This window comes from Aurantimicrobium sp. INA4 (assembly GCF_027924525.1).
In the GTDB taxonomy this organism is placed as follows: domain Bacteria; phylum Actinomycetota; class Actinomycetes; order Actinomycetales; family Microbacteriaceae; genus Aurantimicrobium.
On record NZ_AP027040.1, the window covers coordinates 1321213 to 1378883 of the forward strand.

Sequence of the window (57671 nt, forward strand, 5' to 3'; positions counted from 1 at the left end):
GGCGTCGACTCGTGGCGCGAATTCTGCGTTTGCCCATTAGCGAATTTGATACCAGGCGGACCGGTGACCTCGTCTCCCGCGTGGGCAGTGACACGACCTTGCTTCGTGCGGTTTTGACCCAAGGACTTGTTGAAGCCATTGGTGGTTCGCTGACGTTCATTGGTGCCATTATCGCGATGGCAATCATTGACCCAGTCCTGCTCGGACTCACTGTCTTGGTGGTCTTTAGCGCCATCATCATCGTCACCGTTCTCTCTCGCCGCATTCGCGTGGCAAGCAGAAAAGCGCAAGCCAAAGTGGGCGAGCTCGCTGCATCGGTCGAGCGTGCCATTTCTGCCGTGCGCACTGTGCGTGCCGCTAATGCGACAGATAGAGAAATCAAGGTCGTTGATGACGAGGCCGAGGGCGCCTGGCGCATGGGAATCAAGGTTGCCAAGATTTCTGCTTTGGTCGTCCCTGTTGCCGGCATCGCCATGCAGGTAGCTTTCCTCACCGTATTAGGTGTGGGCGGTTTCCGCGTTGCCTCTGGTGCCATCACGGTAGCTAATTTGGTCACCTTCATCTTGTTCTTGTTCATGATGATCATGCCCTTAGGTCAAGCGTTTGGTGCGATCACCTCGGTGAACTCAGCACTCGGTGCTCTCGGGCGTATTCAAGAAATCATTGCCCTGCCCAGCGAAGGCGAGTTCGACCGTGATCTCGCCCCCTTAGCCAAACTGGATAACGGCGCCCGCGGCGCAGTGAAGAGTTCCCCAGTAGCGGTGGAGTTCGTCGACGTTCGGTTCTCATATCCAGTTCTTGTTCTTCCGGTTGAGGAAGATGAGAGCACGACCGATCCCACCGCCAAAATGTCTCGTGCGGAGAAAGCGCGGATCAAAGCTGGCGGTGCCGCAGGTGAAGCTCTCGCCGAGGAAGCGAAGCCCATTACCGAGGCTCCCGAGATTCTCAAGGGAGTATCTTTCAGCGTTGCGCACGGAACTCGTGCCGCACTCGTAGGGCCTTCCGGTGCCGGCAAATCAACCATTCTGGGTCTGATCGAAAGATTCTATGATCCCAGCTCGGGCGAGATTCGTGTCGGTGGTATCGACATCAAGGCACTCGGGCGTGAAGATTTGCGTGCGCAGATTGGTTATGTCGAGCAGGACGCACCGGTGCTTGCTGGCTCCTTACGAGATAACCTCCTGCTGGGTTCACCCAACTCAACAGATGAGGAATGCATTGCCGTATTGGCGGATGTTAACCTCACCTCTGTCCTTGAGCGCAGCCCGCTTGGCTTGGATGCTCCCGTCGGTGAAGAGGGTGTCATGCTCTCCGGTGGTGAACGTCAACGGTTGGCTATCGCTCGTGCGTTGTTAGCTGCGCCACCCATTTTGTTGCTGGATGAATCCACCTCAAGTTTGGATGGGGCGAACGAGCAACTCATGCGTGAGGCAATTGACCGTGTTGCACAAGATCGCACGCTCATCATCATCGCGCACCGCCTCTCCACCGTCGTTGATAGTGATCAGATTATTGTTCTGGAAAACGGTGCTGTTGTGGGAACGGGAACACATTCTGAACTTGTGAAGACAACCCCTCTGTACAAAAACTTGGCCAAACACCAGCTGTTGGTCTAGGCCTGCAAACACAGAATCCCCCTCCTATTGGAGGGGGATTCTTTATGTGTTGGGAAGATTAGGCGAAAGGGTTGGGTGTCATGGTGTACTTCACAGAGAGGTACTCATTGATACCCTCAAAACCACCTTCACGGCCCAAACCGGACATCTTGACACCACCAAATGGTGCTGAAGCGTTGGAGATCACTCCAGCGTTGAGACCCATCATGCCGGTCTGTAGTTTCTCAATCAGACGCTGACCTCGTTGGAAATCTTCGGTGTAGACGTAACCGATAAGACCGTATTCTGTGTCGTTAGCAATCTTGATGCCTTCTTCCTCGGTGGAGAAAGTAGTAATCGAGAGAACAGGTCCAAAAATTTCTTCTGTCATGATGTCTGCGCCAGGCTTGACACCGGTGAGAACGGTGGGCTCATAGAAGGTTCCTGCACCGTCGATGGCTTTACCACCGGTGAGCACGGTTGCACCCTTAGCGACAGCGTCTTGAACGAGTTCGTTTGCTTTCGCCACAGCCTTTTCATCGATAAGGGGACCAATGCTGACGCCCTCTTCAGTGCCGCGGCCAATCTTCATTGCCTTCACGCGCTCGGTAACCTTCTTGGCAAATTCTTCGGCAACTGCCTCGTGAACAATAACGCGGTTGGCTGCGGTGCAGGCCTGACCGATGTTGCGGAACTTTGCAATCATGACGCCATCGACGGCCTTATCAAGATCTGCATCTTCAAAGACCAGGAATGGTGCATTTCCGCCCAGTTCCATGGAGGTGCGCAGCATGTTTTCAGTTGCAAGCTTCATCAATGATTGGCCCACACCGGTGGAACCGGTGAAGGAAAGCTTACGCAGACGCTTATCGGTCACAATGGGATCAGATACAGCTGCGGTGGTGGAGGTGGTGAAGACGTTCACCACACCTGCGGGAACACCGACTTCTTCCAAGATTTTCACGAAATACAACGTGGTCAGTGGCGTCAGAGTTGCTGGCTTCACGACGACCGTGCAACCTGCCGCTAACGCTGGAGCAATCTTGCGGGTAGCCATTGCCAGTGGAAAGTTCCAGGGCGTAATGAGGTAGCTCGGGCCAACGGGCATGTGGGTCACAATGGTGCGACCGGTGCCTTCAGGGTTAGTTCCATAGCGACCGGTAATGCGGACGGCCTCTTCACTGAACCAGCGAAGGAACTCAGAGCCATAGTTGACTTCACCGATGGCCTCAGCAAGGGGCTTACCCATCTCGAGGGTCATGAGAAGTGCAAACTCGTTCTTGAGCTCCTGAACGCGATCAAAAGCTTTGCGGAGAATGTCACTGCGAACACGTGGAGGAGTTGCTGCCCATGCATCCTGTGCTGCAACGGCAGCATCTAGAGCTTTCATTCCGTCTGCCGGAGATGCATCGGCAATGTTTTTCAGTACAGCACCTGTTGCAGGGTCGTGCACGGCAACCGTCTTGCCTCCTTCTGCATCAACCCACTGACCGTTGATGTACAACTGAGTTGGTACCTGTGCAAGCAGTTCTGATTCGGAAATCGTTGACATTCTTCACCTTTTCTACGAATTCCTTATTCTATTCCCAAATTGGGTACGAAATAAAGAGGTCGTTAGGACTCAAACGATAATACAAGAATCGACCGGATTTTGTCCCCCGCAAACCACAAAAAGACGCAGTGCACGAGAAGATCTGACTTTAGGTGGGGCCGCCTGCGGGAATTGAACCCGCGACCTATTCTTTACGAGGGAATCGCTCTACCAACTGAGCTAAGGCGGCGTGAACCGCCACAGGCGGAACAAGTACCTAGCTTAGTAGCTTGTTTATTTGCTCTGCGAGTTGCGTCGACCGCGCAGCGCAATAATCACAATGACAAGAGCTAGCAAGCCAGCTACTGCCGCGGAGATGCCAAGGAAGAGTTGCATTTGAGGCACGGCAGGATCGTGAACCGAAGTAGTGCGCAACATGTCTTCAGTGACCACAGGCTCCTCAATGGGCATAGGGGTTTCAACCGGTGCTGGTTCAACAGCAGAACCCTCAACCGTGAAGTCAATCTGGCCCGTGGCGGGGTGGCCATCGATAGAAACAATGCGATAGACCGCGGTATAGCTTCCGTTGGGCAGTGCACCTTGAACGATCGGAACTGTCATCGTTGCACCCGATGCGTCAAAGGTTGGAGCTCCGAGTTCAAAGCCTGTTCCGTCTGATGCAGTCAACACAACCTCAGGTGGAAAACTTTGCTCCACAGGCTCGACAAAGGTGAACTGTAGTTCGCTGACATCCGACACAACGGCCCCGTTTGCGGGGACAGAGAGAAATTCATCGCTGTGTGCATTGGCCACGCTTGAGAAACCGAGAACAGCAGCAACACTCAATAGCATGGCTGCTAACACTGCGCGAAAACGACGAATCATGACAGTAATCCTTCTCCAATAAATCCACCAGGCTGACAGCCAGGAGGTAATGCAAACACTGCTGAGCCTATGGGGGTAGTCCAGGTGTTTAGTAAGTCTAAATCAGCAAGCCGTTGTTGTACCGGCACAAATTGGTGACTGACGTTTGCCATATACGCCGCAAAGAGTAACCCCACATTTGGGGAGCCATCGGAGTTGATTCCTTCGTCATAGTTCAATGGTCGGCGAAGGAACTTCTGAGTTACATCATCGGTTCGAGCACGGCGCATATGTGCGAAAGAAGGAATGACCGGCAAACCATTGTCTGATTTTGCGGCAAGGTTTGGGGGGTCGAATTCATTGACTCCTGTGAGCGGGGCCCCATTTGACAGCTTTCGCCCCACTGAGAGTTCCTTACTTCCGTCATCCAGCTTGTCCCAGGTATCCAAGTTCATTGCAATACGCCGCAATACCATCGAGGTTCCACCGTCAAACCATCGAGGTGACCCCTGCGCCCAAACTTGTGCGTCAAACTCTTCAGGAGTTCGGGGTTTGACGGTGCCATCAACTTGGCCGAAGAGATTTCGCCCTGTTTGACCCTCTGGTTTTGCCCCGGGTGTGGAGGTAAAACCACTTTGTGACCAGAGGATCGTGGCAAAACTACGCGCAGTTCTCGTGAGCTGACGCACAGCGTGTAAGAGCGAGAGAGGATCATCTGACCCCACCTGAATCACCAGGTCTCCGCCTGAGAATTCGGGCTTCAGCTTGTCAATGGAGAAAGTTGGAAGTTCAACAAAGCCAGCAGGAATCTTGGAGTCCAAGCCCAGCTTGGTAAAGAAGCTCGGGCCAAAACCAAAAGTTGCTGTGAGGCGAGCTGGATTGAGTGCGAGATAGGGATCGTTTTCTGGCAATGCCGGTACGCCCTGCGTTAGGCGCGCGGCGTCATCGGTGAGCAAACGCATCATCCGAATAGCGCCTTCACGATCCGTCGAAGGCTTTAGTTTCCAACCCAGAAATGTTCCATACGCCTGTGAGGGTGTCTCAATTCCAGCTTGGTGTTTTCCGTAAAACGGAACTTTTTGTTGGCCTAAATCCCCGGATGCGGCTTTCTGCGCAGCCTCAGCTTGAGCTACGGCATACCCCGTTCCCACCCCAATTGCAGCAACTCCGGTGGCAAGCCCAGCAGAAACGAGGAAACCTCGCCGCGATACGGCAGGGCGAGGTTCCTGTGTTTCTGATTGAGAAAACTCTGACATGTAATTTGCCTATCAGGACTATCTGAGAGTTAGTGACTCATTTCCATCGAACCCTCGGCGTCAGCCTCTGGGTCGTAGGTTTCATTTGCGTTTGCTATTTCACGAGCTATTGCCTCGATAGGAAGAGAAGTTCCGTTGGAAAATTCCAATGTCAAAGTGATGGTGCTTCCAGCAGGAATTGGCTTGAGAAGATCCCAGTACATCACGTGATATCCACCTGGCTTGAGGGTAACGGAGCCCTTTGCCGGAATAACAATTCCACCATTGGCCTCTTGCATCACCATGTCACCGGCATCGTTCTTGACTACTTCATGAATTTCAAGTGGAGACTGGGTTAGACCATCGGTGGTGTTTGTGGCACCTACGAGCGTGATGTCTTCATCGGATGAGTTCTCTAAGGTCATAAACACACCTGTCATTGCCATACCGTCCATGAGTTCAGGTACTGCTTTGACCCATGCATCAGTCGCCATTGGGGCGACAGGTTGAGGCGTTGCTGGGGCGCAGCCCACCAAAGCCAAAGCCGCAACGACAATGCTGGTCAGAGAAAGACCACGCCTGATGGGGAAAGTTGTTGTGCTCACTCGAGTTCCTTTGTGATGGGTGTATTCTACGTAACGTAGAATATTCATATTATTCTACAAAACGTAGAACTAGCAATGTGGGAGAGACAATGACCCCTTCTCGCAATCGAGGAGAGCTCGAAGCAGCAATCATGGACATCCTTTGGGCATCTGAAACTGCTCTCACCGCAAAAGAAGTTCAGGCGACATTTACCGAGAATGTTCCTGCAATCACAACTTTGATTACCGTGCTCGACAGAATGTGTGCCAAAGGTCAGGTCACCAAATCAGCATCAGGTGGGCGCAGTTTCGTTTTCTCTGCAACAACCAACAAAGTGGATCACGTCACTGATCTAATGAACAATGCTCTCCTCAGTGCTGATGACCATGTGGCGGCATTACTACATTTCGCGGGCACACTCTCTGAAGATGATCGAGCGTTCCTGCGTAAAGCAATCGATAATTCATAACTGAAGATGTCACTTCAGGCAATCGTGATTCTCTTTGGCGTATACGCCATTGTCACGCTCGTTGCTCCGAGAGTTCTCGTTGCACCCCAGCTAATGAACAAGCATCCCCGGTTTGTACTGTTTACCTGGCTCGCTTCGCTGGGAATTGCAGGTATTTCCCTCATCCTCGCTCTCAGCGGGTTAGTTAGTCGCGCCCTCGAACAACACGTCGAAGATCCTGACTATGCCCGAATCATTTTCCCCATCCTGGATCAGGTCTTTGGATGGATTGCGTTAGCTGCTCTCGGTATCTTGGCCTTCCGGCTCATTGCTGCGGTGGGTGATTTACGTACTTCTCGAGCAGAACTGTTGTCACAGTGGCAGATGATTTCCACAAGTTCACAACATCACACAATCGACGGTCATAGCGTTCACGTCTTTGATTTACCAGAAAATATTTTGATGGCTATCCCTTCAGCGCACACTATCGTTGCGAGCACGGGATTAATTCAGGCCCTATCTTCGAGTGAATTAGGAGCTGCGCTCGTTCACGAACAAACACACATCAACGAACATCATGGGGCCATCCGTGAAGCAGGGGTCTTAGCGGTCGCAGTGGCACCCGGTTTCTCAGCAAGTGCCCGAATGGCACAGGCAACTCGAATCGCAACGGAGCTTATTGCCGACGATGAAGCAGTGAAGCTGTACGGTCCTGAAGTCGTTGTACACGCGCTCGAAGCGGCGTTTGGTACATCCCCACTCATTGAAGAACGAGTGGCCCGGCTGCGTAATTAGCAGCGTAAATCTTTTGCAGGAACTGTTCCCCTGAGCAGGAAAGTATCCACGGCATCCTTCACACATGAGTTGGACTTGTTATAGGCCGTGTGCCCCTCGCCCACATAAGTGATGAGATGACCATGGTCGAGCTGTGCTGCAAGCTCCTGTGCCCAGCGATAGGGAGTTGCTGGATCACCAGTTGTCCCGATAACAAGGATGTCCCCGGAGCCTGAAGCAGAAATTTCTCCGGGGCTCAGCACCGCAGGAGCTGGCCATGAAGCACACGACTGCTCGCCCCACGCCAAATAGGGGCCAATCACTGGAGCAGCTGATTTCAACTTTTCAGCGTTCAGTGCCCACTGTGTTTGATCGGTTTCTGTGGGGTAATCAAGACAGTTGATCGCGATGAATGCCTCCGTGGAATTATCTCCATAAACACCCACCTCAGAGCGGTTGTAGTACCAGTCCGCAGCCGCAAATGCAGGGTCTGCATCTCCTTCGAAGACCGCGGTGAAAATATCGGAGAGATACCCCCAGGCTTCTTTGTCATACAGCGGAGCAATGATGGCAGTGACCATGGCATCAGCACCTAAGAGCCGACCATCAGAAGCTGCTAATGGGTCTTTATCCAGCTGTGAGAGCAGTTCAGAGATACTCTGCATTGCCTGATCGACGCTGCCACGGAAAGGGCAGGATGATTGCGATAAACAATCGGCAAGATACGCCCGTAAAGCCTTCTCAAAACCTTGAGCCTGTGTCACAGTGACATCAAAACTGGAAGATGCCGGGTTGAGTGCACCGTCGAGAACCATGCGCCCCGCATTAGCTGGAAAAGTTTCTGCATAGATCGCGCCAAGAAGGGTTCCGTAGGAATATCCCAGATAGTTCAGCTGACGATCACCAACGAGATACCTCAGCATGTCGAGATCACGTGCAGCACTGGTGGTGTCCACATGCTCTAACAATGCCCCAGATTTTTCCGCACAATCCTGAGCAAAAGCTTGTGTTGCTGCCGACCGCTCTGCAAACCATTCAGGAGATTCACGTGGAGCATCGATGAAGCCGTAAAGATATTCATCCATTTCAGCATCAGAATCAACACACGTCACGGGGGTTGATTGACCGACACCTCGAGGATCAAAACCAATGACGTCGTAATTCTTTTGAACGTCTTTACTCACCGCATAGTCCAACGAATTTGCAATGAAATCAACGCCGGAAGCGCCCGGTCCCCCAGGGTTCACAAACAGAGAACCGAGGCGGTCAGAGCTGGAGGCAACATGCCGCACCATGGCCAGTTCAAGCGTTTGTCCTTGAGGGTTACTCCAGTCAATAGGCGCCTTGGCGACCGCACACTCCATCGCTTCGTAGCAGTCCTGCCAAGTGATGTCCTGGTTGTAGAACGGGGCTAACTCTGTCGGAATACTCTCTGGAGGTAACGAAGGTTCAGGAACCACCGGCGCTGAGCACGCGCTCAACGTCAATGCCAGCGTGGCAACAAGTGCTGTTAGTCGCAGTAAGGCTCTCATGCCGATACTTCAGATCGTGAAGCACGAATCAGTAACGCCTCCATAGCAAGAGCGGGTGCAACGTTTGAGTCAATGCGTTCTCGTGCTTGGGCAATTGCTTCCATAGTTGCCAGGGTGTCCTCGGAGGGCCGTGCTGCGGCCGCTGCGCGGAGTTCAGTTTCAAACTCAACATTGATGAGATCTTCGTTGACACCTAGTTGAATCCGCAACACATCCCGGTAGACCGAGAGCAGGTCAACCAGGATCCGATCCAATCCATCACGCAAGCTTCGTGTAGCGCGGCGCTTTTGCTGCTCTTCTAAACCTTTGACTTGACTGCGCAGATTCGCGGGAACAGCATCGCCTTCGGTAATACCCATCGATTTACGCAAGTGTTCGAGTTCTTGAGCATCACGTTCTTCCGTGATTGCTTTAGCGTCATCTGTCGCGATCTCAATCATGCGCGCTGCAGCTAACACTGCTTCACGAACGGTCATCACGTTCAACGCCAGACGGACTGTTTCTTCGCGTCGTGCAGCAGCTTCAGGATTGGTGGCAAGGCGGTGAGCCATCCCAATGTGAGATTGTGCATGTCGTGCAGCTCGCTCTGCAGTGTGTGCATCAACACCATCACGTGAAGCAATAAGTGCAGCCACGTCTTCGACGCTGGGCACTCGTAGACGAACAGAGCGAACCCGAGAACGAATCGTGGGAATCAGGTCAGCTTCACTGGGTGCACACAAAATCCACACTGTGCGCTCAGGAGGCTCTTCTAAGGCCTTGAGCAGGACGTTTGAGGTGCGCTCTGCCATTCGATCAGCATCCTCGATCACGATGACGCGATAGCGAGAGACCGCTGGGGAATACTGTGAGCTTTGCACCAGTGCTCGAACCTCATCAATGGAGATGATCACACGTTCGGTCGAGAGGGACGAAAGATCTGGGTGGGTGCGGGCCGCGACTTGGGTGCAATCAGAACAGTTTCCGCATCCGCCCTCACGGCATAGCAAGGACGCGGCAAACGCATAGGCAAGATTAGAGCGCCCAGAACCAGGAGGGCCCGTCACGAGCCACGAGTGTGTCATCGCAGAATCGTGTGACGGTGAATTGGCAAGTTCAGCAAGGGATGCAGCACGGAAAACATCAATGGCCTCTTGCTGGCCAACGAGGTCATCCCACACTGTCATAGTTCAAGGCTACCGGCAGTAGCTGACAGCACCTGTGCGCTAGCTGAGCTCCTGGCTGACGCGAGAACGAATAGCTTGCGCTAATTCATCAATAGGCTGCGTCGCATCGAGAACGAGGAACCGCTTGGGTTCAGCGTTTGCTAAAGCAAGGAAGCCCGCTCGAACTCGGGAGTGAAACTCTGCTTTCTCATTTTCCAAACGATCAAAAGGCTTATCTGCAGCATCAAGGCGGGTTCGTGCAACATTCTCGTCCAGATCCAAAAGCACAGTGACGTCAGGGAGCAAACTCTCTGTTGCCCACAAGGAGAGGTCCCGAATCTCTTTGGCATCCAAGACTCGTCCAGCGCCTTGATAAGCAACTGAGGAATCAAAGTAGCGATCCTGGATCACAACGTCACCGCGCTCAAGTGCTGGCCGCACCACTGTTGCAATATGTTGGGCACGATCAGCTGCATAGAGCAAGGCTTCAGATCGAGGATCAATATGTCCACGGTGATGCAGCACGAGGTTGCGAATCTCCACACCAACGTCGGAGCCGCCTGGCTCACGGGTGCGAACAACAGTGCGACCTTGCTCGGTCAACCACTGAGCTAACAGGCCAGCTTGAGTGGACTTGCCCGAACCGTCTCCACCTTCGAAAGTGATGAACAAGCCGGCCATGAAGCTACTCGCTGGCCTTAGAGGATATTCCTGATTTGCCCAAAGTAGTCGCGGCCTTCTTGGCTCCAGCCTTCTTCACCACGATGGTGTCGCCGACCTTCTTTGTTGCCTTTTTCTTGGCGGCAGGCTTCTTTGCAGCAGCCTTCTTGCGCACAACGGGCCCCTTGGCGCGCTTGATAGCCAGAAGTTCGACTGCTCGGTCGAAGTCAATTTCTTCGGGAACCTCACCACGAGGAATGGTGGCGTTGGTGGTGCCATCAGTGACATAGGGGCCGAAACGCCCGTCCTTGATTTTGATGGGTTTGCCACTTTCAGGGTCTGCATCAAATTCTTTAATGGCACTTGCTGCCTTGCGTGCACCGTACTTTGGCTGAGCAAACAGTTCGAGTGCTCCAGCTAAATCGATGGCAAAGATTTGGTCTTCGTTTTCGAGAGAACGGGTATCGGTACCCTTCTTGAGGTACGCACCGTAACGACCGTTTTGTGAGGTGATGACCTCACCAGATTCAGGATCAACTCCAACCTCACGAGGAAGGTTCAGCAACTTCAGTGCAGTCTCGAGATCAACCGTTGCAGGGTCCATGCTCTTGAACAGGGACGCTGTGCGAGGCTTGACTACCTCGGCCTTAGCAACGCGCTTCTTTTTCTTAACCTCAACAACCTCACCGGTGGAAGGATCAATTTCTGCCTCATCGAGGGCGACCTCTGGTTCAGGTTCAAGCTCGGTGACATAGGGGCCGAATCGACCGTCCTTGGAAACAACAGTTTTCCCATTTTCGGGGTTGATTCCCAGTACTCGGTCAGTAACGATGGGGGCATCAATGAGCTCTTGCACCTTTTCAGGAGTGAGTTCATCGGGTGCCAAGTCCAGTGGAATGTTCACGATGCGAGGCTTTTCATCCTCTGCGGCATCAGGGTTGGTTACTTCGATATAGGGACCATATTTACCCACACGGATTGCGGCACCAGTGTCCCCCACAGGGAACGTGTTGAGTTCGCGAGGATCAATATCTCCGATGTTGTCGAGAATTTCACGAAGACCGTGGTGACCAGGCTCACCAAAGTAGAACTTCTTCAACCACTGTGATCCGGTGCCTTCGCCGCCGGCGATCTTGTCGAGGTCCTCTTCCATTTCTGCTGTGAAGGCATAGTCCACAAGATCCGTGTAGTGCTCTTGCATCAATCGAACGATAGAGAAGGCGACCCAGGCAGGAACAAATGCGGAGCCCTTAGGAGTGACATAACCACGGTCAACGATCAGGCCCAAGATAGATGCATAGGTCGAGGGTCGCCCAATACCCAGCTCTTCCAGCTTCTTGACCAGGGTTGCTTCGGTGTAGCGAGGTGGCGGGGTGGTGTCGTGGCCTTTGGCTTCAACCTCCGCGAGGATGAGCTTCTGCCCTTCGGTCATGACAGGAAGCTTGGCTTCTGCTTGAGCATCTTGAGCATTGCGTTCTTCGTCTGTGCTTTCCTCATACGCGTTGAGGAATCCGCGGAAGGTGATGACGGTTCCGCTGGCAGTGAATTCAACACTCTCGCCGGAGGCGGGTGTTGCTTTCACGGTGACTGTTGCAGTCTGCCCCTTGGCATCGGCCATTTGGGATGCAACGGTGCGCTTCCAGATCAGGTCGTAGAGCTTCCACTCGTTACCGCGCAACACGTTTTCAAGCTCTGCCGGGGTTTTGAAGGTTTCTCCAGCAGGACGAATAGCTTCGTGAGCTTCTTGAGCGTTCTTGCTTTTTCCTGAGTACTGACGAGGAGCATCCGCTACCTGATCAGCACCATAGAGGGTGGTTGCCTGGGTGCGAGCAGCTGCAATAGCCTGCCCAGAGAGTGAAGGAGAATCGGTACGCATGTACGTGATGTACCCGTTCTCGTAAAGCCCTTGAGCAATGCTCATGGTTTGCTTTGATGAGAACTTAAGTTTGCGTGAGGCTTCCTGCTGCAGCGTCGAAGTGGTGAACGGTGCTGAGGGACGACGGGTGTAGGGCTTAGTTTCCAAGCCTGCGACAACGATTTCTGTGGTGGACTCTCTCAACGCGGCAGCAAGTGCCACGGCTGCTTCTTCACTCAATAGTGAGGCTTTAGTGGTGAGTTCACCGTTGTCGTTAAAGTCTTTACCCGAGGCAATGGTGTTGCCACCGATGCGCACAAGTTTGGCTTCAAACTGCGTGCTGGTCTCGGTCGAGGTTCCCAGTGTTGCCAGAAGGTCCCAGTAATTGGCTGAAGTGAACGCCATGCGTTCACGTTCACGGTCAACAACCAAACGCAGCGCAACCGTTTGTACACGACCAGCTGAAGTTCCGGGTCCTACTCGGCGGCGCATCACATCGGACATTTCCCAGCCGTAGAGACGGTCCAGGATTCGACGCGTTTCTTGAGCATCTACGAGCGCTGTGTCGAGCTCACGGGTGTTTTCTTGAGCTGCCTGAATGGCTTCCTTGGTGATTTCGTGGAACACCATGCGGTGCACAGGAACTTTGGGCTTAAGTACTTCAAGAAGATGCCACGAGATGGCTTCACCCTCACGGTCTTCATCTGTTGCCAGATATAACTCATCAGCGCTCTTGAGCGCCTTCTTCAGCTCAGCAACTGTCTTCTTACTGTTTTCACTGACTACGTAATAGGGCTGGAAGCCATCTTCTACGTTGACAGCAAACTTGCCGAAGGGGCCTTTTTTCATGTCTGCAGGAAGCTCGCTGGGCTTGGGTAGGTCACGGATGTGGCCGACGGATGCGAGCACTTCGTAGTCGTCGCCCAGGTACTTGCCAATGGTCTTGGCTTTAGCTGGTGACTCTACGATGACGAGCTTTTTGGTGCTGGACAAACATTCCTCCGAAATTATGGCGTTCCAAAAGGTCAAGATACACGGCAAATCGGGTTCGTCAATCATCGAAGCATATTTTTTGGTCCTGCTTTTGCCCGAGTGTCGATCAAAAAACCCAACACAGTGACCTTCATGGTCACTCGTGCAATGAGGTTATCGACGCTGCAGGTTCCAAAACTGAGTTGATGTTTCTCGGCTAGTCTTTCCGCGCGATCACAGGGATATCCGGGGATGCGCCCGGCGGCAGCATCTGCTGCTTCCAATGCTGCCTGGTCTGTAACTGCCTGTCCTCTTTCATATACAACGAGGGCACTTCCGCATAAAAATAAAAAACTTGTCACCGAAATCACTCCACTGACCAAAATGAGGGTGGCCGAAGTGCTCGAGCCATGATCAGTGGGCATCAAGAACACACTCTCGAACACGTATCTCTGGAACAATCCATTCCAGTGGTCCTGGCCCTACGTTTTGTTGCAGCGTGACACAAATCACATCGCTTTCCACACTCTGGTGAAATTGAACATTGCTATTTGCGGCATGGAGTGCTCGCGTCACGAGAGCCCCGTCAACACCGCGAGCAAGTTCTTGAGCAGCTTGCCGAGCTAACGAAGCATTACTGAGTTGAGTGCCCAGCGCTGAGACTGCCTGCAAGCAGATTCCCAGTATCAAGATGATGACAGGGAGAACCATGGCTAACTCCGCGGTGACACTACCCTCCGAACGTAAGTGCACGTCGAACCATGTCAGTCAATATGGCTTTGACTTCATCTCCGCGAAGGATGGCCACGAGTAAACCCGCAAACCCTACTGCAGCCATGGTGGCAATGGCATATTCGGCTGTTGCTGCACCTTCTTCCAGCGTGAGGTTCGCCCAGATTTTTTTCAATTGTTTCTTCATGAGAGATCTCCTTTCGACATCAAGTAGAGCCCACTGGGTTGCTGAAGAAGGACACCTCTATATAAGCGGTGGAAAATCCCCCTAGTACAAGGTTGTGGAGGAGATCACACTTGCCACCAGCGGAAGCACCCCCACAGCGATAAACGCGGGGAGAACGCACACCCCGAGAGGAATCATGAGTTTGACACCTAAACGCTCTATAGCTTCGTGTGAATTGTTGCGCGCACGATCACGCAACAGTTCTGCATGAGCATGCAGCAGGTCGCTCAAAGCAACCCCTGTTCGCGTAGAAAGCTCCATAAACTCATCAGACTGTTCAAGCTCGAAGTGGTCAGTGAGATAGTTATCGGCTATTTCCTGAGCACGATGTCGCGCTTGTCTCAACGAGGCACCAGAGCGTAGGACCATTGCCATCACTTCGGTCGGCATTCCAATTGCCCACGTGGTGGATTCAGCTGCAGCAACCAGCGTTGCAGACCAGGTATGAGCCAGCCACATCAAGCCGGCCGCCACTACAAGCAAAAACCAGCCCACAGGTTGAAGCAATAAAAAAGCGAGAGGGTTATAGCCAGCCGCCATCCCGCCCACAATCGCAATTCCCGGCAAAGTCATGACCAGCCTGGTCGCTGCTTGAGGCCCTGCTAGCTGACTTCGAGCTTCGCGAGCATTTCGGGATGCTTGAGCTAGGGCGCGCGAGAGGGACATAAGGATGTTTTTCAGAGGTGCCCCCATTTCAAGGCCCAGTCGCCACACCTCTGCCAAGAAAGCCCGCGGTGTGGGCGGTTTGTTTTCGAAGAAGTCATCTCGTTCCACCCGCGCATGAATGAGTGCTTGTTGGGGGCTCAGTCCCGCTACAAGCAACATTGCTAACAGTTGTGAGAGTGCAGCGACCTCGCCCAGATCGTCACAAACTACCGAAGTGGAGCGGCTGAATCTCGAGCGAACGAGAGTTGCGAGCAAATGTACCCATTTGCGCAATACGTCGACCATGTTCACCTCGCTCCACATGAACAACTAGATCAACAGCCCCGTGAACCAATGTGGTGAGCAAAGTTTCACTCAATCCAGAGAGGAATCCGAGTGCTCGCAATCGTGCAGGTACATCATTCAATGAGTTGGCGTGTAACGTCATCCCACCACCTGTGTGACCGGTGTTCAATGCACTCAACACGGCGCCAAGTTCACTCCCGCGACATTCACCGAGGACGAGCTGGTCTGCCCGCATGCGTAGAGCCTGCGGCACGAGCTGTTCGAGAGTCAGAGCACCCGCTCCTTCATTGTTTGCTTGCCTAGCCTCCAAAGTGATGACGTGTGGGTGACGTATGTGTAATTCGGCCACATCTTCCAACACGAGAATTCGTTGTCGAGTATCAACCTCAGATAACAGAAGTCCCAATAAAGAGGTCTTCCCTGCTCCTGCTGCGCCCGTCACCAGAATTGTCTGCTGTGATGACACTGCCGCCTGGAGATAGTCATGCTGCATTGGGCTGAGATAGTCCTGTTCCAGCAGTTTCTGCCACGTCAGCTCGTGGTGACGAGGTATACGAATGGAGATCGAAGTCCCATGGGCTGCCACTGGGGCGAGTACAGCGTGAACACGAATACCCCCCTCTAGTCGGACATCCACACATGGGTGGGCAATATCTAGGTGACGCCCACCACGGTCAATCAGCTCAACAGCTAAAGCTCGGACTTCTTTCTCTGTTGCCTCCCAGCGAGAAACAGATAGTAGACCTGTTCCTTGGTCTACCCACATTCCGGAATTGCTCGAGATGAGGATGTCAGTAACGAGGGGATTGCGAATCTGGGCATCCAGCAGAGCAAACATGGCCTCAAATTAGAGAAAAAATTCATGTAATAAGAATTTTTGGACCAAATTGGGGGTATTTGTACCCCTTTTGCCCCTGTGGAGGACAGGTTATGTGTATCCGAAAGACCTCACACACAGAGGAAGGCGACACCAGTTGGGGGGAACGGTGTCGCCTTCGTGACGCCAGATTGGGGGAATCGGCGGCGCCACCAGTCAGATACGAAGCTCTGAACACTATGAGTTTAGGGTATTTTTCTGAAAATATTCTGTACCCCTAGTACAAAAAGTAACTTTGTATACAAAGTGTGATTTTGGGGGTAATCTCGTATCAGACTTTGATAGAACTTTGTCACCACCCAATGAAGTGAGGTGCTCAAATGAGCAACAACATTGACAACTTGATGAACGAGGAACGTCGCTTTCCACCCAGCGCAGAATTTACTGCCCAGGCCGTAGGAAAAGCGGACCTTTACGAGGCAGCGAAGAAAGATCGCCTTGGTTTCTGGGACAAGCAAGCCAAAGAACTGCTTCACTGGCACAAGCCCTACACTCGCGTGCTCGACTGGAGCGATGCTCCTGTGGCCAAATGGTTCGACGACGGTGAGCTCAATGTGGCCTATAACTGCCTCGACCGACACGTTCTCGCCGGCAACGGTGACCGTGTTGCACTCTATGCCGAGGGAGAGCCTGGCGATCAGCGTGTATACACATACAGCGAATTAACCGCAGAGGTTAAGCGGGTAGCAAATGTGTACCTCTCGCTGGGCATCAAGGCTGGCGACCGCATCGCGATTTACATGCCCATGATCCCCGAAGCAGTGATTGCCATGCTCGCTTCCGCACGTATTGGCGCCGTTCACACCGTCGTGTTTGGTGGATTTAGTTCTGACAGCCTCCGCAGCCGCATCGATGACGCCGAAGCAAAGCTTGTCGTGACAGCCGACGGCGGATGGCGCAAGGGCAAAGTGTTCCCTCTCAAGCCCACTGTAGATGCAGCACTCGAGGCACACGGAGGCGGAAGCACCGTGACCAACGTTCTCGTGGTCAAGCGTGGCGAGAACGATGTTGAATGGACTGAAGGTCGCGACATCTGGCTACACGAGGCTATGGCCGGTGTTGACGCAGAGCACGAAGCTCAGGGATTCCCCGCAGAGCACCCTCTGTTCATTCTGTATACATCCGGTACTACAGGAAAGCCCAAGGGTATCTTGCACACCACAGGTGGCTACCTCACTCAGGCGGCATTTACCCACAAAAACATCTTCGATCTTCACGAAGAAAAAGACGTCTACTGGTGCACCGCAGATGTGGGCTGGATTACCGGACACTCCTACGTTGTGTATGGTCCACTCGCTAACGGTGCCACCCAAGTGGTCTATGAAGGAACTCCCGACGCACCTCACCCCGGTCGCTGGTGGGAAATCATTGAGAAGTACAAAGTCTCGATTCTTTACACCGCACCCACGGCAATCCGTTCCTTCATGAAGCTCGGGCGCGAGATCCCTGCCAAGTTTGATCTCTCAACCATCCGCGTACTTGGATCTGTGGGCGAACCCATCAACCCAGAAGCGTGGATTTGGTACCACGACATCATTGGTGGAGGAACTGCTCCAATCGTGGATACCTGGTGGCAAACCGAGACCGGCGCGATCATGATTGCAGCACTCCCTGGTGTAACCACACTCAAGCCAGGTTCGGCACAGGTACCCATCCCCGGTGTTGTTATTGACATTCTTGATGAGCAGGGTGTTCCCCAAGAAAAGAACTCCGGTGGCTTGTTGGTCATTTCTGAACCTTGGCCTTCTATGCTTCGCGGCATTTGGGGAGACCCAGTACGTTTCCAAGAAACTTACTGGGAGAAGTTTGGAGATAAATACTTCGCAGGCGATGGCGCGCGATTTGACTCTGATGGAGACATTTGGTTGTTGGGCCGCGTTGATGACGTGATGAACGTCTCAGGCCACCGTCTCTCCACGGCTGAGATTGAATCTGCTCTGGTTGGTAACCAGATAGTTGCTGAAGCAGCAGTAGTTGGAGCCGCAGATGAGACCACCGGTCAGGCCGTGGTTGCCTTCGTCATCCTGAAGAAGAGCCACGTCAACGACCAGACTCCCGAGGAAGCAAGCGCTATCTTGCGCAAGCACGTTGCGGATCAAATTGGTGCGATCGCTCGTCCCTCAAAGGTCTACATCGTTGAAGAACTTCCCAAGACCCGTTCTGGCAAGATCATGCGCCGTCTCCTCCAAGACGTCGCTGAGGGTCGCGAAATTGGTGACACCACCACGCTGACCGACACTGGTGTGCTCAGCATCATCAGTGCTCAAGTTCACTAAACGAAGCATGAACACACTGAACCCCAGGCCGTTGGCCTGGGGTTCAGTGTTGTAATTCGAGAGTTACTTAAACGAGACGATGATCTCTACTTCAACCGGAGCATCCAGTGGCAAAACCGCCACACCAACTGCCGAGCGAGCGTGAACCCCTGCGTCACCGAAAATCTCTCCGAGAACCTCAGAGGCACCGTTGATGACGCCGGGCTGCCCTGTGAAGGAAGGATCACTGGAGACGAAGCCCACTACCTTGACCACGCGGGTCACGCGGTTGAGATCCCCGAGAACTGACTTCACCGCTGCAAGCGCGTTGAGTGCACAGGTTCGTGCGTATTCTTTTGCGTCAGAGGCGGGAATGAGACCATGACCTTCACCAACCTTGCCCGTGGCAGGAAGTGCACCAGAAACCATAGGCAACTGACCTGAGGTGAACACGAGGTCGCCGTAGATAACCGCTGGGGTGTAGGCGGCAACCGGAGGAACGAGATCAGGGATATCAATGCCGAGCTCAGCAAGGCGAGCGTCAATGTTTGCCATGTTGTGTCCTTTGTTTGTGGCTCGAGTTGAGTCTATTCAGCTAGTGGTCGTTTGAGATAAGCAACAAGTCCACCCTCGGGTCCGGTCACGATTTGGACCAGTTCCCAACCCTCAGTTCCCCAGGTGTTGAGGATGGCAGTGGTGTTGTGAATCAGAAGTGGGGTGGTCGTGTACTCCCATTTTGTGGCGCTCATGGCTCTCCGTTCGGTTGTTTCTCAGAAATCCGGGATAAATTAGAGTCTATGTTTGCCAAGAAGCCCTCGAAGTCAGGACTGGTCGGAGGACTGCTCGCATTTGTCGGCATGAGTGCCGTTGCGTCAGTACTTATTGCAGCCGCTGTAACCCCCGCTATCGCGGTTACCGGCCTCACCACCAACAGCGCTTTAGGCGTCTTTGACGAGTTGCCCGAATATCTGAAAATTAACCAGCTCGCGGAAAAGACCAGCATCTATGCCAAAGCATCAGATGGTTCTGATGTTCTACTTGCCTCGTTCTACGCACAGAACCGCGTCACGGTTCCCTTGGACGAAATTTCTCCCTACGTCATTGACGCAGCTATTGCGACAGAAGACCCCCGCTTCTATGAGCACGGTGGTGTTGACCTCATTGGTACCGCCCGAGCAATCCTGTCGAACGCTTCGGGTGGAGATGTCCAGGGTGGTTCATCAATTAGCCAGCAGTATGTCAAGAACATTCTGGTTCAACGTGCCGAAGAGCTCGCTGATCCAGACGCTCGTAAGGCTGCCTACATCGCAGCTACCCAGACAAGCATTGAGCGCAAGCTCAAAGAAATGAAGCTGGCCATCAGCATCGAGTCGAAATACTCTAAAGATGAAATTCTCAATGGTTATCTGAACATTGCTTCCTTCGGTGGTCGAACCTACGGAATCGAAGCAGCAGCTCAGTACTACTACGGCGTCAAGGCGAAAGATCTAACACTTGCCCAGGCAGCAAGTTTGATTGCCACGGTCAATAACCCGAACAACCTTCGTATCGACTACGAAGAAAACATTCAGGCAAACACTGACCGTCGAAACTACGTCCTAGAGCGCATGCTTGCCGAAGGAAAGATCACTCAGAAGGAATACAAGGCTGCTGTTGCAGAACCTGTCACACCTGTCATTACACCTCCGAGTACTGGTTGTCAGACTGCTGGTGGAGCTGCTTTCTTCTGTGACTATGTCACCTGGGTCATCAAGAACGACAAGGTCTTCGGAGCTACTGAGGATGAGCGTTGGAACAACTTCCAGCGTGGTGGATACAAAATCATGACCACCCTCAACTTGGATGTTCAGGCTGCAACAAACGCGGCTATCGACGAGCGTGTTGCCAAAGTAGTTGATGAAGGAAATATCGCCGCAGCATCTGTTTCGGTAGAGGTTGGAACAGGACGCATTTTGGCCATGGGCCAAAGCAAGGATTACTCCGCTGATCCTGAAGTTGTTGCAACCGGAGCCAACTACACCTCCGTGAATTACAACACTGATTCTCGATATGGAAGCTCCACTGGCTTCCCTGTGGGTTCGACCTACAAGGTCTTTACCCTTGCAGAGTGGCTCAAGAATGGCCACGGTCTCAACGAAATGGTTGACGGTAAGAACCGTATTTGGACCGGTAAAGAGTTCACCAATAGCTGTGAAGGTGTTGGTGACCTCAACAACTGGAACCTGCAGAACTTCGATGGCCGTGGAACAGGTAAGGTTTGGTCCGCTCTGCAATCACTGATCAACTCATGGAACACCAACTTCATGATGATGGCGTCCAAGTTGGACCTCTGCAAGATCCGCAAGACCGCAGAAAGCTTCGGTGTTCACCGCGCTGACCTAAAGACTCTCACCAGCAACCCCATGTCAGTTCTTGGTTCAAATGAAATCGCGCCGCTAACCATGGCTGTGGCAGCTGCCGGCTTCGCAAACCAGGGCAAGGTGTGTTCAGCAATTGCTATTGATGAAATCACTGACCGCAGCGGCAAGAAGATTGAACCACCGAAGTCAAAATGTAATCAGGCAGTTCAGCCCAACATTGCCAACACAGTTGCGTACGCCATGTCTCGAGTAATCGAAGGATCGGCACGTTGGGCATCACCTAACGACGGTGTTCCTTTCATCTCCAAGACAGGTACTTCGGATAACTCTGAACACAACTGGATGATGGGTACCACCACCAAGGTTTCAACCGTTTCCTGGATTGGTAACGTCACCGGCCACGTCAACGTGGGTGAATACGTCTTCCCTCCCTATGTCTTCGTGCAGGGAATTTGGCGTGGTGTGATGGCAACTGCCAACAGCATTTATGGTGGAGATGCCTTCCCGGCACCAGATCCAAACTTGATGAAGGGTAAGTCTGTTGCCGTTCCAGCCATTGACGGCCTGACCCTCAAGCAAGCTCAAGAACTCATCGAAAGTGTCGGCCTGACCTTCAAAGACGGCGGCGAGATGGACTCTGAGAAGCCCAAGGGAACCGTGGTCAAGTCAGATCCACCTTCAGGTGAAAACACCGCGGTAGGTGCTGAAATCACGGTGTACACCAGTAACCAGTCACTTGTAGCTGGTCCTGGAACAACGCTTGGCATGACTCAGGCTGCCGCAACCAGTAGCTTGCAATCTGGTGGTTGGGTTGTCCAAGTTATCTTGGCTCCAAGCCCCACACCAACGCCGTGTTTCAGCCAGCCACCAGTGGATAACACAGTGAACCCACCGGTTACCCCTGCACCGGTGCCCAGCACCTGTCCAGCACCCCCAAGTCCTAATGTGGGCAAGGTAATTGCTCAGGACATTGTGGGAGGGTTTGTGAAGCCTGGTGCCACTGTGACAATTACGATTCAGCAATAACTCTCTGATGGACAAGTTTGTTCGTGATGCGCTCCTCGGAGTTGGTGTCGCCGCTGCCGGCGCCCTACTCTGGGGGACGCTCATCGAACGGAACCAGTTCACTTTGCGTGAAGTGGAAGCGAAAGTTCTAGAACCTGGTGCACAACCTTTACGTGTTCTCCACATTTCTGACTTACATCTAGCTCCATGGCAAGAGGGCAAGATTGAGTGGATTAAGTCGTTAGCTGCGCTGTCTCCAGATCTTGTTGTTGACACCGGTGACAACCTCGGTCACATCAATGCTCTTCCTGCTGTTGAAGAGGCACTATCGGCTTTCCAGAGCATTCCTGGAGTGTTCGTCAACGGTTCGAATGACTACTTCGCGCCCGAATTCAAAAACCCTTTCACTTATTTCTCTGGCCCCTCACGCGCGAAGACCCATGCGACTGTTTTGGACACAGCAGGACTGCAGCACTTCCTCACCAACGATTTAGGTTGGGCAAACCTCAACAACACTGCCGCATCCATCCAGATTGGTGAACGCCGGCTAGATTTCATGGGTGTTGATGACCCCCACCGCAACTTTGACTCTCTTTCTCGCATGGAACGCGCATTAGAGAACCTGCAGTCGGAAGACATTTTTGAAGAAACCGCTCCTGAACTCACAATTGGTGTTGCACACGCCCCCTATCAGCGCATTCTGAACGAGTTTGTTGCTCAAGGTGCTCAAGTGATGTTTGCCGGGCACACCCACGGTGGTCAGGTTTGCGTTCCAGGGTTTGGAGCGTTGGTGACAAACTGCGATATCCCTCGCGAACAAGTCAAGGGATTGAGCACGTGGCGCCACGGCGCCCACACAGCAGCATTGAACGTCTCTGCGGGCCTGGGAACATCCATTTATGCTCCTGTGCGCTTTGCCTGCCCCCCAGAGGCTTCTCTGGTCACTCTCAGTCCCAGAGACTAGTTAGGGACGTCCCAGGCTGCTGTAATGGAAGCCAGCTGCTCTCCACGTGTCAGCATCTAGGACATTTCTGGCATCCACGATTCGTTTGTGTGCCATCAGATCTCCTGCTACCCGCGGATCTAAGGCAACAAACTCTGGCCATTCGGTGACCAAGACGGCAATATCAGCACCCACCAAAACTTGCTCTAGTGTGGCGGCAACCTTCAACTCTGGGAAACGTAGCAGCGCAGGTCCGTGAGCTTGAGGGTCATAGGCAACAACATCTGCTCCAACAGCAAGTAAACCTTGAGCAACATCCAAAGCAGGAGAATCACGAACATCGTCGGAGTGGGGTTTGAAGGCTAGACCCAACACCGCCACCCGGAGACCTGCAGCCTCACCACCGGAATCAGAGATGACGCGGTTGATGACACGCTCACGTTGGCGCAGGTTAATGGTATCCACTTCATCAAGGAACGCGACTGAGGAGCCCAACCCTAGTTCTTGGGCACGAGCAGAGAAAGCTCTGATGTCCTTAGGCAAACACCCACCGCCAAAGCCCACACCAGCGTTGAGAAACTTCCTGCCAATACGCGCGTCATAACCAATAGCATCGGCTAGCTCAGTCACATTTGCGCCCGTTGCCTCAGCAATCTCGCTCATGGCATTGATGAAACTGATTTTGGTTGCCAGAAACGCATTCGCTGCAGTCTTGACCAGCTCTGCCGTTGCTAGATCCGTCTCGACTACTGGTGTTCCAGCAGCAATCGCTTGCGCATACACATCCCGGAGTGCAGCACGAGCTACGTGTTTGCCAGGGCCTTCACCGAAACCAAAGACGAGCCGGTCTGGTGAGAGAGTGTCCTTGATCGCGAAGCCCTCACGCAAGAATTCTGGATTCCATGCCAGGGCTGCCGAACTACCTGCTGCTATCAGTCGGCGAGATAAAGCCTCTGCTGTGCCGACAGGAACTGTGCTCTTGCCTACGATGACATCGGTTGATCCCAGATGAGGAATCAGAGCATCAACAGCTGCATGGACATAGCGAAGATCTGCGGCGCCACTGTTCTCACTTTGGGGTGTTCCCACAGCGATAAAGTGCAGCGATGCTCCTGCAACCTCACTAATATCTTTGGTGAAGCGTAGACGCCCAGAGGCTATAGAAGTGGCAAGGATTTCGGGCAGACCAGGCTCAAAGAAGGGCGGTTTGCCTTGAGCGAGAGCGTCAACTTTCGCCGCATCGACATCGACCGCGATCACCTCATGCCCGAGATCGGCCATGGCTGCCGCGTGCACTGCACCCAGGTAGCCGCAACCGATAACCGAGATGCGCATGGTGGGAAACTAGCTAAAGTCGGGGTCTGGCTCGAAGGAGTACGCAACTGGCCACTGTCTACGGCCAGCGTTGAGTACACCGTTGCTCTCGATGAGGTAGCAGTTACCACACAGAGGCTCATATGTGACTGCAACGCCATCTATCGCCAGCTGATCGCCGTCAAAGATAAATCGGTCGTTGTATTTACGAGCGTTGAAGATTGCTTTTTTGCCACAACGACAAATGGTTTTCAGCTCCTCTATTTCATGAGCAATTTCGAGCAATCGACGAGACCCTGGGAAAGCAACCGTTTGGAAGTCAGTGCGGATACCAAATGCAAGAACAGGAACGTCCTCCAGAAGTGCGATACGAAGAAGATCATCGACTTGTGCTTCAGACAGGAATTGAGCTTCGTCTACCAATAAGCAACGAACATCTGCACCGGTTTTGCGAATGACTTCATCTCGTTGATGCTGAAAGAGCCCGTAGAGATCGCTATCACTACCAATGATAAAGTCTGTGCGGCGAGTGATTCCCAGGCGCGATAGAACTCCTTGATCACCCTTGATGTCAATTGCGGGTTTTGCCAACACAACGTTGTGACCGCGTTCTTCATAGTTGTGAGCCGCTTGTAACATCAGTGTGCTTTTGCCGCTGTTCATAGCGCCATAACGGAAATAAAGCTTGGCCATTAGGTCAAATATCCATCCTCGGCTGCACGCCGAACCAAATCAGCCCGCCGGGACGCGGGTCTTCCTGCTCTAGCGTACTTCTCACGGACCCGTCTGAGGTACGTTTTGGCCGTCTCAAACTGAACATTCATAGCTTGGGCGACATCTTTTGTTGCTAAACCTTGGCAATACAGCATCAATGCCTGTTCTTCCCCGGCACTTAAGCGAGGCTTGGACACCTCTTCGGCGTGTTGAATGGGCTCACCTGGGGTACCCACGTGCATAGCAGGCATGCCCAACAATTGGCGCATGGTGGAAGCAATGACACGCATCGAGGTGGCTTTATCGAAGTAAGCATCAGCACCTGCGGCGTTAATTCGTTCTTCAAGTTCTGCCCCGCCAAGAGCACTTATCACCACGACTTTGGCTCCGGCGGCCTTACACGTCAACACACGCGCCTCAATCGAGACATTTTCTGCCAACTGGTAGTCCATCAACACCATGTCGGCAGGAAAAGCAGGGTTGCCTAAACACCCCGCCCAGGATGTTTCACTACAGACCACATCAAAATCCGGAGCGTTTTCAGAAAACCAACTCGTAATGCTTTCAACCAAGAGTCCGTGGTCATCCAAAATTGCCAACGTCGCAGGTGTCCTGCGTCCCCCATCAGCTTGCATAGTAGAACAACACCTTCACTTCCCCATCTTGTTCAATCATGCGCACATCCTGAAACACTACGTACATCACACGCAGATAGGGGGCCAGTTTGGTTCGCAAACGATAGCTCGAATCACTTCGACCGCCGTCGTCTTTTCCGAGCACCACGCAGGAGAGCCGACCCGTTACCGGATCTGAGCGCAATGACACAGAGATGGAACGAACTCCGTTATCTCTCAAACCAGTAATCAGTGCAGAAATGCTGGATTGGGAGGCTAGGTCAAAGCGTCCCAACAAATTCTCTGGATCGTGAAGCTCACAGCCAATCCGTTCAACCCACGTTCGAGTTGAGAGGGTCAGGAGTTCACTACGAATCTCGCCGGAAAGTTGTCGAGCTTTTTCGACATCCACTGCGTTCACGCGACCCGTTTCTAGAAGTTCAACATAAAAATGTTTCACCTCATCTAGGAAAGGTTTCGTCACTTCTGCCGTCACAGAATTGCGTGGCTGCGAAGGTTGTTGAGTTAGTTCGCTCACTGTTGCATTCCAAGCCCTCAGAACGCTTGTTGCTTTTTGGGTATAGCTTGCTTGGCCGAGGACAACGATGGCGATAAGTGTAATTCCAGAAACAGCAAAGTATGCCGGTCCAAACGGGATGTCCAGTCTCAGACTTGTCAAAGCTAACAAGCCTCCGACGGACAGCACCGCTGCCAAACCGGCGAAGTACTGATCGGAGAGAGGTCGATACCCACTTGCACTGGCAAAGAGAAGTGCAAGAGCTATAGGCCCCCATTCGAAGAAATATCCTGTGACATGGTTATCCATCGACCCGACTTGAAAACACGCAGCGCTGATTGCAAAGAAAACCACCAGGGCATAGCTCCTCTTGCCATAGGGAGCATGCCGCGGAGCGGCAAACCACAAATGCAACCCAAATGACAAAGTCATAAATGTAACCGCTATGGCCATGAGGGCGACATGTGAAACATGTACCAAAGATGAAACTGTGGCAAGGACGACGTATACCCAGGTCAACAGAATGATGAAGATTGCTGCTTCCCAGCTCGTGGCAGCGGTGAGCGGATCAATCTGTTGCAGGCTACGGCCTTTATTGCTCATCGTTCACCTCCGTTGGGAACTGCATCATGATGGCCGCACCATGATTAGGATTCGACCAAATTCGAACGGTGCCGCCGGCCTGCTCAATTCGCTCTTTAACCGAAAGCTTCAGACCTAAACGATCAGCAGGGATGGCCTCAACGTCGAAACCAACACCGCCATCAATCACAGTGATACTCACATTGGAAGGAATTCCCAGCAACACCACTTCTGCATTTTTCTGACCTGAATGAGCTAACACATTTGCTAAACACTGACTCAGTGCAGCTGCGGTGGCGGAGATTTGATCGTTCGTCAGATTTTCCAAGGAAGCTAGTTCTCCGCTGAGGTTGATAACGAGTCCGTTTCGCTCCGCTTCAGCGAGCGCAGTTGAAACAGGACTCAAACGCTCACGACTATCTGAACTCAATTCCTGGGAAATAGTTGTTTGCCGGGTCGATGTGAGTTCGCTGTTCTCGAGGCGGGCAAGTTGCGCCTCGATGGATTCGCGAACATCCTGCTGCAACATTCCCGGTTTTGTTTGTGAGATGAGGGCCAGATTAGCGAGCAAGGTGTCATGAAGATGAGCGGCAATATCTTTCGCTGAAGCGACGACCTCAGCATCTTGAGAAATGAAATCCATGCTGTTGTCGAGGGAAGGCTGAATCTTGCTCTGAGCTCGCAGTAGCCCAGGTGTGAAGGACACGGCCAGCACTACGATGAGGTAGCCAACGAGCAGGCGAATATCGAATTCAAAAACACCACCGGCAAGCTGTGCGCCCACAAAAATTGCCACATTGGCAATCAGATATCCCAGGGTTGCCCAGAACAATCTGTCCCGAACACGAGCAGCAACACCACAGGTAGTAATAAGAGCAAAGCCGAGGAGAGTAAATGGCAGAAACTTTGTAGAAACAACATCAGACATGGTGGCGAGCACTGCCCACGTCACGATGACCAAACAAGTGCCTAAGAAAACTAAATACAGAGATGCCGAGAAGGGTGACAGTGGTGAAAACATGAGCCACCACAATACAAATCCGGGGAAACCGACCAAGAAGCCAGCCCACAACACGGCAGCATTGCCCTCATGCCATCCGGCCAGAAGAAGTAGAACTTCAGCAAAGATGACGGAATAGGCCGAGTACACCAGGAACAGGCGAGAGAGTGCCTGAGCAAACAAGACAGGTGCGAGTTTGGCAGGAATACCAATTTGCATTCTCGCTCCCCCTCACCCAAATGGCCGTAAAGACCAGTCTTCCCTATGTGGAGAGTTTGAGCGCCTTAGCCGAAGCAGCAAAGGACTTCTTTGCCGTCGCAGGGTTGTCAGATAAACGTGTTCCGAAACTAGGAATCATTTTCTTGATCTCTGGCTCCCAGCCGGCAAACTCAGTGGGGAAGCAGCGCTTTAGTACGTCCAACATGACGGGCACGGACACAGAAGCACCTGGCGAGGCTCCCAACAATCCAGCGATGGTGCCATCTGCGGAAGCAATCACTTCTGTGCCGAATTGCAGCACGCCCACCTTCTTGGGGTCAGACTTCATGACCTGAACTCGCTGACCAGCTGTGATGAGCTCCCAGTCTTCGTGCTTGGCGTCGGGGAAGAATTCACGCAACGCATCGAGCTTCTTTTGTGGGCTCGCCATTAATTCGCCGATGAGGTATTTCAACAAATCTAGGTTGGTCGCTCCGACAGCAAGCATGGGGAAAATGTTGTTTAGTCGAATTGAACCGGGAAGATCAAACCAAGAACCTTCTTTGAGGAACTTTGGAGTAAATCCTGCGAAGGGTCCAAACAACAATGACTTCTGGCCATCAACAACACGGGTGTCTAGGTGAGGAACAGACATGGGTGGTGCGCCAACAGATGCCTTGCCATAGACCTTGGCCTGGTGGCGAGCTACCAATGCGGGGTTGTTGGTACGCAGGAACTGTCCTGAAATGGGGAATCCACCGAAGCCCTTGGCTTCTTTGATTCCCGCGCTTTGCAGCAGTGACAATGCGCCACCACCGGCACCAACAAAGACAAACTTGGCCGTGATGGAGTGCGGGGTGTTCCCCACCATGTCACGCATTTGCAAACGCCAGTGCCCGTTGTGAAGCTTCTTTACGGACGTCACCTGGGTTCCTGTGCGCAGTTTCGCACCGTTTTCGGTGATGTAGTTGAAGAGCTGTTTGGTTAGTGAACCATAGTCAACATCAGTTCCAGAAGTGATGCGCGTGGCTGCAATTGGTTCGTCACCGGTGCGACCATCCATCAGCAGGGGTGTCCACTGGGCAATGACTTCAGGATCCTCTGAGTACTCCATGCCCGCAAACAAGGGCTGATCTTTGAGCACTGCATAGCGCTTGCGCAGATATTCCACGTTCGCCTCTCCCCAGACAAAGGTCATGTGAGGAGTTGAGTTGATGAAGGTGGTGGGAGCATCAAGCATCTTGGAAGCAACCATGTATGCCCAGAACTGCAGAGAGACCTGGAACTGTTCATTGATGGCCACAGCTTTGGAAGGCTCTACCGAACCATCGGGCGCTTCAGGCATGTAGTTCAGTTCGCACAAACCTGCGTGACCGGTGCCAGCGTTGTTCCAGGGGTTTGAGCTTTCCTGGGCCACTTCGCCCAATCGTTCATAAACCTGGATGCTCCAGTCAGGTTGCAGCTGTTTAATGAGTGCGCCGAGCGTAGCGCTCATAATTCCGCCACCAATCAGGGCGACGTCAACTGTCTTTGAATTCACATCCGCAAGTTTACGGGGCAAAGCCACTGAGCACTGCCCTCAGTGCTTCCAGCTACCGGGAGGAACAGTGAAGGCCACCAGAAGCGTTTCTGGTGGCCTTCGTGAAATGGTGCAGAGAACTAGGCGCGATCAGCTGCAATCAACTCAGCAATCTGCACTGCGTTGAGGGCAGCGCCCTTGCGCAGGTTGTCATTGCTGACAAACATTGCCAGACCGCGACCGCCATCCACTGTCTCATCAGCGCGAATACGACCAACGAAAGAAGGATCAGCTCCTGCAGCTTGAAGTGGTGTGGGAACTTCTTCTAGCTGAACACCAGGAGCGTCTGCGAGCAATTCGCGAGCGCGATCTGGCGAGATAGCCTTACCAAATTCTGCATTGATGGACAGTGAGTGACCAGTGAACACGGGAACACGGACACACAAGCCGGAAACCAAAAGCTCAGGAAGTTCCAGAATCTTGCGGCTTTCGTTGCGCAACTTCTTTTCTTCATCGGTTTCGTTGAGGCCGTCCTCGACGATGGCGCCGGCTAGTGGGACAACGTCGAAGGCGATGGTCTTGACGTATTTCACAGGTGCGGGGAAAGAAATAGCTGAACCGTCGTGAACGAGGTCTTCAATATTTCCCTGGTCAACGGCTGCACGAACCTGGTTAGCAAGTTCTTCAGCACCGGCCAGACCAGAGCCAGACACAGCCTGGAAGGTGGTCACGTTCATACGCTCAAGACCAGCTTCAGCATCGAGAACTTTCAGCACAGGCATGGCCGCCATAGTGGTGCAGTTGGGGTTAGCAATAATGCCTTTGACTGCCTGCTTGATAGCGTGAGGGTTGACCTCGGAGACAACCAGAGGAACCTCTGGGTCCATGCGCCATGCGGAGGAGTTATCAACCACGGTCACACCGGCTGCGGCAAAGCGTGGCGCTTGTGCCTTGGATGCGGTGGCACCTGCAGAGAACAAGGCTACGTCGATACCAGTAGGGTCTGCTGTTTCCACATCTTCAACAACAACATCGTGACCTGCGTAGGGAAGCACACTTCCGGCAGAGCGAGCCGAGGCAAAGAAACGAATCGACTTGACAGGGAAGTTACGCTCTTCGAGCAAACGACGCATGACCTTACCGACCTGGCCGGTTGCACCGACCACGGCAACATGGAGCCCCTCTGGGGCGATGGCGGTCATCGGCCAGTTCCTGCGTGTACGACTGCCTCAACAGCGGAGTCAAGACCGAAGGCAGTGTGAACCTTACGCAAAGCCTCGTTGAGCTGGTCCGCACGCATGATGACCGAGATGCGAATCTCGGAGGTAGAAATCATGTCGATATTGACACCTGCTTCAAATAGAGCAGTGAACAGCTGAGCAGAAACACCCGAGCTGGTGCGCATACCTGCACCCACAACAGAGAGCTTGCCGATGTTCTCATCCAGTGCCAGGTCAGTAAACCCAATCTGCGACTGAGCAGACTTCAATGCGGCTAGAGCGGAGTCAGCTTCAGCCTTGGGGAGGGTGAAAGAAATATCGGTCTGTCCGGTTCCTGCAGGCGATACGTTCTGCACGATCATGTCGATGTTCACATCTGCCTCGGCAACGATGGTGAAGATCTGTGCTGCTTTACCTGGGACGTCTGGAACACCGGCGACGGTGATCTTGGCCTCGCTCAGGTCACCGGCGACACCGGTGATGATGGGCTCTTCCACTGTTTCTCCCTCCGTGGGGTTGTACACGATTGTTCCCTCGTCGGGGACGAAGGAGGAGCGCACGTGCAATGTCACCCCGTGACGGCGTGCATATTCTGTTGCGCGAATGTTGAGAACTTTGGCACCGTTTGCTGCCAACTCCAGCATTTCTTCGGTTGAAATGCGGTGAATTTTGGATGCGTGAGGAACAACGCGAGGGTCTGCAGTAAAGACACCATCCACGTCGGTGTAGATCTCGCACACATCTGCGTTGAGGGCTGCAGCAAGGGCAACAGCTGAAGTGTCAGATCCGCCACGACCGAGTGTGGTGATGTCACCGGTGGAACGGTTGAAACCTTGGAATCCAGCAACAATGGCAATGTCGCCATCTGCCACCGCGTCACGCAGACGGTCAGGGGTTACTTCCACGATGCGAGCAGTACCGTGCTGAGCATCGGTAATCATTCCCGCCTGAGATCCCGTGAAGGATTTTGCTTCGTGCCCGAGAGAGCGCACAGCCATGGCAACCAAGGCCATAGAGATTCGCTCACCAGCAGTAAGTAACATGTCGAGCTCACGTGGTGCGTGATCGTGTGAGACCTCGTTAGCAAGGTCCATCAGTTCATCGGTGGTGTCACCCATGGCAGAAACAACAACAACAACGTCGTTTCCGGCTTCGCGAGTATCGACAATGCGCTTGGCGACGCGCTTGATGCTTTCAGCATCAGCAACGGACGATCCGCCATATTTCTGCACAATCAAGCTCACGGTTTGAAACTCCTGAAAGAAGATGCTCACGGCTTCGTTTCACGCGAGCTGGAAACTCTATTCTACGGGGAGTTTCAGGGCGCTTTTGACGCTCAGGAGACGGTGCGACGGCCTTCAAAGGCGCGACCGAGGGTCACTTCGTCGGCGTATTCCAAATCGCCGCCAACAGGAAGCCCCGAAGCAAGACGCGAGACCTTAATCTCTAGGGTCTTCAACAAACGAGAAAGATACGTCGCAGTTGCTTCACCTTCGAGGTTGGGGTCGGTGGCGATGATGACTTCTGTCACAGTCCCATCCGCTAAACGCGTCATGAGTTGGCGAATACGAAGGTCGTCAGGACCAATGCCATCAATGGGGCTAATTGCTCCGCCAAGCACGTGATAGAGCCCACGGAATTCCCGGGTGCGCTCAATGGCAACAACGTCCTTGGCTTCTTCCACGACACAAATAAAGGTGGGGTCACGCCTGGGGTCACGGCAGATAGAGCAGGTCACTTCTTCTGATACGTTTCCGCAAATCTCACAGAACTTAACTTTTTCCCGAACTTCCAACAACACTGCTGACAGGCGGGTCACATCGAAAGATTCTGTCTGCAGAATATGAAACGCAATGCGCTGAGCTGACTTGGGTCCCACCCCGGGAAGTCGGCCCAATTCATCTATGAGCTCCTGAACTATGCCGTCATACATGCCTAGTCCTCAGTAGCAATAACTGGAGTGGGGGCAGTGACCTCTTCAGAAATGAACTTGGCATCCAAGATTTCCCGAACTACTGCTTCGCCATATCGACGGTCTTGCAGCTCAGCTTCCTCGGCGCTGAGTCGAGCCCCAGTGTCAGCCACTTCAGGCTCAACCGGGGTCTTCGAATTTGTGGATGGTTCATCATCGAGAACAGCTGGGGTTCCGGATGGGATTGCAACAACATCCCAGTCGTCATCGGCTGACTCATCTAGTGGAGGTTCTTCTGAAAGATCAACCGGTGGTTCCTCCGGAAGAGGAGGTTCTTCGTCTGCAGCTGCTGGAGTTGCAAACTCTCGCGGAGCGTTGGGAGAAGATGCCACAGCATCTGATGCTGTGCTGACTTTGTCGATAGGTGCGGTCGCACTGGAGTCACTGGAAACTTTGAAGCTCACACGAACACCAACGGTATCCAGGATTGCTTGACGCAGAATTTCGTGGACACCGCCGGGAACACCTTTTTGCGGTCGGAAAGAGGCAGCGTCTGCTTCGTTGCTAAAGACGAGTGTGAGCACTTCATCTTCAAGAGAACGAACCTGTGCCGCAACAACGACGAGCCACGCTGCACGAGACTTCGCCTGGATTTTCTCCAATACAGCAGGCCATGCTTCAAGAAGTTCACGTGTTCCCACTGGCCCAGCTGGAACCACCTTGGGTTCTTCCTTCACTGGCTCAGGGTCTGGCGCAGGCTTTTCAACTTTGGGCGATGGTGCAGAAGCAACCGGGGATGCAGGTGTTGGTGCTGGCGCTGGGACTTCCTTTTTCTGCGCAGTAGGCGCAGCAGCCGGTGCGGTTGCAACTGGAGCAGCAATCGCGCCAGAAGCACTACCTGTGGCACGAACAAGAAGTCGGGCAATCATCAGTTCAAGATGAAGACGTGGTGACGTTGCACCGGTCATCTCAGTTAGCGAGGAGTTCACCACATCTGCTGCGCGAGAAAGCTCCGCGGCACCAAAATTCTGAGCTTGTGCCTGCATACGCTCGAGTTCATCTGAGGGAATACCGCGCAATACCGCGTTTGCGTTTGCTCCGGTAGCGGCAACAAGAATGAGATCACGCAGTCGTTCAAGAAGATCTTCCACAAAACGACGAGGATCTTGACCTGTCTGAATCACTCGATCAACGGCAGCAAATGCTCCTGCGGAATCTCCTGCGGCGAGTGCATCAACGGCTTCATCGAGCAGTGCAGCGTGGGTATATCCCAGGAGGGAAACAGCACGCTCATAGGTGACAGAATCATTTTCTGAACCTGCAATGAGTTGATCGAGCAAGGAAAGCGTGTCTCGGGCAGAGCCACCGCCCGCACGAACAACCAACGCCAGAACACCTGGTTCTACTGTGATGTTTTCTGAGGCGCACAAGCTCTCGCAGTATTCCAACATTTGTGCTGGAGGAATCAAGCGGAACGGGTAGTGGTGGGTGCGCGAACGAATCGTGCCAATTACCTTTTCAGGTTCAGTTGTAGCGAAGATGAACTTCACATGCTCTGGCGGTTCTTCGACGAGCTTGAGCAAGGCGTTGAAGCCCTGCGTGGTGACCATGTGTGCCTCATCGAGGATGAAGATTTTGTAGCGGTCACGTGCAGGAGCAAAGACAGCACGTTCACGTAGATCACGCGCGTCGTCAACACCGTTGTGGCTAGCAGCGTCAATTTCAACAACGTCGAGTGATCCACCACCGTCACGTGAAAGCTCGACACAGCTTGGGCACACACCACAAGGAGTATCAGTGGGGCCTTCGGCACAGTTCAAGCATCGGGCCAGAATTCGAGCAGAGGTTGTCTTACCGCAACCACGGGGACCGCTGAAAAGATATGCGTGGTTCACACGATTAGTTCGCAGCGCCGTCATCAACGGTTCGGTGACGTGAGATTGCCCAATTACGTCAGCGAAGGATTCAGGCCGATAACGGCGATACAGTGCGGTAGCCACAGTTCAATAGTACGCGTCAGAGCCGACATCCAGACCACTTCGTCAACGCTGTGAGCGCAATAAAAAGGACCCCTCGCGCACCCGCCAGAGCCCGGTTACCCTTGCTACGTTTCCGTCCTGGGGGAGTTGGCCTGGATGGCGCCACGCGAGGAGCCAAACAACATTCTAAAGCACGTAACTGTGATGCACATCCTCGGTTCGTCAGCACCAGTGTTGAGCAGTTAGAATATTCAAGTTGTCCACTTGCGCAAGCAGGCGGGCCATCAGGAGGATTCGCCTAGTGGCCTATGGCGCACGCTTGGAAAGCGTGTTGGGTTAACGCCCTCGGGGGTTCGAATCCCCCATTCTCCGCGACTGATAAAGCCCCCAGATTTCCTGGGGGCTTTATCAATTAAGCGATATGGAAAATTAGAAACAGACTAGAAATCAGTTCACAATTTGCTCTTTTACTGCAGGGTAAATGCTAATCAGAGTAATTATGAAAAATGTTGCAATCAAAAGGTTGCTGATGACGACCGGGTTTCCAATGGTCCCTACAGTGAGGGGAGTTGTGACTTTATAAATCACCTGTACCAAAAGCAATGCAAACACGAATGCTGGTACTGGAAAAAAGAGCAAGAAAACCGAAATGGCAAAGATGGCGAAATAAATCGACATCAAGATTCCGCGAGATTCAGTAAAGCTACCCCACGCGCTATCAACAGCAGGGGAGTTCATCATCATCAAAACGAGAATTGGCGCCAGAACAACAATGTTCACTGCCAAAGAGATGTAGATCAAGCTTTTCATTTTCCTCCGTCGAAACACATATTCATGAGCGCTGGGACAAATATTGTTAACTAGTAAACTATATTCATGCCTCAATTGCGAATCAGCTTCCTGCTCAACAAGGTTGTAGGCGAAATGAACAACCAGGCTGATGGTCTATTGCGAAACAAATTTCGGATCACATACAGTCAATTCGTATTTCTAGTGAATGTTGAAGAACACGTTGAAATCGATGTGACCCGCCTAGCCGAGGCTTTAGGCGTTACGAAAAGCGCTGTAAGTAAACGATTGACTTGGTTTCTTGATCGTGATTTTGTGACAGTTCATCAAACTCCAGGAGACTCCAAAAGTGTCTTCATATCTTTGACCCACAAAGGAAAGGAGTTAGCGCATGCATCAGGAGAGTTCTTGGAGAATGAATTCCTCAACACAATCTCTCGATACGAAGGTGTCGATTACTCAACGTTGAGTTCTGAATTAATGAAGATTTATGAACGACTACAAAAAAGAAAAGATGCTGAGAGGGAGAAGGACTAGGGTTTCCTCATGGCCAATTCCCTGTTTGTGAATCTCCCCATCGCAAATCTCAAGAAGTCTGTTGAGTTCTTTACCGGGCTTGGATTCACTTTCAATCCTCAGTTCACTGATGAGCACTCCACCTGCATGATTGTTAATGACAACATCTTCATCATGCTGCTCGAACAGGCAAAGTTTGAAAGCTTCATCGAGAAGAAGATCGCTCCCAAAGACACAGCTGAAGCTATTTTTGGACTGTCGTGTGACTCTGCTGAGGATGTTCGTACGCTGTGTGAGAAGGCTTTTTCTTTGGGAGCGCGCAAAGTCAATGAACCTGAAGATATTGGCTTCATGTTCAGCTGGGGTTTTGAAGATCTGGATGGCCACTTATGGGATGTTTTCTGGATGAATCCAGATCACATCCTCGACTAATCCTCTTTCCTGAGAAGGTACATGTATGCCCACCCCTATTGATTTCACAACCGTCTCCACGCACGGTCTAGAGTCCTCTCCTCACGCGGAGGCACTTGCAGGGCTACGAGCAAATGAAGCACGTTATTTCAAGAACAAATACGACCTCGTTTTTGAAACAACCCCTGCCAGCGAAGCGCCGGAGCTCGTGGACTACGTAGCCACAGTTTTACTCGAGCGAGACATCGTTGTGGCATCCACGCCGCTCGAGGTCACCGAGATGATGGTTGACACTGCAGATGGCCTCGTTAGATGGACCTATGTTTTTTATGAAAGCGGTCTTGCTATCAACGTTCTATACACCGTCAATGACAACAAGAAACGTGCTGTTGGATTTAAGCTCTCAGATGGCATGGATGTTCCTGAAGAACTGAACAAGTTCAAGTTTGCCCGGATGAAATCCAAGCTTGCCGGAACTATTCGTGGCAGCTATTTCGTTGTCAAAGGCGAGTACAAATAACCGCTACCAGGGTGAATCGCGCTCGTGATCCCTGGTGGCATCATGAGGGTAGTTGGTGAGCTCGCTTGCTCCGGCACGAATGCATATCCAGCGCAATTGGCCGTTGCTTTCAGGCAGGGCACGCCAGGTTCGCCACACACCCTGTCCTACCCGAACCACGGAGCCGGCAGTGACGTCAACGATGTCCTCGTCTAGACCCATCTGACCTGATCCCTCCAGGAAGATGTAGAGCTCTTCGATTTCAGAGTGGGTGTGCCAGTATCCGGCTTCTTCACCGGGTTCATAGGCGTTGGCAGTCATGCCAATGAATTGGTTGGTCATTTCATGATCGACTACGCGGCGACCCTGACGGGTCGTCTGAGGCACGAAGCCACCTAGGTGGTCGCGCCAGGTATTCATCGCGCCAATGTTTGTGATTTCGTAACCGCTCATGGTGTCACGCTAGCAATCGCCCACGAGCAAGGGAAGAACTAGTTCGCGACTAAGAAGAGCATGTATTGACCTCCACCAGAAGTTATCTGGGTACTCACTGGGAGATCGGGGGCATATCGCGAGAGTCGATCTAGTAACCACTCGGATGCTTGTTCGGCATCCTCTTGGCTAGGGCACCGAGCTATCACTTCACGGCCACCCTTGCGCTGCAAACGGTCAACGGTTGCCACAATCGGAGATGGGTCAACAACTAAGAGTTCAGGATTCCAAGGCACAACAGGAGCTTTTTTGCCCTTCATGGTGTTGCAATCGCGATGAGCTAAACGTTCGACAGTGACAACGTTCTTCTTTGACTTGGCCACCGAGTAGCTGTCAACACTGGGGCCTCGGTCCGAATTCACCGATGCATCAGGGTCCACAGCGGTGTCACACAACCAGCAAATCCAATTGTCGCGCTGGCCTACTTCGTTCAAATCGCTCATGACATCAGGGTACGCGAAAGCCTCAGCCTTCAGGAAAAGTGCTGCAACCACAGATAGACTCACTCAATCCCTCCCGCAAGAACAGCAGTGCAGTAAATGAGCGAATACCCCATTGATCACCTCAGCGATGAAGAATCCTGGGACGTCATTCAGACCAATCACATTGGTCGGATAGCCAGTGCGCGCGAGGGCGCACCTGACATTTACCCCATCGCATACGTCACTTATAACTGGAAGATCTACTTCCGCACCGGTGCCGAGTCACGATTGCGCAAAGAAACCGATGGCCGCCTCGTTGCCTTTGAAGCTGCACACCAAATGATGCGCCACTTCTCCAGCACAGTTGCCCTAGGCCTTGTTAGAACTCTGACCAGTGCCGAGGCCGCTCAGGTTCTCGACGAGCTTCCCATCGTTGAATTCGCACCGAATAGTGAATATGTCTGGATGGAATTCTCGCCTAACGAAGTTCGTGGCAGACGCTTAAACGTCTTGGACCCACGAAGATAAATTCGGCTTAGAGAACCATATACATCGCAAGAATCAACAAGATTCCTGCGAGAACAATGCTGGGGATGGCGCCCTTGTTGTCTTTGAGGCGCAGGTGATACACCGCTGCGCCGATCATGAGTGCTGCCAAGCACAGTGCAGCAATCAGTGGGATGAGCAAACCAAGACCGACGATTCCGGGAAGAACCAATCCCAGACCACCAGCAAGTTCTGCATATCCAATGAGTCGAACGTTGCGCTTACTGAAGGTGTTCACCCAAGGCATCTGACCAGCTAGTTCAGGGATTGGTCGAAAAGCTTTCTTCGTTCCCACGAAAACAAAAAGAACTGCAACAGCAAGGTTCAAAATTGACAAGACGATAGCCATAAAAACTCCTCAGTAACGCAGGAACTTTATTGCTCCCCCACCACCAGAATATCCGTTTTCTTTACTTGATATTGCCCAGGCGGAACCTACATTTCGCGGGAGCAATTACTGGAGGTGAGCTAGATTGGTGCAATGCGCCTTCATGTTGCTCAGCACCCTCTCATCACTCATAAGCTCACAGTTCTTCGAGATAAAAACACACCCTCTTCAGTATTTCGCTCATTGGCAACAGAACTGGTGACCTTACTGGCCTATGAAGCCACCCGGGATGTCCGTGTTGAGCCTGTTGACATTGAAACACCTGTGACAACAACTACAGGAGTCATGTTGAGTCAGCCACGGCCCTTAGTCGTGCCTATTTTGCGTGCAGGTTTGGGAATGCTCGATGGAATGGTAGCCCTGCTTCCGTCTGCCGAAGTCGGCTTTTTGGGTATGGTCAGAGACGAAGAAACACTGCAACCCAGTACCTACGCCGAACGATTGCCAGAAAATCTAACGGGCAGACAATGCTTTGTACTTGACCCCATGTTGGCCACAGGCGGATCCCTGATTGCAGCTATAGATTTTCTCTTCAAGCGCGGGGCAACAGATGTGACATGTGTATGCCTCCTCGGAGCACCTGAGGGAGTCGCCGCTGTAGAAGCAGCCGGCACAGGCAAGAATGTCACTCTTGTCCTAGGTGCACTTGATGAACGACTCAATGAACACGGCTACATCGTTCCTGGTCTCGGAGACGCTGGCGACCGTCTCTACGGAATCGTCTAGTTCAGACTCAAATCACACTCTTGGTGTGCCACACCGTCTTCAGTTCAGTGAAGGCGTTTATCCGGCTCAGGGACAGTCCAGGGATTCCCTCCACTGGCGCGCTGGTACGCATGAGCGTTTCAGCGGCAGCAATCTGAAGAGTTGCCCAGTCCAATTCCCCAGCACCGGCAAGATCAAAAGCATTAATATCTGCGTGTGATGCCATCCAAGGGGCAAGCTCAGCGGGGCTTCCCGAAATGACGTTTACAACTCCGCCGGGAACATCGCTGGTGGCCATGACTTCAGCAAAACTGATTGCTGTCAATGGAGCGTCTTCACGGGGGACCACAACGACCGTGTTTCCGGAAACAAGAATAGGGGCGATGGTGGCAACAAGTCCGAGCAGTGAATCTGAGGACTGTGGTGCAACCGCTGCGACAACTCCGGTGGGTTCGGGCACCGACAAATTGAAATAGGGCCCGGATACAGGGTTAGCTTGCCCCGCAACTTGGGTGTATTTGTCTGCCCAGCCGGCATACCAAATCCAGGTATCGATTGCTGATTCAACCTGCGCTGTTGCCTCTTTCTGCGAAGAACCTTCCACCAGCATGATCTCCTCGACAAACTGTGCTTTACGTCCTTCGAGAACTTCAGCGATGCGATAGAGAACCTGTCCCCGATTGTAGGCAGTCGCACTGCTCCAGCCTGGCAGAGCAGTGCGTGCAGCAACAACAGCATCACGGATGTCTTTTCGTGATCCTTGCGCTGCGTTGGCGACAAAATCACCTGCCACTGATTTCACTTCATAGACACGTCCGGACTCGCTTCGGGGGAACTTACCGCCAATAAAGAGTTTGTAGGTTTTTGGAACTGCAAGACGGCTCATGCTGCACCACCTTCCATATAAGAAGTCAATCCTGATAGGCCGCCTTCCCGTCCATAACCAGACTCTTTGTACCCGCCAAAAGGACTGGATGGGTCGAATTTGTTGAATGTGTTTGCCCAGATTACGCCGGCACGAAGTTTGTCTGCGACAGCCAAGACACGGCTGCCTTTCTCGCTCCAAATCCCTGCAGAGAGCCCGTAGGGAGTGTTATTGGCTTTCGTAATTGCTTCCGCAGGGGTGCGGAAGGTCAACACGGACAAGACTGGTCCAAAAATTTCTTCGCGAGCAATCGTGTTGCTCGGTGAAACCCCCGTAAACACTGTTGGTGCAAACCAGAAACCCTTCGAAGGAATCTCACACGCTGCACTCCATCGCTGAGCGCCTTCGCTCTCACCTTGAGATGACAGTGCGATGATGCGGTCAAGTTGCTCTCGCGAGTTAATGGCACCAATGTCGGTGTTCTTATCAAGCGGGTCGCCCAAACGGAGTGTGGACAGGCGTGACTGGAGGCGCTCAATGACCTCATCGTGGATGTTTTCCTGAACAAGCAACCGACTACCAGCACAGCAGACGTGCCCCTGGTTAAAGAAGATTCCGCTGACTATTCCTTCAATTGCTTGGTCAAGGGCTGCATCTTCAAAGACGATATTGGCGCCCTTGCCGCCAAGTTCGAGAGTGAGCTTGATCTTACTGCCGGCAACGCTACGGGCGATCTCTCGGCCCACAGCTGTAGATCCTGTAAATGCAATCTTGTTGATGTCCGAATGGTTGACGAGAGCTTTTCCGGTATTACCAGCACCCGTGATGATGTTGACAACTCCTGCAGGGAGATCAGCCTGTTGACAAATTTCTGCAAACAACATCGCGGTTAATGGAGTTGTTTCTGCTGGCTTCAAGACGACAGTGTTACCTGCGGCGAGCGCGGGTGCAATTTTCCAAGCGAGCATGAGCAGGGGGAAGTTCCAAGGGATGACCTGTGCTGCAACACCCAGAGACTTGGGGTTAGCACCCAACCCAGCAAAATCTAGCTTGTCTGCCCAGCCTGCGTAGTAGAAGAACCATGCAGCCACGAGAGGAATATCCACATCGCGTGTTTCCTTGATGGGCTTTCCGTTGTCGAGTGTCTCAGCAACAGCGAGTTCGCGTGAGCGCTCCTGAATCAAGCGGGCAATTCGGAAGAGATACTTTCCACGATCAGCACCTGTCATCTTTGACCACACAGTGTCATATGCTGCTCGTGCAGCACGAACAGCCAGGTCAACATCTGCCTCATTCGCGGAACTAAATGTTGCAATAGGTGCCTCTGTTGCTGGAGAGATACTTGTGAAATTCTCGCCCCTTCCAGACACGAACTCTCCATTAATGAAGAGGCCGTAGTGCTCGTTGAGTTTGAGTATCCCAGTGGATTCTGGCGCTGGTGCGTAGTCCATGAATGACATGTGATTCCTAATCGAGAGTGACGTAATCAGCACTCGAGTAGTGACCCGAGGCAAGTTTTTGGCGTTGGAGAAGAACATCATTGAGCAGGCTTGATGCACCGAAACGGAAGAGGTGAGGCACAAGCCACTCTTCACCGACGGTCTCAGCAACGAGGATAAGATACTTGATGGCATCCTTGGTGGTCTTTATTCCACCGGCTGGCTTTACACCAATTCTTTGACCTGTTGCGGCATACCAATCTCGCACTGCCTCCAACATCAGCAAGGTGACGGGCAGTGTCGCGGCAGGGGCTACTTTGCCAGTTGAGGTTTTGATGAAGTCTCCCCCGGCTATCATGGCGAGCCAGGAGGCTTTACGAACATTGTCGTAGGTAACCAGTTCGCCGGTTTCCAGAATCACTTTGAGTTGTGCGAAGGATCCATCTGCGCGACGGCAGGCTTCCTTCACTGCAACAATTTGCTGGAAAACGGTCCACCAATCCCCTGCCAAGAAAGCACCGCGATCAATAACCATATCTATCTCGTCTGCACCGGCTGCAACTGCTTCGCGTGTGTCAGCGATTTTGATTGCGAGAGAGGCGCGGCCACTGGGGAATGCTGTAGCTACGGCAGCGACGGAAACATTGCCCTTATCTGGGTCGCCATGCATGTCGCCGAGTGCCTCAACCGCAGTTGCAACCATGTCGCCGTATACACAGACAGCAGCAACTCGAGGGGTGGAAAGGTCCCTCGAATCGGGAACCAGTGCTTTGGCAACCAACGTCCGCACCTTGCCAGGAGTGTCTGCGCCCTCGAGAGTGGTTAGGTCTATCAACTTAATGATGGTGTCAATTGCCCATGCTTTGGACGAGGTTTTGATGCTTCGTGTACCCAAATCAGCAGCCCTGGCTTCGAGACCTACGGCGTCAACGCCGGGAAGAGCGCGAAGGAAGTCCGCAAGAGTTTCTGCAGTGAGATCTGACACTGACGGGATAGAACGCATCTGTCCAGACTACTGGGAGAAACTCCTGTTCGAGCAGGAAGTTACATCGATTTTGGTAGCTAGGATAAGTCAATGGATTCAACGTTGAAAAACCCAGAAGAACTTCTCAACCCCCTCTCAAACCCTGACGTGGACCCGTTTGAAGTGGCTCGTGAAGCAGCCGCTCAAATCGCGGAGAAAACAGGCGTATCCAAGCACGATATTGGTCTGACCCTCGGGTCTGGCTGGGGCAAAGCAGCAGAGTTGATGGGTGAAACTACAGCCACCATTGACGCGGCAGAGATAACTGGATTTAGTGCTTCAGCGGTGGTGGGCCATTCGGGGACCTTACGGAGTATCTTGCTTCCTAGCGGAAAACGTGCCCTTGTTATTGGTGCCCGCACGCACTACTACGAAGGTCACGGCGTACGTCGCGTAGCCCACAGCGTGCGGACTGCTGCTGCGTGTGGTGCCACCACTATGGTGCTGACCAATGGTGCAGGAGGCATTAAACCCACGTGGAAGCCAGGAACTCCGGTTCTCATCAGTGATCACATCAATTTGACCGCAAATTCTCCGCTCGAAGGTGCGACCTTTGTTGACCTTACCGACCTCTATTCATCACGATTGCGCGAGCTTGCTCGCACTGTAGATAACAGCCTCGATGACGGTGTTTATGTACAGTTCCGTGGCCCACATTATGAAACACCTGCAGAAGTACAGATGGCCAAGGTTCTTGGCGGCCACATCGTGGGCATGTCCACCGCGTTAGAGGCAATTGCGGCCCGCCAAGCAGGCATGGAAGTTCTCGGGCTTTCTCTCATTACGAACTTGGCAGCTGGAATTTCTGAGAATCCACTTTCTCATAAAGAAGTTCTTGAAGCCGGCGCTGCTGCTGAAAGTCGCATTAGCGAGCTTCTTGCTCACATTGTCGACAAGCTATAGAAATTTCGGTGATGAAAATGGAGCATGAGTTCCACTCAGATGTTCTTGACTGGCTCGATCAGGACCCAGATCCTGAAACAGTGGCAGAGCTTCGAGCTCTTCTCGAAGCATCTGAAAAGGGAGATGAAAATGCACACACTGAGATTACGGACCGCTTCTTCACTCGGTTAAGCTTTGGCACTGCTGGTCTTCGTGGAGCTATCGCTGCTGGACCCAACCGAATGAATCGGGTTGTTGTTATCCAAGCTGCAGCTGGTTTGGCACGCTACCTCCTTTCCCACGCTCCCACAGGCAAGACTCCCCTTGTGGTTATTGGTTTTGACGGACGCAAGAACTCTGAAGTGTTTGCCCGTGACACGGCAGAAATCATGTCAGGTTTCGGCATTCAGGCTTTGTTGATGCCCCGAATGGTGCCCACTCCTGTCCTCGCTTTCAGTGTTCGCGAGCTGAATGCCAGCGCAGGTGTCATGGTGACTGCCAGCCACAACCCTGCAGCAGACAACGGCTACAAGGTGTATCTCGGTGGTGAAGATCACGGTTCTCAGATAGTTTCTCCCGCAGATGCATACATTGCCGAGCAGATTCACTTCGTTGCCACTCAGATGAAGGTTAGCGAGCTTGCCAGAGGACCCTTCAACATCATTCCTGAATCGGTCATTGAGAACTACATCTCCCAGACTGCTCTGGTTGCAGGAAGTTCTGCACCTGTTCCTTCAGCACAGCCCCACTTTGTTTACACTGCCATGCATGGCGTGGGCTTTGAAACTTTCGCAGCTGTCATCTCACGTGCTGGCTTCTCTGCACCAGAAGTTGTTGCTGAACAAAACGTTCCTGATGCAACCTTCCCCACAGTGGAGTTTCCCAACCCTGAGGAACCCGGTGCCCTTGACTTGGCCTTTGCACTGGCTGGCAAGACCAAGGCTGAACTGATTGTGGCGAACGACCCAGATGCAGATCGTTTGGCTGTGGCCATCCCGGATCAGACAGCGGCCGAAGGCTATCGCCGCCTCACCGGCAATGAACTAGGCGCACTGCTGGGCTGGCGAGCAGCACGTGAACTTTCTGCTAAACAGCGCACAGGAACCCTGGCATGCTCCATCGTGTCTAGCCCTGCACTCTCTGCCGTTGCTGAACACTACGGCCTGGGCTTTAAGTGGACACTCACCGGATTCAAGTGGGTTTCCAGGGTTGAGAACTTGACCTTCGGTTATGAAGAAGCACTGGGCTATCTGGTCAACCCCGGAACAATTCGAGACAAGGACGGCATCTCCGCTGCCGTTGCACTCTTGAGCATCGTCAGCGAACTGAAATCTCGCGGGTTGACCTTGAGTGATCACCTCGATGAGTTCAGCATGACATTTGGACATTTTGCGAGTGATCAGATTTCCCTTCGAGTTTCTGACCTCTCAGAGATTCCTCGATTGATGACAAGACTGCGATCTTCGCAGCCAGCGTTTGTTGGTGGGATTGCCGTGTCAAAAGTCGATGATCTTCTCGAAGGTAACTCCGAATTTCCCCCCAGTGATGTATTGAGGTTCTGGCTTGAAGATAGCTCCCGCATCATGGTTCGCCCCAGCGGAACCGAACCCAAGCTCAAGGTCTATATCGATGTGGTCTGCCGCGAAGGTGAGCTCATCGAACGCAGAAACGACGCTTCACAGAGACTCTCAGCCCTTTCTCTGGGGATGAAAGAACTACTTGGGCTCTAAGTTCTATTCGCCGGTGATGCGCTCAGCAATGAGCGAGTTGCGGGGCACGAAAGTGCTGGCATCACCAATGACATAAGCTCCTTCAACTGCTTCCAGCGCACGCTCAAAGCGAGCTGCATCGTTGGCATAGAGCGTGAACAGCGGCTCACCCTTGCGAACCATGTCGCCTGGCTTGGCGTGAAGATCAATACCTGCTGCGTGGATAACAGCATCCTCAGCACGGGCGCGTCCAGCACCCAAACGCCAGGCAGCAATCCCAAAGGGAAGGGCTTCTTGGTGCAACAGCATGCCATCGCTCTCGGACAGAACCACGTGTGATTCCGCGGCTGTGGGCAGTGCCGCGTCAGGGTCTCCCCCCTGAGCAGCAATCGTTGCACGCCAGGAATCCATAGCTTTGCCGTTGCGGAGATTCTCCGCGACGTCCACATCATGCATGCCAGCCAGGTTGAGCATTTCCGTAGCCAGGGCCACGGTTAGCTCAATCAGATCAGCGGGACCCCCGCCTGCCAATACCTCAACAGATTCACGAACCTCATTTGCATTACCAATGGTGAGACCCAGAGGAATGTTCATATCCGTGAGCAAAGCTGTGGTGTTTACGCCAGCATCCGTGCCGAGGGCAACCATGGTCCGGGCAAGTTCGCGTGAGCGTTCTATGTCTTTAAGAAATGCACCAGAACCAAACTTCACATCCAGGACGAGGCTGTCTGTTCCTTCGGCAATCTTCTTGCTCATGATGCTGGAAGCAATCAAGGGGATCGCTTCCACGGTTGCCGTGATGTCGCGCAGGGCATAAAGTTTGCCATCTGCGGGAGCTAGACCAGAGCCCGCAGCACAGATCACACCGTTGAGCTTCGCGAGTTGATTGAACATCTCTTCATTGGATAGATGTGCTCGCCAACCAGAAATGGATTCAAGTTTGTCCAAGGTTCCACCGGTGTGACCAAGTCCTCGGCCAGAAAGCTGTGGAACAGCAACACCAAAAGAAGCAACGAGGGGCATCAAAGGAAGTGTGATCTTGTCTCCCACACCACCTGTGGAGTGCTTATCAGCTGTGGGGCGGTTCAGCGCAGAGAAGTCCATGCGCTCTCCTGAAGCAATCATGGCCATGGTCATGTCTTTGATTTCTCGACGGGTCATGCCGTTGAGGAAAATAGCCATGGTCATGGCTGACATCTGTTCTTGAGCGATGAAGCCGCGGGTGTAGGCATTAATCATCCACTGAATCTGTTCGGTGCTCAGCTCCCCTTTGTCACGTTTGATGGAGATGAGTTGAACAGCGTCGAAAGGCTCGATCGTGGGGGTACTCATGACTTGTCCTTGGATTGTGCAGTATAGGCATCGAGCTGGCGAGGTCCGAAGGCATCTGGCAAGACCTCATCTATGGTCTTGAATCCGGATACGGTTTCAAGGACCATGCCCTCGGTTGAATGTTCGTAGAGAAGTTGACGGCAACGACCGCAGGGCATTAGTACTTCACCGTTGCCATCCACGCAGGTGAATGCAATGAGCTTTCCACCTCCAGTGGCATGAAGCTGAGAAACCAGGCTGCACTCAGCACAGAGGGTGAGGCCATAGGACGCGTTCTCCACATTGCAGCCAGAGATGATACGGCCGTCATCGACCAGAGCTGCTGCTCCCACGGGGAAGGAGGAGTAAGGAACATATGCGTTCTTCATTGCTGCTTTTGCAGCATTGCGTAAGACATCCCATTTGATGTCTTCACTTGTCGAACCCATATTTATTCCTAGCTCTTTACGTAGGGCTTCCCCGCTGCTGCGGGTCCGCGGACGCGACCAACAAAGCCGGCAACAGCAAAGATGGTGACGACATATGGCAACATCAACATGAACTCACTGGGCACAGGTGAGCCGATGATAGATAGAACGTTTTGCAGATTGCTCGCAAAACCAAACAGCAACGCGGCCAGGGTTGCTCGGATGGGATCCCAGCGACCAAAAATCACCGCGGCAAGGGCTATAAATCCAGCTCCCGCGGTCATTTCTTTTTGGAATGCACCGACAGAACCGAGCGTAAAGTAAGCCCCGCCGATTCCGGCGATTGCACCAGCGAGTGCCACGTTCCAGAATCTCGTCGCGGCAACGTTAATTCCAACTGTGTCCGCAGCCATGGGATGTTCACCCACTGAACGCAAGCGTAGCCCCCACTTGGTTTTGAAAAGGGCATAGGCAACAATCGCAACAATCACATACATCAGATAGACAATGACTGTTTGTCTAAAAAGCACCGGCCCAATAATGGGGATTTGGCTGAGAAGGGGAATTTCGATGCGATCAAAACGGGGAGGAGAGTTCAATGCTGGAGTGTTTGCGCTCAGGACCTGCGAATACAAAAAGCTTGTAAGGCCGAGCACGAGAACATTAAGAACAACACCAACAATGACTTGATCGACCAAATATTTGACTGAGAAAGTTGCCAAGACAAACGAAACGAGCATTCCGGCAACCATTGCTGAAGCCAAACCAAGGTAAGGCGATCCAGTCAGGGTAGCTACCATCGCCGAAACAAAAGCACCAGCCAAGAGCTGTCCTTCAATTGCAATGTTGATGACGCCAACGCGCTCGGAGATAATTCCACCAAGTGCTCCAAAAATCAGTGGAATACTCAGACCAAGTGTCCCTAGAAGAAGACCTGGGATGAGGATTGATCCATCTGCACCGGCCCAGGTGAGGAAGCCCACCATAAAGAAAAAACCGAATGCACTTATCATCCACACTGGGGATGACTTTCCTCTTCGAGAAAAGAAGAAGCTGACCATGGTGATGACAAACAGCACAGCGGTCACAACTATTCCGGTTGCCAGAGCCGGCAAATCAATAGAGGGAAGTTGAATGAAATCTGACTCTGTTGAAAGACGGAAATTTGTACTTGCCCCAGTATTGAAAAGGATGAAAATGAGAAAGGAGACAGCAGTAAACGCGGCAAAAGCAATGGGTGCTTTCCAACTACGCAACACCACTGTGTTTGCAGTCTCATTGTTAAGTGTGAGGCTCTGACTCATCGTGCCACCGCCTTAACTCGGGGGCGTCGCAACGATACAGGCTTAGGTTCGCCAGCAGGGACCGGAAGCCTAAACATTGCTCGGATGAGGGGCGGAGCTGCAATGAACAACACAATAAGTGACTGAACAACCAGAACAATATCGATGGGAATTCCTTCAGCAGCTTGCATGGCAAAACCACCCGCTTTGAATGCGCCAAAAAGAATACCGGCGAAGAAAACTCCCCACGGCCGAGCGCGTCCTAGAAGCGCAACGGTTATTGCGTCGAAGCCGATACCAGCATCAATACCGGAACTAAAGCCGGAAGGAACAACTCCCAGCACTTGGATCACACCCGCAACAGCGATAAGTCCACCTGAGAACAGCATCGCGTAGATGTACATCCGATCAACGCGAATACCTGCAACTCGTGCTGCGTTAGGGTTCTCTCCAACTGCACGGAATTGAAATCCCAGGCTAGAACGTGACAATAGCCACCAAACGAACACAGTGAGCAGGACGACGAGGAGGAATCCTGAATTGAGGTTATAGCTGGGCCCGAGCAATTTAGGAAGAACAGCGGTTTCGAGGATGGGCGCAGTCTTGGGGTTATTTGAACCAGGTGCTTGCAAGAATCCTTGAGTTCTCAGCATCCAAGAAACTAGGTAGAAAGCAATGTAATTGAGCATGATGGTCACGATGACCTCATGCGCTCCGGTGCGGGCCTTGAGTACACCCACGATTCCTGCCCACAGAGCTCCACCAATAATTCCGGCAACAATGGCAACAATAAGGTGAATAACAGGGGGCAGTTGCCACGTGAATCCGACATACCCCGCACAGGCCGCAGCAATGAGCATCTGACCTCGACCACCAATGTTGAATAAACCAACTCGGAAAGCTAGGGCAACACCTAGTCCGGCAATAATCAATGGGGTCGCAAAGGTGAGCGTTTCCGTCAGAGGCTTAATTCCTGTGGCGAAAGCTGGTCGACGGAAGTTATACACAGAGCCTTGAAAGAGTGACGAGTATGCTCCGAAGACAGAATCCCAGATTGCTTGGAATGTGGACATTGGGCGAGCGAGGAAATAAGTCGTCGCTTTGTGAACCTGAGGATCGGTTACTGCGATCAGTATTGCGCCTACGATGAGAGCACTGATGACAGACAATATGGAAATCACAACACTGCCACCGAGCATTTCTTTCAATGCAATATTCCAACGCGAAGGTGGCGCAATTTCCCCTTCAGGTGTGAGTCCTGTTTCGGTTGTGTTTTTGCTCATGCTGCAACTCCAGAAGGTGCTTCGCCTGCCATCATCAAACCTAGAGTTGCTCGAGGCGTGTCTGAAGGAACGATTCCCACAATCTTTCCCTTGTACATCACTGCGATTCTGTCTGCGAGTGCAACAACTTCATCCAACTCGCTCGACACGACCAGCACAGGTATACCGCTGTCGCGGGTCTCTACGATTCGCTTATGCACAAACTCAATTGAGCCCACATCGATTCCGCGAGTTGGTTGAGCTGCAACGAAGAGGCTTAAGTCGCGACTAAGCTCTCTGGCCAACACAATTTTTTGTTGATTACCACCAGACAATTGTGATGCTTTTGACGTTATCCCTTGAGAGCGAACGTCGAATTCAGCTGACGTTTGGGTTGCGAATTCAGAAAGAGTTTTGAGTTGGAGTGCACCTGCTCGGACGAATGGGGCACCATGTGCTCGATCAAGCATGAGATTCTCTGCAATTGTAAAACTACCCACCAGGCCGTCTTGGGTTCTGTCTTCGGGGACAAAGCCAACTCCCGCATCAAGGATGTGACGAACTGATTTCCCAAGTAGTTGCTCTCCGTTAAGCGTGATGGAACCAGTGACGTGCTGTGCTAGCCCCAAGATAGCCTCTGTCAATTCTGTTTGACCGTTTCCTTGGACCCCTGCAATACACACAATCTCGCCAGCCTTAATTGTGAAACTGACGTTATCCACGACGGGAATTCCATTGGTATCAATGACAGACAAAGATTCAACGACGAGGGCATTAGGGCCGAGTTGTGGTTCTTCCTTATCTACAGTGAGTTGAACCGCGCGACCTACCATCATTTCTGCGAGTTCTGTGTTTGAGGCAGTTGGTGACGCTTCTCCCACAACTTTCCCGAGACGAATCACGGTAATCTCATCGGCAACCTCGCGAACTTCTCTGAGTTTGTGGGTGATGAAAATAATGGCAGTTCCCGCATCACGAAGTTGCTTCATGATTTCCATCAACTCGTCTGTCTCTTGCGGAGTGAGGACTGCTGTGGGCTCGTCAAAAATCAATACTTGTGCATCACGAGACAACGCCTTGATAATTTCTACACGCTGTTGCACACCAACTGGTAGATCGCCAACCATCGCGTCTGGGTCAATATCGAATCCAAAGCGGGCACTGACATCAAGCACCAACTTTCGGGCCGCATCAATATCTAGGCGCCCACCCCTCTTAGTCTCTTCATGGCCCAGCATTACGTTCTCCGCCACCGTAAAGACTGGAATAAGCATGAAGTGCTGATGCACCATTCCAATTCCAGCTGCCATGGCATCACCGGGTCCGGAGAATTGCTGAACGACATCGTCCAGAAGAATCTCTCCCTCGTCTGCTTGATAGAGACCAAACAAGACGTTCATCAGTGTCGACTTACCAGCACCATTTTCTCCGACGAGCGCATGAATTTTGCCAGGCATAGCCACAAGGTTGATGTGGTCGTTGGCCGTCAACTGACCAAAACGCTTAGTGATATTGCGCAGTTCGAGCTTCATTGATCTCACAACTTCAAGGGGGGAAAGTAAACAATTTGAGTCTAATCAATGCGATGGAAAGGCCCATCACGTAAAAGTTTGGGGAGGCAACCGCCGAAGCGGGCCTCCCCAAACGAGTGTTCTATTACTTAGGCGAAGAAGGTGAAACTACCTGGATAGAACCATCGTTGATGCCCTTAGTAATGGCATCCAACTGGCTCTGGAGGTCAGGGTTTACCTTCGATGCGTAGTCGTGGAATGGTGCTAGACCTACACCGCCGTTAGCGAGTGTTCCCACGAAAGGAGTGTTGTCGAACTTGCCGTTTGCAGCTGCGAGAGTTACATCAGCAACACCAACACCAACCTGCTTGAGAACAGAGGTCAAGAACATGCTCTTGATTTCTGGTGCAGTGAGGTAAGCGTCGGAGTCAACACCAATCAGAGGAATGTCCTTGCCGGAGTCCTTGATTGCTTCAGCAGCGCTGAGGAAGATAGGACCACCAACGGGGAAGATGACGTCAGCGTTCTGGTCGATGAGACCCTGAGCTGCAGTCTTTGCTTCAACGCCAGCTGCGAATCCACCAGTGAAAGAACCGGTTTGAGATGCGACATCCCAACCAACGACCTTGACGTTAGCGCCGTTTTCCTGGTTGTAGTATGCAACACCATCAGCAAAACCATCCATGAAGATGGTTACTGGTGGAATCTGCATACCACCGAAAGTACCGACTACACCTGTGGTGCTGTAGCTAGCTGCGGTGTAACCAGCAAGGAACGCTGCCTGAGCAGTGTCGAAAACGATGGGCTTCACGTTGTCAGCAACAATGCTGCTGTCGTCAACGATGGCGAAGTTCACATCGGGGTTAGCTGCTGCTGCTTCTTTAGTAGCGTCTGCAAGCAAGAAACCAACGGTTGTGATCAAGGTGCAACCTTGGTCTACGAGGCTCTGAATGTTTGGTGCGAAGTCAGTCTCTGCAGCTGACTCGACGGTGATGGGGGTTACACCCAATTCGTCAGAAGCTGCAGTGAGTCCTTCAAAACCAGACTGGTTGAACGACTTGTCGTCGAATCCACCTGAGTCAGAAACCATGCAAGGAAGGGCGAGGCTGCCGCCGTCGGCTGCTTCGTCTGCGGGTGCGCTGGCACAACCAGCCAACAGGGCAACAACACCAAGAGCTGCAACGCTGCTGATGGCTACCTTACGAGAAAAAATTCCCAATGTGTCCTCCAAATACGAGTCCTCATACCAACCGCATGAGGTAGAGACTACGTTACTGGAAACAACGAAATTCGCTATCAATCCAGTTCTTTAGGCCGGATACGTTACACAAAAGAAATATTGGGATACGGAATCAGTCGTTTAGGGCCAAACAAACAACGAATTCCTTAGTTTATTTCTTTCCCTTTTCTAGAGCGGCAGCTTTGAGGTCACCCATGAGCACGGCAGCTCCACCCTCAACTATGCCTTGAGCTGCATACTGCTCGAGGCGTTCACGCGAGTCAGCAATGTCGAGGTTACGCATGGTTAGTTGACCAATGCGGTCTTCAGGACCGAAAGCAGCATCTTCAACGCGTTCCATCGAGAGCTTGTCGGGGTGGTAGCTCAGTGCAGGACCAGTGGTGTTGAGAATGGTGTAATCGTCTCCGCGGCGCAAGCGCAAAGTCACTTCACCGGTGACGGCAGAGCCAACCCAGCGAACAATTGACTCACGCAGCATGAGTGCTTGAGGGTCAAACCAGCGACCCTCGTACATCAGGCGACCTAGGCGGCGACCCTCAGCTGCATAGTTCGCAAGGGTGTCCTCGTTGTGAATGGCATTGAGCAGCCGTTCGTAAACGATGTGCAACAGAGCCATTCCTGGAGCTTCATAAATCCCGCGGCTCTTTGCCTCAATGATGCGGTTTTCAACCTGATCAGAAACACCCAAGCCGTGGCGACCACCAATAGCGTTAGCTTCAAGTACAAGAGCAACAGGGTCGTCATAACGCTTGCCGTTGATGGAGACGGGGCGGCCTGCTTCAAAAGCAACCGTGACTTCTTCAGTCTTGACCTCAACGTCATCACGCCACGCAGCAACACCCATGATGGGTTCGACGAGGTCGAGACCCTGGTCAAGGTGTTCCAACAGCTTCGCTTCGTGGGAAGCACCCCAGATATTGGCGTCTGTGGAGTATGCCTTTTCTTTGGAGGCGTGGTAGGGAAGATCGCGGGCAAGAAGCCATTCGCTCATCTCGTGACGGCCACCGAGCTCGTTGACGAAATCTGCGTCAAGCCATGGCTTGTAGATACGAAGTGAAGGGTTTGCCATGAGGCCGTAGCGGTAGAAACGCTCAATATCGTTGCCCTTATAAGTGGAACCGTCACCCCAAATATCAACGCCGTCTTCGTGCATTGCGCGAACGAGCATGGTACCGGTGACCGCGCGACCAAGCGGTGTGGTGTTGAAGTAGGTCTTTCCAGCAGTACGTATGTGGAATGCGCCACACTGCAAAGCAACGAGACCTTCTTCAACCAGTGGTCCACGGCAGTCGATGAGGCGAGCAATCTCTGCACCGTATTCGAGTGCGCGGCCGGGGACACTATCGATGTCGGGTTCGTCATACTGACCAAGATTGGCGGTATAGGTGCAAGGAATAGCACCCTTTTCGCGCATCCACGCTACAGCGACAGAGGTATCAAGACCTCCTGAGAAAGCAATACCGACGCGCTCACCAACGGGCAAAGAAGAAAGAACCTTAGACATGCCTCAATTCTAGTTGGGGGTGAACTGGCCGAAGATTCTCCCCTAACATGAGCTACACCCCTCTCTCTTTCAAGGACCGCTGATGCTCCCCACTTCGTTACCTGCCCCACGACTCATTGATCCCAACTCTGTGCCTTCACTGCGGTGGGGAATTATTGGCCCTGGTGGTATTGCGGCAACTTTTGCTGACTCCGTTCACAAACACACTGCGCAACGGATTGTTGCCGTGGCCTCTCAAACCCCCGGAAAAGCAGAAGCCTTTGCTACACCTCGAGGAATTCCTTACGCACTGACCTCCTATCAGGAACTTGTCTCTCACCCTGAGGTGGATGTGGTTTATGTCGCGACCACACACGAATTCCATAAGGAGCATGCACTCCTTGCTATTGCCGCAGGCAAGCATGTCTTAGTTGAGAAGCCACTTGCCACCAACCCCATCGATGCGCAAGAGATCCTGGATGCTGCCCGCAGTGCCGGGGTCCTCGCGATGGAAGCAATGTGGACGAGATACATTCCACAATCCGATGTCATGCGTCAACTTCTCAGCGATGGTGTCCTCGGCGAGATTCGATGTGTTCTCTCTGACTTCGGTCAAGACCTCCGACATGTTCCCCGTTTGATGGATCCTGTTTCTGGGGGTGGATTGTTGGATTTGGGAATCTACAACTTCGCATTCACTTCATTTGTTTTGGGGGAAGCATCCAAGGTTGCAACCGTCGGTTCACTCACCTCAACTGGTGTGGACGAAACGACCACTTCATTCTTGAGCTATGCCTCTGGTGCTCAGGCGGTGGCGACGGTCACTATGGCCGCATTCACACCAACCGCTGCGTCTATTTCGGGCACTGAAGGAAGGCTCAACGTTCACGAGCCTTTCTTCACGCCAAGTGGCTTGACCCTTTTTGCTTCAGAGTTCAACCCGATCCCCATTGCTACCTGGCGTGATGAAACAGGTGTTCCAGCTCATGAAGGGTTGAGCTATCAGGCCACCGGTTTGGCGTCCTTCGTCGATCAAGGGTTGACAGACTCTCCTCTTCGCCCACTGCATGAGGCAGTGAGCGATATCGGATTGATCCTCCAGGCCCGCCATCAGGTTGGTGCATACCTGACCGGAGAGAAGTAACCTCCGGTTACTTCCCGCGAGCGGGGAAGAGCTGAGTCACAGCAGGCTCAGCCAAGAGTGGAGCAATAGGCAATCCAGCTGCACCAATCATGAGAAGGTTTGGCCCAAGTTCTGCCGTCTTCACCAACAACCTGTCTTGAGGGGCAGTAAGTGTGCTCCAGCGGAAACGACTGAGCAGTCTGTCGCGATCATAAGAATGCAGCACAACTAGATAACCCGCGATCAGCACAATCTCAGGATTGAAGATGTTCACGTAGTTGCCAATTGCGATAGCTAGGGCGTCAATTTGTGATTCAAGAAGTTTTTGAACTTTTGAACTGACCGGTTTAGAAAGTACCTCTTCTAGTTCAGCATCATCAGCGCTTTCAATCTTGAGAGCTGCCAGCAAATCTTCACGACGAACCAGTGACTCGAGTGTTCCCTGCAAACCTGAATAATCTTCACGCGGCGAATCCGAGATGCGCACGTGGCCAAGCTCACCTGCATAACCCGCAGCACCACGGAGAAGAATTCCGCCATGGATCACACCGCCGCCGATGCCACCTGAACCACCAAAGAGATACACAATTTCGCTAAAGCCTCTACCAGCACCGAGGTCACGCTCAGCAATAGAACCCAAACTCGCGTCATTATCAATGAAGACTGGAAGACCCGTTTGCTGGTGCAGCATGCGAGCAAAAGGAACCTCAACCCAATTCAGATGCGGAGCTAACCGAACTACCCCATCCTCAACTCGGATCTGACCAGGGATCGCAACACCAATTCCTGCTATGCGAAAAGTGGCCGGCATCTTTGTTCGAAGTTCAGAAATGAGCTTGGTGGCTATTTCTACAGATTCATTTGGGCTGGGAACTTCAGGGTGAGTGTGCCGAACCTTATCAATCACTTTTCCGGACAATGTCACTACCCCCACAGTGGTGGCGTCGGTATCTGGATTGACAGCAAAAACTACTACCTCGTCAGAAAAAGAAACCATCAACGAAGGTCGCCCAACGCCTTGGGTGACATTTGCTTCTGACTCAATAATGAGTCCGAGCTCTTGCAGTTCGGTTACCAGGTCAGAAATAGTCGATCGGTTTAGTCCCGTCCTTTGGGTCAGCGCTGATCGAGACATGGTGCCAAATTGTCGCAGCAATCTCAGAATTGCCGACAAATTATGTTGGCGAACTTGTTCACGGTTACTGCCGACGGTTGACGCGCCACTTCTGGCTTTTGCCTCGGGAGGTGTCATTGGAATTTTCTCTCTGTGTGAACGCTGTCAAACATATTCTTACCTCTAAACAACAAATTAATACAGTTATGAATTAATGAGTTGACAAGTATTACTTGTACGGGTCTATATTGTTCCCTAAGGCAACAAATACACAAGACCCCCAAAGGACAAATCGACAATGTCGTCACTCACCCCCACACGCGAAGACAAATTCTCATTCGGCCTCTGGACCATTGGCTGGGCAGCTCAAGATCAGTTCGGTGGACCAACACGTGAACACCTGGATGTTGTTGAAGCAGTTGAGAAGCTCGCCGAACTCGGGGCTTACGGCCTCACGTTCCACGACGACGACCTCTTCCCTTTTGGCAGCAATGACGCGGAGCGACAAAAGCAGATTGATCGCCTCAAGCAAGCCCTAGCTGACACAGGCCTGATCATTCCGATGATCACCACCAACCTCTTTAGCCACCCCGTTTTCAAAGATGGTGGTTTCACCAGCAATGACCGGGGTGTGCGCCGCTTTGCTCTGCGTAAGGCACTGCGTAACCTCGACCTTGCTGCCGAAATGGGCGCTAAGACCTTCGTCATGTGGGGTGGTCGCGAAGGGGGCGAGTACGACAGCGCCAAAGACATTCAGGGCGCACTCCAGCGTTACCGCGAGGGCGTCAACCTGATGACCTCCTATGTCAAAGACAAGGGCTATGACATTCGCTTTGCGATTGAGCCCAAGCCCAACGAGCCACGTGGAGACATTCTTCTGCCTACCGTCGGTCACGCTATGGCTTTCATTAACACGCTCGAGCACCCTGACCTCGTCGGCCTCAACCCTGAAGTTGGCCACGAACAAATGGCGGGGCTGAACTTCACTGCGGGTATTGCCCAAGCCATTGAACACGGCAAGCTGTACCACATCGATCTCAACGGCCAGAAGGGTGTCAAGTTTGACCAGGACCTCGTCTTTGGTCATGGAGACATTCTTAATGCTTTCTCTTTGGTTGACCTGCTCGAATTCGGTGGCCCCAACGGTGGACGTGCCTATGACGGTCCCCGTCACTTTGACTACAAGCCCAGCCGCACCGAGGACTTCACAGGTGTCTGGGACTCAGCAGCTGCAAATATGCGCATGTATCTTTTGCTCAAGGAACGCGCTGCCGCTTTCCGTGCAGACCCAGAAGTCAAGGCTGCATTAGAAGCTTCACGTGTGGCTGAAATTCACACCACCACACTTGCTCCTGGTGAGACTTACCAGGATCTCTTAGCGGACACCGCTTCTTACGAAAACTTCGATGCTGATTCCTACTTCAACGGACGCGGCTTCGGTTTCGTCAAGCTCAACCAGTTAGCTATTGAACACCTTATGGGTGCTCGATAACCCATGGCTTTAGTAGCTGGAGTTGATTCATCAACTCAGAGTTGCAAAGTCGTCATTCTTGACGCCCAAACCGGAGAGTTAGTCCGGCAGGGTCGAGCAAGCCACCCGAATGGTACCGAGGTTAATCCCTCCTGCTGGTGGGAAGCACTCCAGACGGCAATAGGGGATGCTGGCGGCATTGACGATGTTGACGCGATATCTATTGGTGGCCAGCAACACGGCATGGTTGTCCTTGATGAAGAGGGCCGAGTCATCAGGGATGCTTTGTTGTGGAACGACACGCGAAGTGCCCAGGAAGCAGATGAGCTCATCGCCCACTTCGGCGCCGAGAACCTTGCAGCACGAACAGGATCTGTTCCTGTTGCATCGTTCACCTCAACCAAACTGTTGTGGCTTCGCAAAAATGAGCCAGAAAAAGCAGCTCGAGTTGCTGCCGTGGCGTTGCCGCACGACTGGTTGACATGGAGACTTGCAGGTTTCGGGCCCGCCGGGGAAAGTGAAAAGGGCCCCGTCCTTGAAGCGTTAGCCACCGACCGTTCAGACGCCAGTGGCACCGGGTATTTCAATCCAGCGACCAATGAGTATCTCGAGGATGTGCTGACCTTTGCCCTTGGTCACATCCC

56 protein-coding genes, 2 tRNA genes and 1 other RNA gene (2 of these 59 only partly in view) are annotated in these 57671 nt (G+C 52.6%); 17 read left to right on the plus strand and 42 right to left on the minus strand.

Going from position 1 to position 57671, the window contains the following annotated elements; genetic code table 11:
* A protein-coding gene (locus tag AINA4_RS06485; protein ID WP_281786634.1) for an ABC transporter ATP-binding protein crosses the window boundary here: on the plus strand, positions 1–1616 show its 3' portion. 325 nt of this gene lie to the left of the window's left edge; only the last 1616 of its 1941 coding nucleotides appear in the window; its start codon lies off the left edge, out of view; it ends in the stop codon at positions 1614–1616.
* 58 nt (positions 1617–1674) lie between these two features.
* Here AINA4_RS06485 and AINA4_RS06490 read toward each other — a convergent pair whose 3' ends face one another.
* The 5 genes from AINA4_RS06490 to AINA4_RS06510 form a co-directional block, all read right to left on the minus strand.
* On the minus strand, positions 1675–3147 hold the full coding sequence (locus AINA4_RS06490; protein ID WP_096380103.1) for an NAD-dependent succinate-semialdehyde dehydrogenase: 1473 nt from the start codon (positions 3145–3147) through the stop codon (positions 1675–1677).
* A 153-nt stretch (positions 3148–3300) separates the two neighbouring features.
* A tRNA-Thr gene (locus AINA4_RS06495) sits at positions 3301–3376 on the minus strand.
* A 44-nt stretch (positions 3377–3420) separates the two neighbouring features.
* On the minus strand, positions 3421–4011 hold the full coding sequence (locus AINA4_RS06500; protein WP_281786635.1) for a copper resistance protein CopC: 591 nt from the start codon (positions 4009–4011) through the stop codon (positions 3421–3423).
* Positions 4008–5246, minus strand: coding sequence for a Dyp-type peroxidase (locus tag AINA4_RS06505; RefSeq protein ID WP_281786636.1), 1239 nt, complete (start codon positions 5244–5246; stop codon positions 4008–4010). Before AINA4_RS06505 ends, AINA4_RS06500 begins: the two co-directional genes overlap by 4 nt.
* Positions 5247–5275: 29 nt before the next feature.
* A complete protein-coding gene (locus AINA4_RS06510; RefSeq protein WP_281640470.1) occupies positions 5276–5830 on the minus strand; it encodes a copper chaperone PCu(A)C in 555 nt (184 codons plus the stop codon).
* A gap of 89 nt (positions 5831–5919) precedes the next feature.
* On the opposite strand from AINA4_RS06510, the gene AINA4_RS06515 reads away from it, so the two are divergent.
* Both AINA4_RS06515 and AINA4_RS06520 read left to right on the plus strand, forming a co-directional pair.
* The gene (locus AINA4_RS06515; RefSeq protein ID WP_281786637.1) at positions 5920–6279 is read left to right on the plus strand and encodes a BlaI/MecI/CopY family transcriptional regulator; all 360 of its coding nucleotides are present in this window, start codon (positions 5920–5922) and stop codon (positions 6277–6279) included.
* Positions 6280–6285: 6 nt separating this feature from the next.
* Complete coding sequence (locus tag AINA4_RS06520; protein ID WP_281786638.1) at positions 6286–7053, plus strand: hypothetical protein; 768 nt, start codon at positions 6286–6288, stop codon at positions 7051–7053.
* On the opposite strand, the gene AINA4_RS06525 is transcribed toward AINA4_RS06520, so the two are convergent.
* From AINA4_RS06525 to AINA4_RS06565, 9 genes are all read right to left on the minus strand, one after another.
* On the minus strand, positions 7050–8564 hold the full coding sequence (locus AINA4_RS06525) for an alpha/beta hydrolase (protein ID WP_281786639.1): 1515 nt from the start codon (positions 8562–8564) through the stop codon (positions 7050–7052). The two genes, AINA4_RS06520 and AINA4_RS06525, sit on opposite strands and share 4 nt — an antisense overlap.
* Positions 8561–9730, minus strand: a complete 1170-nt coding sequence (locus AINA4_RS06530) for a DNA polymerase III subunit delta' (protein WP_281786640.1) — start codon at positions 9728–9730, stop codon at positions 8561–8563. Before AINA4_RS06530 ends, AINA4_RS06525 begins: the two co-directional genes overlap by 4 nt.
* Before the next feature lie 39 nt (positions 9731–9769).
* A complete protein-coding gene (gene tmk / locus AINA4_RS06535) occupies positions 9770–10390 on the minus strand; it encodes a dTMP kinase (RefSeq protein ID WP_281786641.1) in 621 nt (206 codons plus the stop codon).
* A gap of 4 nt (positions 10391–10394) precedes the next feature.
* Positions 10395–13217 carry a type I DNA topoisomerase gene (topA, locus tag AINA4_RS06540; protein ID WP_281786642.1) on the minus strand — a complete coding sequence of 941 codons (2823 nt, stop codon included), beginning with the start codon at positions 13215–13217 and terminating at the stop codon, positions 10395–10397.
* 62 nt (positions 13218–13279) lie between these two features.
* A complete protein-coding gene (locus tag AINA4_RS06545) occupies positions 13280–13621 on the minus strand; it encodes an Rv3654c family TadE-like protein (RefSeq protein WP_281786643.1) in 342 nt (113 codons plus the stop codon).
* Positions 13611–13949 carry a TadE family protein gene (locus tag AINA4_RS06550; RefSeq protein ID WP_281786644.1) on the minus strand — a complete coding sequence of 113 codons (339 nt, stop codon included), beginning with the start codon at positions 13947–13949 and terminating at the stop codon, positions 13611–13613. Before AINA4_RS06550 ends, AINA4_RS06545 begins: the two co-directional genes overlap by 11 nt.
* The gene (locus tag AINA4_RS06555; protein WP_114129418.1) at positions 13927–14115 is read right to left on the minus strand and encodes a DUF4244 domain-containing protein; all 189 of its coding nucleotides are present in this window, start codon (positions 14113–14115) and stop codon (positions 13927–13929) included. Before AINA4_RS06555 ends, AINA4_RS06550 begins: the two co-directional genes overlap by 23 nt.
* Before the next feature lie 81 nt (positions 14116–14196).
* Positions 14197–15105, minus strand: a complete 909-nt coding sequence (locus AINA4_RS06560; RefSeq protein WP_281786645.1) for a hypothetical protein — start codon at positions 15103–15105, stop codon at positions 14197–14199.
* Entirely contained in the window at positions 15020–15943 is a 924-nt protein-coding gene (locus tag AINA4_RS06565; protein WP_281786646.1) for an ATPase, T2SS/T4P/T4SS family, read from the minus strand. The genes AINA4_RS06560 and AINA4_RS06565 overlap by 86 nt, the downstream gene beginning before the upstream one ends.
* 359 nt (positions 15944–16302) lie before the next feature.
* Here AINA4_RS06565 and acs point away from each other — a divergent pair, with 359 nt between their 5' ends.
* Positions 16303–18258 (plus strand): acetate--CoA ligase, encoded by a 1956-nt coding sequence (gene acs, locus AINA4_RS06570; RefSeq protein ID WP_281786647.1) that lies wholly within the window; start codon positions 16303–16305, stop codon positions 18256–18258.
* A 63-nt stretch (positions 18259–18321) separates the two neighbouring features.
* Here acs and AINA4_RS06575 read toward each other — a convergent pair whose 3' ends face one another.
* Both AINA4_RS06575 and AINA4_RS06580 read right to left on the minus strand, forming a co-directional pair.
* On the minus strand, positions 18322–18792 hold the full coding sequence (locus AINA4_RS06575; protein ID WP_281786648.1) for a RidA family protein: 471 nt from the start codon (positions 18790–18792) through the stop codon (positions 18322–18324).
* Positions 18793–18824: 32 nt separating this feature from the next.
* Positions 18825–18986: a hypothetical protein gene (locus tag AINA4_RS06580; RefSeq protein ID WP_172418207.1), complete on the minus strand. Its 162-nt coding sequence runs from the start codon at positions 18984–18986 to the stop codon at positions 18825–18827.
* A gap of 48 nt (positions 18987–19034) precedes the next feature.
* Here AINA4_RS06580 and AINA4_RS06585 point away from each other — a divergent pair, with 48 nt between their 5' ends.
* A complete protein-coding gene (locus tag AINA4_RS06585) occupies positions 19035–21623 on the plus strand; it encodes a transglycosylase domain-containing protein (RefSeq protein WP_281786649.1) in 2589 nt (862 codons plus the stop codon).
* 7 nt (positions 21624–21630) lie between these two features.
* A complete protein-coding gene (locus AINA4_RS06590) occupies positions 21631–22566 on the plus strand; it encodes a metallophosphoesterase (protein ID WP_281786650.1) in 936 nt (311 codons plus the stop codon).
* Here AINA4_RS06590 and AINA4_RS06595 read toward each other — a convergent pair whose 3' ends face one another.
* The 11 genes from AINA4_RS06595 to ffs all read right to left on the minus strand — a co-directional run bounded on the left by AINA4_RS06595 (position 22567) and on the right by ffs (position 34293).
* A complete protein-coding gene (locus tag AINA4_RS06595) occupies positions 22567–23880 on the minus strand; it encodes a UDP-glucose/GDP-mannose dehydrogenase family protein (RefSeq protein ID WP_281786651.1) in 1314 nt (437 codons plus the stop codon).
* A 9-nt stretch (positions 23881–23889) separates the two neighbouring features.
* The gene (locus AINA4_RS06600; RefSeq protein WP_281786652.1) at positions 23890–24552 is read right to left on the minus strand and encodes a thymidine kinase; all 663 of its coding nucleotides are present in this window, start codon (positions 24550–24552) and stop codon (positions 23890–23892) included.
* Entirely contained in the window at positions 24552–25208 is a 657-nt protein-coding gene (locus tag AINA4_RS06605) for a DNA-binding response regulator (protein WP_281786653.1), read from the minus strand. The genes AINA4_RS06600 and AINA4_RS06605 overlap by 1 nt, the downstream gene beginning before the upstream one ends.
* A complete protein-coding gene (locus tag AINA4_RS06610) occupies positions 25198–26307 on the minus strand; it encodes a hypothetical protein (protein ID WP_281786654.1) in 1110 nt (369 codons plus the stop codon). Before AINA4_RS06610 ends, AINA4_RS06605 begins: the two co-directional genes overlap by 11 nt.
* Positions 26297–27505 carry an ATP-binding protein gene (locus AINA4_RS06615; RefSeq protein ID WP_281786655.1) on the minus strand — a complete coding sequence of 403 codons (1209 nt, stop codon included), beginning with the start codon at positions 27503–27505 and terminating at the stop codon, positions 26297–26299. Before AINA4_RS06615 ends, AINA4_RS06610 begins: the two co-directional genes overlap by 11 nt.
* A 43-nt stretch (positions 27506–27548) precedes the next feature.
* Complete coding sequence (locus AINA4_RS06620) at positions 27549–29051, minus strand: malate:quinone oxidoreductase (RefSeq protein ID WP_348773302.1); 1503 nt, start codon at positions 29049–29051, stop codon at positions 27549–27551.
* 92 nt (positions 29052–29143) lie between these two features.
* A complete protein-coding gene (locus tag AINA4_RS06625) occupies positions 29144–30205 on the minus strand; it encodes an aspartate-semialdehyde dehydrogenase (protein WP_281786657.1) in 1062 nt (353 codons plus the stop codon).
* Positions 30202–31467, minus strand: a complete 1266-nt coding sequence (locus tag AINA4_RS06630; protein WP_280799527.1) for an aspartate kinase — start codon at positions 31465–31467, stop codon at positions 30202–30204. Before AINA4_RS06630 ends, AINA4_RS06625 begins: the two co-directional genes overlap by 4 nt.
* Positions 31468–31559: 92 nt before the next feature.
* Positions 31560–32156: a recombination mediator RecR gene (gene recR, locus AINA4_RS06635; RefSeq protein WP_281786658.1), complete on the minus strand. Its 597-nt coding sequence runs from the start codon at positions 32154–32156 to the stop codon at positions 31560–31562.
* A 2-nt stretch (positions 32157–32158) separates the two neighbouring features.
* Entirely contained in the window at positions 32159–34135 is a 1977-nt protein-coding gene (locus AINA4_RS06640) for a DNA polymerase III subunit gamma and tau (protein WP_281786659.1), read from the minus strand.
* Positions 34136–34196: 61 nt separating this feature from the next.
* Positions 34197–34293: signal recognition particle sRNA small type (gene ffs / locus AINA4_RS06645), an RNA gene on the minus strand.
* 108 nt (positions 34294–34401) lie between these two features.
* Between ffs and AINA4_RS06650 the strand changes: the two genes are divergently transcribed.
* Positions 34402–34486, plus strand: a tRNA-Ser gene (locus AINA4_RS06650).
* Between the two features lie 75 nt (positions 34487–34561).
* Here AINA4_RS06650 and AINA4_RS06655 read toward each other — a convergent pair.
* A complete protein-coding gene (locus tag AINA4_RS06655; protein WP_281786660.1) occupies positions 34562–34924 on the minus strand; it encodes a hypothetical protein in 363 nt (120 codons plus the stop codon).
* A gap of 66 nt (positions 34925–34990) precedes the next feature.
* On the opposite strand from AINA4_RS06655, the gene AINA4_RS06660 reads away from it, so the two are divergent.
* From AINA4_RS06660 to AINA4_RS06670, 3 genes are read left to right on the plus strand one after another with little or no spacing between them, the layout of a single operon-like run.
* Entirely contained in the window at positions 34991–35440 is a 450-nt protein-coding gene (locus AINA4_RS06660; protein ID WP_281786661.1) for a MarR family transcriptional regulator, read from the plus strand.
* Positions 35441–35449: 9 nt separating this feature from the next.
* Positions 35450–35851 (plus strand): VOC family protein, encoded by a 402-nt coding sequence (locus AINA4_RS06665; RefSeq protein ID WP_281786662.1) that lies wholly within the window; start codon positions 35450–35452, stop codon positions 35849–35851.
* A gap of 25 nt (positions 35852–35876) precedes the next feature.
* Positions 35877–36350 carry a phage tail protein gene (locus AINA4_RS06670; RefSeq protein WP_281786663.1) on the plus strand — a complete coding sequence of 158 codons (474 nt, stop codon included), beginning with the start codon at positions 35877–35879 and terminating at the stop codon, positions 36348–36350.
* Positions 36351–36353: 3 nt separating this feature from the next.
* On the opposite strand, the gene AINA4_RS06675 is transcribed toward AINA4_RS06670, so the two are convergent.
* Entirely contained in the window at positions 36354–36782 is a 429-nt protein-coding gene (locus AINA4_RS06675; RefSeq protein WP_281786664.1) for a cupin domain-containing protein, read from the minus strand.
* A gap of 38 nt (positions 36783–36820) precedes the next feature.
* Positions 36821–37264: a hypothetical protein gene (locus AINA4_RS06680; protein ID WP_281786665.1), complete on the minus strand. Its 444-nt coding sequence runs from the start codon at positions 37262–37264 to the stop codon at positions 36821–36823.
* 96 nt (positions 37265–37360) lie between these two features.
* Between AINA4_RS06680 and AINA4_RS06685 the strand changes: the two genes are divergently transcribed.
* Entirely contained in the window at positions 37361–37771 is a 411-nt protein-coding gene (locus tag AINA4_RS06685; protein ID WP_281786666.1) for a pyridoxamine 5'-phosphate oxidase family protein, read from the plus strand.
* A 7-nt stretch (positions 37772–37778) separates the two neighbouring features.
* On the opposite strand, the gene AINA4_RS06690 is transcribed toward AINA4_RS06685, so the two are convergent.
* Positions 37779–38138: a DoxX family protein gene (locus AINA4_RS06690; RefSeq protein ID WP_096380041.1), complete on the minus strand. Its 360-nt coding sequence runs from the start codon at positions 38136–38138 to the stop codon at positions 37779–37781.
* 132 nt (positions 38139–38270) lie between these two features.
* On the opposite strand from AINA4_RS06690, the gene upp reads away from it, so the two are divergent.
* A complete protein-coding gene (gene upp, locus AINA4_RS06695) occupies positions 38271–38903 on the plus strand; it encodes a uracil phosphoribosyltransferase (RefSeq protein WP_281786667.1) in 633 nt (210 codons plus the stop codon).
* 7 nt (positions 38904–38910) lie between these two features.
* Here the strand turns inward: upp and AINA4_RS06700 are convergent, their stop codons facing one another.
* The 3 genes from AINA4_RS06700 to deoC are packed head-to-tail and all read right to left on the minus strand — an operon-like array spanning position 38911 to position 42189.
* Positions 38911–39768 (minus strand): aldehyde dehydrogenase family protein, encoded by an 858-nt coding sequence (locus AINA4_RS06700; protein ID WP_281786668.1) that lies wholly within the window; start codon positions 39766–39768, stop codon positions 38911–38913.
* A complete protein-coding gene (locus tag AINA4_RS06705; RefSeq protein ID WP_281786669.1) occupies positions 39765–41207 on the minus strand; it encodes an aldehyde dehydrogenase family protein in 1443 nt (480 codons plus the stop codon). The genes AINA4_RS06700 and AINA4_RS06705 overlap by 4 nt, the downstream gene beginning before the upstream one ends.
* 7 nt (positions 41208–41214) lie before the next feature.
* Positions 41215–42189 (minus strand): deoxyribose-phosphate aldolase, encoded by a 975-nt coding sequence (gene deoC / locus AINA4_RS06710; protein ID WP_281786670.1) that lies wholly within the window; start codon positions 42187–42189, stop codon positions 41215–41217.
* A gap of 72 nt (positions 42190–42261) precedes the next feature.
* On the opposite strand from deoC, the gene AINA4_RS06715 reads away from it, so the two are divergent.
* Positions 42262–43113 carry a purine-nucleoside phosphorylase gene (locus AINA4_RS06715; RefSeq protein WP_281786671.1) on the plus strand — a complete coding sequence of 284 codons (852 nt, stop codon included), beginning with the start codon at positions 42262–42264 and terminating at the stop codon, positions 43111–43113.
* Between the two features lie 11 nt (positions 43114–43124).
* Positions 43125–44822: a phospho-sugar mutase gene (locus AINA4_RS06720; RefSeq protein ID WP_281786672.1), complete on the plus strand. Its 1698-nt coding sequence runs from the start codon at positions 43125–43127 to the stop codon at positions 44820–44822.
* A gap of 3 nt (positions 44823–44825) precedes the next feature.
* On the opposite strand, the gene AINA4_RS06725 is transcribed toward AINA4_RS06720, so the two are convergent.
* The 7 genes from AINA4_RS06725 to argG all read right to left on the minus strand — a co-directional run bounded on the left by AINA4_RS06725 (position 44826) and on the right by argG (position 53340).
* The gene (locus AINA4_RS06725) at positions 44826–46133 is read right to left on the minus strand and encodes a thymidine phosphorylase (protein WP_281786673.1); all 1308 of its coding nucleotides are present in this window, start codon (positions 46131–46133) and stop codon (positions 44826–44828) included.
* Positions 46130–46561, minus strand: coding sequence for a cytidine deaminase (locus tag AINA4_RS06730; protein WP_281786674.1), 432 nt, complete (start codon positions 46559–46561; stop codon positions 46130–46132). Before AINA4_RS06730 ends, AINA4_RS06725 begins: the two co-directional genes overlap by 4 nt.
* Positions 46562–46569: 8 nt before the next feature.
* The gene (locus AINA4_RS06735) at positions 46570–47844 is read right to left on the minus strand and encodes an ABC transporter permease (protein ID WP_281786675.1); all 1275 of its coding nucleotides are present in this window, start codon (positions 47842–47844) and stop codon (positions 46570–46572) included.
* A complete protein-coding gene (locus AINA4_RS06740; protein WP_281786676.1) occupies positions 47841–49106 on the minus strand; it encodes an ABC transporter permease in 1266 nt (421 codons plus the stop codon). The genes AINA4_RS06735 and AINA4_RS06740 overlap by 4 nt, the downstream gene beginning before the upstream one ends.
* On the minus strand, positions 49103–50617 hold the full coding sequence (locus AINA4_RS06745; protein WP_281786677.1) for an ABC transporter ATP-binding protein: 1515 nt from the start codon (positions 50615–50617) through the stop codon (positions 49103–49105). The genes AINA4_RS06740 and AINA4_RS06745 overlap by 4 nt, the downstream gene beginning before the upstream one ends.
* Before the next feature lie 124 nt (positions 50618–50741).
* Positions 50742–51815 carry a BMP family ABC transporter substrate-binding protein gene (locus tag AINA4_RS06750; RefSeq protein WP_281786678.1) on the minus strand — a complete coding sequence of 358 codons (1074 nt, stop codon included), beginning with the start codon at positions 51813–51815 and terminating at the stop codon, positions 50742–50744.
* Between the two features lie 172 nt (positions 51816–51987).
* Entirely contained in the window at positions 51988–53340 is a 1353-nt protein-coding gene (gene argG, locus AINA4_RS06755; protein ID WP_281786679.1) for an argininosuccinate synthase, read from the minus strand.
* An 82-nt stretch (positions 53341–53422) separates the two neighbouring features.
* On the opposite strand from argG, the gene AINA4_RS06760 reads away from it, so the two are divergent.
* Positions 53423–54463 (plus strand): Gfo/Idh/MocA family oxidoreductase, encoded by a 1041-nt coding sequence (locus tag AINA4_RS06760; protein ID WP_281786680.1) that lies wholly within the window; start codon positions 53423–53425, stop codon positions 54461–54463.
* A gap of 7 nt (positions 54464–54470) precedes the next feature.
* On the opposite strand, the gene AINA4_RS06765 is transcribed toward AINA4_RS06760, so the two are convergent.
* Positions 54471–55694: an ROK family transcriptional regulator gene (locus tag AINA4_RS06765; protein WP_281786681.1), complete on the minus strand. Its 1224-nt coding sequence runs from the start codon at positions 55692–55694 to the stop codon at positions 54471–54473.
* Positions 55695–55854: 160 nt separating this feature from the next.
* Between AINA4_RS06765 and xylA the strand changes: the two genes are divergently transcribed.
* Together xylA and xylB are read left to right on the plus strand one after the other, a co-directional pair.
* Entirely contained in the window at positions 55855–57048 is a 1194-nt protein-coding gene (xylA, locus tag AINA4_RS06770; RefSeq protein WP_281786682.1) for a xylose isomerase, read from the plus strand.
* A 3-nt stretch (positions 57049–57051) separates the two neighbouring features.
* Positions 57052–57671, plus strand: the start of a protein-coding gene (gene xylB / locus AINA4_RS06775; RefSeq protein WP_281786683.1) for a xylulokinase. Its footprint extends 793 nt past the window's final position; the window shows 620 of its 1413 coding nt (coding positions 1–620); the start codon lies at positions 57052–57054; its stop codon lies off the right edge, out of view.

Coding starts and splice junctions, on each gene's coding strand:
- AINA4_RS06720 (WP_281786672.1), top strand. CDS start 43,125: ATGAAAATGGAGCATGAGTTCCACTCAGATGTTCTTGACTGGCTCGAT.
- AINA4_RS06505 (WP_281786636.1), bottom strand. CDS start 5,246: ATGTCAGAGTTTTCTCAATCAGAAACACAGGAACCTCGCCCTGCCGTA.
- AINA4_RS06595 (WP_281786651.1), bottom strand. CDS start 23,880: ATGCGCATCTCGGTTATCGGTTGCGGCTACCTGGGTGCAGTGCACGCG.
- AINA4_RS06600 (WP_281786652.1), bottom strand. CDS start 24,552: ATGGCCAAGCTTTATTTCCGTTATGGCGCTATGAACAGCGGCAAAAGC.
- AINA4_RS06580 (WP_172418207.1), bottom strand. CDS start 18,986: ATGAGCGCCACAAAATGGGAGTACACGACCACCCCACTTCTGATTCAC.
- AINA4_RS06675 (WP_281786664.1), bottom strand. CDS start 36,782: ATGAGCGGTTACGAAATCACAAACATTGGCGCGATGAATACCTGGCGC.
- AINA4_RS06725 (WP_281786673.1), bottom strand. CDS start 46,133: ATGAGTACCCCCACGATCGAGCCTTTCGACGCTGTTCAACTCATCTCC.
- upp (WP_281786667.1), top strand. CDS start 38,271: ATGCGCCTTCATGTTGCTCAGCACCCTCTCATCACTCATAAGCTCACA.
- AINA4_RS06545 (WP_281786643.1), bottom strand. CDS start 13,621: ATGCCCACTGATCATGGCTCGAGCACTTCGGCCACCCTCATTTTGGTC.
- AINA4_RS06655 (WP_281786660.1), bottom strand. CDS start 34,924: ATGAAAAGCTTGATCTACATCTCTTTGGCAGTGAACATTGTTGTTCTG.
- AINA4_RS06680 (WP_281786665.1), bottom strand. CDS start 37,264: ATGAGCGATTTGAACGAAGTAGGCCAGCGCGACAATTGGATTTGCTGG.
- AINA4_RS06705 (WP_281786669.1), bottom strand. CDS start 41,207: ATGTCATTCATGGACTACGCACCAGCGCCAGAATCCACTGGGATACTC.
- argG (WP_281786679.1), bottom strand. CDS start 53,340: ATGTCTAAGGTTCTTTCTTCTTTGCCCGTTGGTGAGCGCGTCGGTATT.
- AINA4_RS06555 (WP_114129418.1), bottom strand. CDS start 14,115: ATGAAGAAACAATTGAAAAAAATCTGGGCGAACCTCACGCTGGAAGAA.
- AINA4_RS06525 (WP_281786639.1), bottom strand. CDS start 8,564: ATGAGAGCCTTACTGCGACTAACAGCACTTGTTGCCACGCTGGCATTG.
- AINA4_RS06740 (WP_281786676.1), bottom strand. CDS start 49,106: ATGAGCAAAAACACAACCGAAACAGGACTCACACCTGAAGGGGAAATT.
- AINA4_RS06515 (WP_281786637.1), top strand. CDS start 5,920: ATGACCCCTTCTCGCAATCGAGGAGAGCTCGAAGCAGCAATCATGGAC.
- AINA4_RS06735 (WP_281786675.1), bottom strand. CDS start 47,844: ATGAGTCAGAGCCTCACACTTAACAATGAGACTGCAAACACAGTGGTG.
- acs (WP_281786647.1), top strand. CDS start 16,303: ATGAGCAACAACATTGACAACTTGATGAACGAGGAACGTCGCTTTCCA.
- tmk (WP_281786641.1), bottom strand. CDS start 10,390: ATGGCCGGCTTGTTCATCACTTTCGAAGGTGGAGACGGTTCGGGCAAG.
- deoC (WP_281786670.1), bottom strand. CDS start 42,189: ATGCGTTCTATCCCGTCAGTGTCAGATCTCACTGCAGAAACTCTTGCG.
- recR (WP_281786658.1), bottom strand. CDS start 32,156: ATGTATGACGGCATAGTTCAGGAGCTCATAGATGAATTGGGCCGACTT.
- AINA4_RS06700 (WP_281786668.1), bottom strand. CDS start 39,768: ATGAGCCGTCTTGCAGTTCCAAAAACCTACAAACTCTTTATTGGCGGT.
- AINA4_RS06685 (WP_281786666.1), top strand. CDS start 37,361: ATGAGCGAATACCCCATTGATCACCTCAGCGATGAAGAATCCTGGGAC.
- AINA4_RS06590 (WP_281786650.1), top strand. CDS start 21,631: ATGGACAAGTTTGTTCGTGATGCGCTCCTCGGAGTTGGTGTCGCCGCT.
- AINA4_RS06730 (WP_281786674.1), bottom strand. CDS start 46,561: ATGGGTTCGACAAGTGAAGACATCAAATGGGATGTCTTACGCAATGCT.
- AINA4_RS06565 (WP_281786646.1), bottom strand. CDS start 15,943: ATGTTTGCTCTGCTGGATGCCCAGATTCGCAATCCCCTCGTTACTGAC.
- AINA4_RS06610 (WP_281786654.1), bottom strand. CDS start 26,307: ATGAGCAATAAAGGCCGTAGCCTGCAACAGATTGATCCGCTCACCGCT.
- AINA4_RS06615 (WP_281786655.1), bottom strand. CDS start 27,505: ATGCAAATTGGTATTCCTGCCAAACTCGCACCTGTCTTGTTTGCTCAG.
- AINA4_RS06765 (WP_281786681.1), bottom strand. CDS start 55,694: ATGACACCTCCCGAGGCAAAAGCCAGAAGTGGCGCGTCAACCGTCGGC.
- AINA4_RS06605 (WP_281786653.1), bottom strand. CDS start 25,208: ATGCAAGCTGATGGGGGACGCAGGACACCTGCGACGTTGGCAATTTTG.
- xylA (WP_281786682.1), top strand. CDS start 55,855: ATGTCGTCACTCACCCCCACACGCGAAGACAAATTCTCATTCGGCCTC.
- AINA4_RS06660 (WP_281786661.1), top strand. CDS start 34,991: ATGCCTCAATTGCGAATCAGCTTCCTGCTCAACAAGGTTGTAGGCGAA.
- AINA4_RS06760 (WP_281786680.1), top strand. CDS start 53,423: ATGCTCCCCACTTCGTTACCTGCCCCACGACTCATTGATCCCAACTCT.
- AINA4_RS06745 (WP_281786677.1), bottom strand. CDS start 50,617: ATGAAGCTCGAACTGCGCAATATCACTAAGCGTTTTGGTCAGTTGACG.
- AINA4_RS06520 (WP_281786638.1), top strand. CDS start 6,286: ATGTCACTTCAGGCAATCGTGATTCTCTTTGGCGTATACGCCATTGTC.
- AINA4_RS06625 (WP_281786657.1), bottom strand. CDS start 30,205: ATGACCGCCATCGCCCCAGAGGGGCTCCATGTTGCCGTGGTCGGTGCA.
- AINA4_RS06585 (WP_281786649.1), top strand. CDS start 19,035: ATGTTTGCCAAGAAGCCCTCGAAGTCAGGACTGGTCGGAGGACTGCTC.
- AINA4_RS06575 (WP_281786648.1), bottom strand. CDS start 18,792: ATGGCAAACATTGACGCTCGCCTTGCTGAGCTCGGCATTGATATCCCT.
- AINA4_RS06665 (WP_281786662.1), top strand. CDS start 35,450: ATGGCCAATTCCCTGTTTGTGAATCTCCCCATCGCAAATCTCAAGAAG.
- AINA4_RS06500 (WP_281786635.1), bottom strand. CDS start 4,011: ATGATTCGTCGTTTTCGCGCAGTGTTAGCAGCCATGCTATTGAGTGTT.
- AINA4_RS06560 (WP_281786645.1), bottom strand. CDS start 15,105: ATGGTCGACGTATTGCGCAAATGGGTACATTTGCTCGCAACTCTCGTT.
- AINA4_RS06715 (WP_281786671.1), top strand. CDS start 42,262: ATGGATTCAACGTTGAAAAACCCAGAAGAACTTCTCAACCCCCTCTCA.
- AINA4_RS06490 (WP_096380103.1), bottom strand. CDS start 3,147: ATGTCAACGATTTCCGAATCAGAACTGCTTGCACAGGTACCAACTCAG.
- AINA4_RS06530 (WP_281786640.1), bottom strand. CDS start 9,730: ATGACAGTGTGGGATGACCTCGTTGGCCAGCAAGAGGCCATTGATGTT.
- AINA4_RS06690 (WP_096380041.1), bottom strand. CDS start 38,138: ATGGCTATCGTCTTGTCAATTTTGAACCTTGCTGTTGCAGTTCTTTTT.
- AINA4_RS06670 (WP_281786663.1), top strand. CDS start 35,877: ATGCCCACCCCTATTGATTTCACAACCGTCTCCACGCACGGTCTAGAG.